Source organism: Kitasatospora sp. NPDC048407, assembly GCF_043200475.1.
GTDB lineage: Bacteria > Actinomycetota > Actinomycetes > Streptomycetales > Streptomycetaceae > Kitasatospora.
In genome coordinates, this window is the sequence record NZ_JBICXW010000004.1 from 1 (window position 1) to 57340 (window position 57340).

At 71.4% G+C, this 57340-nt stretch carries 50 protein-coding genes and 3 tRNA genes (1 of these 53 cut by a window edge); 39 read left to right on the forward strand and 14 right to left on the reverse strand.

Going from position 1 to position 57340, the window contains the following annotated elements:
• The first annotated feature begins 294 nt into the window (after window positions 1-294).
• The 8 genes from rplU (at window position 295) to ACGFWJ_RS10130 (ending at window position 7628) form a co-directional block, all read left to right on the forward strand.
• Window positions 295-612: a 50S ribosomal protein L21 gene (rplU, locus tag ACGFWJ_RS10095; protein WP_099899174.1), complete on the forward strand. Its 318-nt coding sequence runs from the start codon at window positions 295-297 to the stop codon at window positions 610-612.
• Window positions 613-651: 39 nt separating this feature from the next.
• Window positions 652-909, forward strand: coding sequence for a 50S ribosomal protein L27 (gene rpmA, locus ACGFWJ_RS10100; protein WP_014135732.1), 258 nt, complete (start codon window positions 652-654; stop codon window positions 907-909).
• 100 nt (window positions 910-1009) lie between these two features.
• Window positions 1010-2470 (forward strand): GTPase ObgE, encoded by a 1461-nt coding sequence (gene obgE, locus ACGFWJ_RS10105; protein ID WP_392947272.1) that lies wholly within the window; start codon window positions 1010-1012, stop codon window positions 2468-2470.
• A 309-nt stretch (window positions 2471-2779) separates the two neighbouring features.
• Window positions 2780-3916 carry a glutamate 5-kinase gene (gene proB, locus ACGFWJ_RS10110; protein ID WP_392947275.1) on the forward strand — a complete coding sequence of 379 codons (1137 nt, stop codon included), beginning with the start codon at window positions 2780-2782 and terminating at the stop codon, window positions 3914-3916.
• 80 nt (window positions 3917-3996) lie between these two features.
• A complete protein-coding gene (locus tag ACGFWJ_RS10115; RefSeq protein ID WP_392947278.1) occupies window positions 3997-4446 on the forward strand; it encodes a hypothetical protein in 450 nt (149 codons plus the stop codon).
• A gap of 73 nt (window positions 4447-4519) precedes the next feature.
• Window positions 4520-5836 (forward strand): glutamate-5-semialdehyde dehydrogenase, encoded by a 1317-nt coding sequence (locus tag ACGFWJ_RS10120; protein ID WP_392947281.1) that lies wholly within the window; start codon window positions 4520-4522, stop codon window positions 5834-5836.
• A gap of 72 nt (window positions 5837-5908) precedes the next feature.
• Window positions 5909-6478 carry a hypothetical protein gene (locus tag ACGFWJ_RS10125; RefSeq protein WP_387643107.1) on the forward strand — a complete coding sequence of 190 codons (570 nt, stop codon included), beginning with the start codon at window positions 5909-5911 and terminating at the stop codon, window positions 6476-6478.
• 88 nt (window positions 6479-6566) lie between these two features.
• Window positions 6567-7628 (forward strand): hypothetical protein, encoded by a 1062-nt coding sequence (locus ACGFWJ_RS10130; RefSeq protein WP_392947284.1) that lies wholly within the window; start codon window positions 6567-6569, stop codon window positions 7626-7628.
• A gap of 17 nt (window positions 7629-7645) precedes the next feature.
• On the opposite strand, the gene ACGFWJ_RS10135 is transcribed toward ACGFWJ_RS10130, so the two are convergent.
• The gene (locus ACGFWJ_RS10135; protein ID WP_387643109.1) at window positions 7646-8719 is read right to left on the reverse strand and encodes a M48 family metallopeptidase; all 1074 of its coding nucleotides are present in this window, start codon (window positions 8717-8719) and stop codon (window positions 7646-7648) included.
• Window positions 8720-8917: 198 nt separating this feature from the next.
• Between ACGFWJ_RS10135 and ACGFWJ_RS10140 the strand changes: the two genes are divergently transcribed.
• The 15 genes from ACGFWJ_RS10140 to ACGFWJ_RS10210 all read left to right on the forward strand — a co-directional run bounded on the left by ACGFWJ_RS10140 (window position 8918) and on the right by ACGFWJ_RS10210 (window position 25624).
• Window positions 8918-9118, forward strand: a complete 201-nt coding sequence (locus ACGFWJ_RS10140; RefSeq protein ID WP_387643110.1) for a hypothetical protein — start codon at window positions 8918-8920, stop codon at window positions 9116-9118.
• A gap of 185 nt (window positions 9119-9303) precedes the next feature.
• Window positions 9304-9453 (forward strand): hypothetical protein, encoded by a 150-nt coding sequence (locus tag ACGFWJ_RS10145; protein WP_387643111.1) that lies wholly within the window; start codon window positions 9304-9306, stop codon window positions 9451-9453.
• Between the two features lie 102 nt (window positions 9454-9555).
• The gene (gene nadD, locus ACGFWJ_RS10150; RefSeq protein WP_392947286.1) at window positions 9556-10221 is read left to right on the forward strand and encodes a nicotinate-nucleotide adenylyltransferase; all 666 of its coding nucleotides are present in this window, start codon (window positions 9556-9558) and stop codon (window positions 10219-10221) included.
• Window positions 10222-10238: 17 nt separating this feature from the next.
• Window positions 10239-12479 carry a LytR C-terminal domain-containing protein gene (locus ACGFWJ_RS10155; RefSeq protein WP_392947288.1) on the forward strand — a complete coding sequence of 747 codons (2241 nt, stop codon included), beginning with the start codon at window positions 10239-10241 and terminating at the stop codon, window positions 12477-12479.
• A gap of 224 nt (window positions 12480-12703) precedes the next feature.
• Entirely contained in the window at window positions 12704-13141 is a 438-nt protein-coding gene (rsfS, locus tag ACGFWJ_RS10160) for a ribosome silencing factor (protein ID WP_387643114.1), read from the forward strand.
• Entirely contained in the window at window positions 13138-13785 is a 648-nt protein-coding gene (locus ACGFWJ_RS10165) for a histidine phosphatase family protein (protein WP_392947971.1), read from the forward strand. Before rsfS ends, ACGFWJ_RS10165 begins: the two co-directional genes overlap by 4 nt.
• Before the next feature lie 147 nt (window positions 13786-13932).
• A tRNA-Ala gene (locus ACGFWJ_RS10170) sits at window positions 13933-14005 on the forward strand.
• Between the two features lie 38 nt (window positions 14006-14043).
• A tRNA-Ala gene (locus tag ACGFWJ_RS10175) sits at window positions 14044-14116 on the forward strand.
• 179 nt (window positions 14117-14295) lie between these two features.
• Window positions 14296-14368, forward strand: a tRNA-Ala gene (locus ACGFWJ_RS10180).
• Between the two features lie 92 nt (window positions 14369-14460).
• Window positions 14461-15753 carry a tetratricopeptide repeat protein gene (locus ACGFWJ_RS10185; RefSeq protein WP_392947291.1) on the forward strand — a complete coding sequence of 431 codons (1293 nt, stop codon included), beginning with the start codon at window positions 14461-14463 and terminating at the stop codon, window positions 15751-15753.
• Window positions 15754-16134: 381 nt separating this feature from the next.
• Window positions 16135-19008 carry a leucine--tRNA ligase gene (gene leuS, locus ACGFWJ_RS10190; RefSeq protein ID WP_392947294.1) on the forward strand — a complete coding sequence of 958 codons (2874 nt, stop codon included), beginning with the start codon at window positions 16135-16137 and terminating at the stop codon, window positions 19006-19008.
• Between the two features lie 443 nt (window positions 19009-19451).
• Window positions 19452-20228, forward strand: a complete 777-nt coding sequence (locus tag ACGFWJ_RS10195; protein WP_387643117.1) for a hypothetical protein — start codon at window positions 19452-19454, stop codon at window positions 20226-20228.
• A 116-nt stretch (window positions 20229-20344) separates the two neighbouring features.
• Complete coding sequence (locus ACGFWJ_RS10200; protein WP_392947296.1) at window positions 20345-21271, forward strand: DegV family protein; 927 nt, start codon at window positions 20345-20347, stop codon at window positions 21269-21271.
• 112 nt (window positions 21272-21383) lie between these two features.
• Window positions 21384-22571 (forward strand): helix-hairpin-helix domain-containing protein, encoded by a 1188-nt coding sequence (locus ACGFWJ_RS10205; RefSeq protein ID WP_392947299.1) that lies wholly within the window; start codon window positions 21384-21386, stop codon window positions 22569-22571.
• Between the two features lie 269 nt (window positions 22572-22840).
• Window positions 22841-25624 carry a ComEC/Rec2 family competence protein gene (locus ACGFWJ_RS10210; RefSeq protein ID WP_392947301.1) on the forward strand — a complete coding sequence of 928 codons (2784 nt, stop codon included), beginning with the start codon at window positions 22841-22843 and terminating at the stop codon, window positions 25622-25624.
• A gap of 144 nt (window positions 25625-25768) precedes the next feature.
• Here ACGFWJ_RS10210 and ACGFWJ_RS10215 read toward each other — a convergent pair whose 3' ends face one another.
• Window positions 25769-26032: a hypothetical protein gene (locus tag ACGFWJ_RS10215; RefSeq protein WP_387643121.1), complete on the reverse strand. Its 264-nt coding sequence runs from the start codon at window positions 26030-26032 to the stop codon at window positions 25769-25771.
• A gap of 127 nt (window positions 26033-26159) precedes the next feature.
• On the opposite strand from ACGFWJ_RS10215, the gene holA reads away from it, so the two are divergent.
• The gene (gene holA / locus ACGFWJ_RS10220) at window positions 26160-27155 is read left to right on the forward strand and encodes a DNA polymerase III subunit delta (protein ID WP_387643122.1); all 996 of its coding nucleotides are present in this window, start codon (window positions 26160-26162) and stop codon (window positions 27153-27155) included.
• A gap of 133 nt (window positions 27156-27288) precedes the next feature.
• Here the strand turns inward: holA and ACGFWJ_RS10225 are convergent, their stop codons facing one another.
• The 3 genes from ACGFWJ_RS10225 to ACGFWJ_RS10235 all read right to left on the reverse strand — a co-directional run bounded on the left by ACGFWJ_RS10225 (window position 27289) and on the right by ACGFWJ_RS10235 (window position 29267).
• On the reverse strand, window positions 27289-28113 hold the full coding sequence (locus tag ACGFWJ_RS10225) for a hypothetical protein (protein WP_392947305.1): 825 nt from the start codon (window positions 28111-28113) through the stop codon (window positions 27289-27291).
• Between the two features lie 419 nt (window positions 28114-28532).
• Entirely contained in the window at window positions 28533-28796 is a 264-nt protein-coding gene (gene rpsT / locus ACGFWJ_RS10230) for a 30S ribosomal protein S20 (RefSeq protein WP_035862702.1), read from the reverse strand.
• Between the two features lie 165 nt (window positions 28797-28961).
• Window positions 28962-29267 (reverse strand): antibiotic biosynthesis monooxygenase family protein, encoded by a 306-nt coding sequence (locus ACGFWJ_RS10235; RefSeq protein WP_387643124.1) that lies wholly within the window; start codon window positions 29265-29267, stop codon window positions 28962-28964.
• Between the two features lie 103 nt (window positions 29268-29370).
• On the opposite strand from ACGFWJ_RS10235, the gene lepA reads away from it, so the two are divergent.
• The gene (gene lepA / locus ACGFWJ_RS10240; protein WP_392947310.1) at window positions 29371-31239 is read left to right on the forward strand and encodes a translation elongation factor 4; all 1869 of its coding nucleotides are present in this window, start codon (window positions 29371-29373) and stop codon (window positions 31237-31239) included.
• Window positions 31240-31340: 101 nt separating this feature from the next.
• Here the strand turns inward: lepA and ACGFWJ_RS10245 are convergent, their stop codons facing one another.
• From ACGFWJ_RS10245 to ACGFWJ_RS10255, 3 genes are all read right to left on the reverse strand, one after another.
• The gene (locus tag ACGFWJ_RS10245; RefSeq protein ID WP_387643126.1) at window positions 31341-32411 is read right to left on the reverse strand and encodes an NAD(P)/FAD-dependent oxidoreductase; all 1071 of its coding nucleotides are present in this window, start codon (window positions 32409-32411) and stop codon (window positions 31341-31343) included.
• Between the two features lie 83 nt (window positions 32412-32494).
• Entirely contained in the window at window positions 32495-33397 is a 903-nt protein-coding gene (gene sigJ / locus ACGFWJ_RS10250) for an RNA polymerase sigma factor SigJ (protein ID WP_392947312.1), read from the reverse strand.
• Window positions 33398-33565: 168 nt separating this feature from the next.
• Window positions 33566-34090, reverse strand: a complete 525-nt coding sequence (locus ACGFWJ_RS10255) for a MarR family winged helix-turn-helix transcriptional regulator (RefSeq protein WP_392947315.1) — start codon at window positions 34088-34090, stop codon at window positions 33566-33568.
• Window positions 34091-34194: 104 nt separating this feature from the next.
• On the opposite strand from ACGFWJ_RS10255, the gene ACGFWJ_RS10260 reads away from it, so the two are divergent.
• Entirely contained in the window at window positions 34195-35289 is a 1095-nt protein-coding gene (locus tag ACGFWJ_RS10260; protein ID WP_392947317.1) for an EamA family transporter, read from the forward strand.
• 7 nt (window positions 35290-35296) lie between these two features.
• Here the strand turns inward: ACGFWJ_RS10260 and ACGFWJ_RS10265 are convergent, their stop codons facing one another.
• Both ACGFWJ_RS10265 and ACGFWJ_RS10270 read right to left on the reverse strand, forming a co-directional pair.
• Window positions 35297-37303 (reverse strand): ABC transporter ATP-binding protein, encoded by a 2007-nt coding sequence (locus ACGFWJ_RS10265; protein WP_392947974.1) that lies wholly within the window; start codon window positions 37301-37303, stop codon window positions 35297-35299.
• Window positions 37304-37449: 146 nt separating this feature from the next.
• The gene (locus tag ACGFWJ_RS10270; RefSeq protein ID WP_392947319.1) at window positions 37450-39186 is read right to left on the reverse strand and encodes an ABC transporter ATP-binding protein; all 1737 of its coding nucleotides are present in this window, start codon (window positions 39184-39186) and stop codon (window positions 37450-37452) included.
• A 275-nt stretch (window positions 39187-39461) separates the two neighbouring features.
• Between ACGFWJ_RS10270 and ACGFWJ_RS10275 the strand changes: the two genes are divergently transcribed.
• From ACGFWJ_RS10275 to ACGFWJ_RS10290, 4 genes are all read left to right on the forward strand, one after another.
• Window positions 39462-41363: an AMP-dependent synthetase/ligase gene (locus ACGFWJ_RS10275; protein ID WP_392947322.1), complete on the forward strand. Its 1902-nt coding sequence runs from the start codon at window positions 39462-39464 to the stop codon at window positions 41361-41363.
• Between the two features lie 59 nt (window positions 41364-41422).
• On the forward strand, window positions 41423-42652 hold the full coding sequence (hemW, locus tag ACGFWJ_RS10280; RefSeq protein ID WP_387861505.1) for a radical SAM family heme chaperone HemW: 1230 nt from the start codon (window positions 41423-41425) through the stop codon (window positions 42650-42652).
• A gap of 128 nt (window positions 42653-42780) precedes the next feature.
• Window positions 42781-43428, forward strand: coding sequence for an RNA polymerase sigma factor (locus ACGFWJ_RS10285; protein WP_392947325.1), 648 nt, complete (start codon window positions 42781-42783; stop codon window positions 43426-43428).
• Complete coding sequence (locus tag ACGFWJ_RS10290) at window positions 43425-44072, forward strand: hypothetical protein (protein WP_392947328.1); 648 nt, start codon at window positions 43425-43427, stop codon at window positions 44070-44072. The genes ACGFWJ_RS10285 and ACGFWJ_RS10290 overlap by 4 nt, the downstream gene beginning before the upstream one ends.
• A 7-nt stretch (window positions 44073-44079) precedes the next feature.
• Here ACGFWJ_RS10290 and ACGFWJ_RS10295 read toward each other — a convergent pair whose 3' ends face one another.
• Genes ACGFWJ_RS10295 through htpX form a run of 4 tightly spaced genes read right to left on the reverse strand, consistent with a single transcriptional unit; the run spans window position 44080 to window position 47308 of the window.
• Window positions 44080-44913, reverse strand: coding sequence for a DUF3097 domain-containing protein (locus tag ACGFWJ_RS10295; RefSeq protein WP_392947330.1), 834 nt, complete (start codon window positions 44911-44913; stop codon window positions 44080-44082).
• A gap of 35 nt (window positions 44914-44948) precedes the next feature.
• Window positions 44949-45719, reverse strand: a complete 771-nt coding sequence (locus ACGFWJ_RS10300) for a DUF2785 domain-containing protein (RefSeq protein ID WP_392947333.1) — start codon at window positions 45717-45719, stop codon at window positions 44949-44951.
• Window positions 45720-45743: 24 nt separating this feature from the next.
• Entirely contained in the window at window positions 45744-46331 is a 588-nt protein-coding gene (locus ACGFWJ_RS10305) for a hypothetical protein (protein ID WP_387643137.1), read from the reverse strand.
• 53 nt (window positions 46332-46384) lie between these two features.
• Window positions 46385-47308: a zinc metalloprotease HtpX gene (htpX, locus tag ACGFWJ_RS10310; protein ID WP_392947336.1), complete on the reverse strand. Its 924-nt coding sequence runs from the start codon at window positions 47306-47308 to the stop codon at window positions 46385-46387.
• A 272-nt stretch (window positions 47309-47580) separates the two neighbouring features.
• On the opposite strand from htpX, the gene hrcA reads away from it, so the two are divergent.
• From hrcA to ACGFWJ_RS10355, 9 genes are all read left to right on the forward strand, one after another.
• Complete coding sequence (hrcA, locus tag ACGFWJ_RS10315) at window positions 47581-48654, forward strand: heat-inducible transcriptional repressor HrcA (RefSeq protein ID WP_387861498.1); 1074 nt, start codon at window positions 47581-47583, stop codon at window positions 48652-48654.
• A 69-nt stretch (window positions 48655-48723) separates the two neighbouring features.
• Window positions 48724-49863 (forward strand): molecular chaperone DnaJ, encoded by a 1140-nt coding sequence (gene dnaJ, locus ACGFWJ_RS10320; protein ID WP_387643140.1) that lies wholly within the window; start codon window positions 48724-48726, stop codon window positions 49861-49863.
• Between the two features lie 92 nt (window positions 49864-49955).
• Window positions 49956-50699 carry a 16S rRNA (uracil(1498)-N(3))-methyltransferase gene (locus ACGFWJ_RS10325; protein WP_392947339.1) on the forward strand — a complete coding sequence of 248 codons (744 nt, stop codon included), beginning with the start codon at window positions 49956-49958 and terminating at the stop codon, window positions 50697-50699.
• 145 nt (window positions 50700-50844) lie between these two features.
• Window positions 50845-54048, forward strand: a complete 3204-nt coding sequence (locus ACGFWJ_RS10330; RefSeq protein WP_392947342.1) for a PDZ domain-containing protein — start codon at window positions 50845-50847, stop codon at window positions 54046-54048.
• A 79-nt stretch (window positions 54049-54127) separates the two neighbouring features.
• Window positions 54128-54481, forward strand: coding sequence for a histidine triad nucleotide-binding protein (locus ACGFWJ_RS10335; protein ID WP_392947344.1), 354 nt, complete (start codon window positions 54128-54130; stop codon window positions 54479-54481).
• Window positions 54482-54484: 3 nt separating this feature from the next.
• Window positions 54485-55402 (forward strand): ribonuclease Z, encoded by a 918-nt coding sequence (locus tag ACGFWJ_RS10340; protein ID WP_392947346.1) that lies wholly within the window; start codon window positions 54485-54487, stop codon window positions 55400-55402.
• Between the two features lie 175 nt (window positions 55403-55577).
• Window positions 55578-56681, forward strand: a complete 1104-nt coding sequence (locus tag ACGFWJ_RS10345; protein ID WP_387643145.1) for a PhoH family protein — start codon at window positions 55578-55580, stop codon at window positions 56679-56681.
• A gap of 14 nt (window positions 56682-56695) precedes the next feature.
• Window positions 56696-57190, forward strand: a complete 495-nt coding sequence (gene ybeY, locus ACGFWJ_RS10350) for an rRNA maturation RNase YbeY (RefSeq protein ID WP_387643146.1) — start codon at window positions 56696-56698, stop codon at window positions 57188-57190.
• Between the two features lie 13 nt (window positions 57191-57203).
• Window positions 57204-57340: the start of a hemolysin family protein gene (locus tag ACGFWJ_RS10355; protein ID WP_387643147.1), read on the forward strand. Its footprint extends 1201 nt past the window's final position; 137 of the gene's 1338 nt are visible here — the first part of the coding sequence; its start codon is at window positions 57204-57206; its stop codon lies beyond the right edge, outside the window.

The following is a 57340-nucleotide window of genomic DNA, read 5'->3' on the forward strand; positions in this document are numbered from 1 at the left end:
CCGCCGCCCCCGCCGCCCCCGCCCCCCCCCCCCCCGCCCCCGCCCGCCCCCCCCCCCCCCCCCCCCCCCCCCCCCCCCCCCCCCCCCCCCCCCCCCCCCCCCCGCGCACGGCCCGGTTTGTCTTCGGCTGGACCGGTCCGTATTCTTGACCCTCGGCGTGTTGACGCCATGCTCCTGAGCACTTCACCTCCCGAATGAGAGCCGGTTCCGGCTCTTTCCGGGGGAGGCAGCCTGTGTCCATACCCAGGCCGCTGGCATCGGGAGTTCCGACCGAGTTAGGAAAGTAGGTACCGCATGTACGCGATCGTTCGCGCAGGCGGCCGCCAGCACAAGGTCGCCGTGGGCGACGTGCTGGAGATCGACCGTATTGACGCCAAGCCGGGTGACTCGGTCGAGCTCTCGACCATCCTCGTCGTCGATGGTGAGTCCGTCACCTCCGACCCGTGGGTGCTCGGTGGCGTGAAGGCGCACGCCGAGGTCGTCGACCAGACCAAGGGCGACAAGATCGTCATCCTGCGCTACAAGAACAAGACCGGCTACCGCCGTCGTCAGGGCCACCGCCAGAAGCACACCGCGGTGCGCATCACCAGCATCGACTCGGTCAGCAAGTAATCACACTTACTGCGGTCTTCCTAGAAAGGGGATAGCCAGATGGCACACAAGAAGGGTGCGAGTTCCACTCGCAACGGTCGTGACTCGAACGCCCAGCGCCTCGGCGTGAAGCGCTTCGGCGGTCAGGTCGTCTCCGCCGGCGAGATCATCGTCCGCCAGCGTGGCACCCACTTCCACCCGGGCGCCAACGTCGGCCGTGGCGGCGACGACACCCTGTTCGCGCTGACCGCCGGTGCCGTCCAGTTCGGCAACCGTCGCGGCCGCAAGGTCGTCAACATCGTGGCCGTCGAGGCCTGAGTCTGCACAGACTCGCTGTGAAGGGTGGGCCGGGACTATCCGGGCCCACCCTTTGCGCTTTACCTCAGGAACACCTTTTTCTTTCGCACAGGAGGCACTCATGACCACCTTCGTGGACCGCGTCGAACTGCACGTCGCCGCGGGTAACGGAGGCCACGGCTGCGCCTCCGTGCACCGCGAGAAGTTCAAGCCGCTCGGCGGCCCCGACGGGGGCAACGGCGGCGAGGGCGGCTCGGTGACCCTGGTGGTGGACTCGCAGGTCACCACCCTGCTCGAGTACCACCACTCGCCCAAGCGCAAGGCCACCAACGGCAAGCCCGGTGCGGGCGGCCACCGCACCGGCGCCGAGGGCCAGGGCCTGGTCCTGCCCGTCCCGGACGGCACCGTCGTCCTCGACCGCCAGGGCAACGTGCTGGCCGACCTGGTCGGTCACGGCACCACCTTCGTCGCCGCCCAGGGCGGCCGCGGCGGCCTCGGCAACGCCGCGCTCGCCTCCGCCCGCCGCAAGGCCCCCGGCTTCGCGCTGCTCGGCGAGCCCGGCGAGGCCCGCGACATCGTGATGGAGCTCAAGTCCGTCGCCGACGTCGCGCTGGTCGGCTACCCGAGCGCCGGCAAGTCCTCGCTGATCTCGGTGCTCTCCGCGGCCAAGCCGAAGATCGCCGACTACCCGTTCACCACCCTCGTCCCCAACCTCGGTGTGGTGACCGCCGGCGAGACCGTCTACACGATCGCCGACGTGCCCGGCCTGATCCCCGGCGCCAGCCAGGGCAAGGGCCTCGGCCTGGAGTTCCTGCGGCACGTCGAGCGCTGCGAGGTGCTCGTCCACGTCCTCGACTGCGCCACCCTGGAGCCGGGCCGCGACCCGCTCACCGACCTCGAGACCATCGAGGACGAACTCGCCCAGTACGGCGGCCTCGAGGACCGGCCCCGACTGGTCGCCCTCAACAAGATCGACGTCCCGGACGGCCAGGACATCGCCGACCTCACCCGCGCCTCGCTCGAGGAGCGCGGCTACCGGGTCTTCGAGGTCTCCGCGCTCGCCCACAAGGGCCTGCGCGAACTCTCCTACGCGCTGGCCGAGATCGTCTCCGCCGCGCGCGCCGCCAAGCCGGTCCAGGAGAACACCCGGATCGTCATCCGCCCGACCGCCGTGGACGACGCCGGCTTCACCATCGAGGAAGAGGACGGCGCGTTCCGCATCCGCGGCGTCAAGCCCGAACGCTGGGTCCGCCAGACCGACTTCGCCAACGACGAGGCCGTCGGCTACCTCGCCGACCGGCTCGCCCGCCTCGGCGTCGAGCAGCAGCTCTGGAAGGTCGGCGCCAAGGAGGGCGACACCGTCATCATCGGCCCCGACGAGAACGCCGTGGTCTTCGACTGGGAGCCCACCATGGCCGCCGGCGCGGAGATGCTCGGCCGCCGCGGCGAGGACCACCGCTTCGAGACCCAGCGGCCGGCGGTCGACCGCCGCCGCGAGAAGCAGCGCGGGCGGGACTCGGCGGAGCAGGAGTACCTCGACTTCGAGGCGCTCAGCTCCGGCCGGGAGCAGCTGGAGCAGTAAAGAGTGGCTGTCAGCAAGGTCGCGATCAACGGCAAGTGATTGTCGGGGGCGCGACCTTGTTGCTTGGTGCCTTCCGCTGCGCGCGGTTCTCCCCCAGCCCCAGGGTCTGTCCGGTCGATCTTGTCGGATCAGCGCGCGGCGTCGGGCGCCCGGCAAGATCGGCCGGACAGACCCCAGCGGGCCGGGAGGTACCCCCACGCGCCCCTGGTGGTGCGGTTTCCGTCTCACGCCTTGCGCCGATTTCGTACCGTGTCTGCCGAATGGCTACATTGCGGGCGTACAGGACGTCGTGTCGGAAGGGTCGGACTGATGGTGGATCAGTTGCTCCGCGAGGAGGTCGTCTCGGCGCGGCGGATCGTGGTGAAGGTCGGATCGTCGTCGCTGACCACCGCTGCCGGCGGGCTGGACGCGGACCGGGTGGATGCCCTGGTGGACGCGTTGGCGAAGTCGCGGACGGGCAAGGACGCGCCGGAGATCGTGCTGGTCTCGTCGGGTGCGATCGCCGCCGGTCTGGCGCCGCTCGGGCTGGAGAAGCGGCCGAAGGACCTGGCCCGGCAGCAGGCGGCGGCCAGTGTGGGGCAGGGCCTGCTGGTGGCCCGTTACACGGCGTCGTTCGCGCGGTACGGGGTGCGGGTCGGGCAGGTGCTGCTGACCGCGGAGGACGCCAGCCGGCGGGCGCACTACCGCAACGCGTTCCGGACGCTGGAGCAGTTGCTGACGATGGGCGCGATGCCGATCGTCAACGAGAACGACACGGTGGCCACCGCCGAGATCCGGTTCGGCGACAACGACCGGCTGGCGGCGCTGGTGGCGCACCTGGTGCGGGCAGATCTGCTGGTGCTGCTGTCCGACGTGGACGGCCTGTACGACGGCGACCCGTCGAAGCCCGGCAGCAGCCGGCTCGACGTGGTGCGCGGCCCGGCGGACCTGGCCGGGGTGGAGGTCGGCAGCGCCGGCAAGGCGGGCGTCGGCACCGGCGGCATGGTGACGAAGGTGGAGGCGGCCCGGATCGCCACCGGTGCGGGCATCCCGGTGGTGCTGACGGCGGCGAGCCACGCGGCCGACGCGCTGGCCGGCCGGCCCACCGGCACGCTGTTCCTGCGTACCGGCAGCCGCTCCGCGGACCGGCTGCTGTGGCTGGAGCACGCGTCCACGCCGCGCGGCACGCTGACCCTGGACGACGGGGCGGTGGCGGCGGTGGTGCACGGCGGGAAGTCGTTGCTCCCGGCCGGGGTGACCGGGGTGGACGGGGAGTTCACCGCGGGTGATCCGGTCGACCTTCTTGGCGAAAACGGTCACATCGTCGCCCGCGGACTGGTCAACTTTGATGCGAGGGAGTTGCCCCGTCTGCTCGGCCGGTCCACGCGAGAACTGGCCCAGGAGCTCGGTGCCGCGTACGAACGCGAGGTCGTCCACCGCGACGACCTGGTCGTGCTGCGCGGCTGAGCGCGGGCGGCGGGCCCGGTACGGGGGGTGGGAGCAGCGGGCCGGGGGGCCCGCGCGACACGCTGAATGGGAGGCCGCCGGTGGTTCGCAGGCGGGAGGAAGCGCTGCCGGGGACGTCCGAGCGGCGGCTCACCAGCATCGAGGGCGGCCGGGGCGTCGAGGAGCAGGAGGGCGTGCGGGAGCCGGAGCAGGGCCGGCTGTGGCACGTGGTGCTGAGTGTGGCCGGGGCGGCGACGCCGCTGCCGGAGCTGCGGGCGGCGCTGGAGAAGCTGGCGCACGACCATTCCTTCTTCCTGACGGCCCGTTACGCCGCCGACCACGCCGAGGTCCGGTACTGGGAAGAGGCGCGGGACCTGCACGACGCGGCGGCGATCGCGCTTCGGCTGTGGGGCGAGCACAAGGCCAGCGCGAAGCTCCCGGCGTGGGAGATCGTCGGCCTGGAGGTGGTGGACCGCCCGACGTACCACAAGCGGGTCGCGGAGGGCTTCGGTGGACCGCTGCCGCAGCTGGGCGGGGTGCACCCGTACTGACGGACGGGGCGCCGCGTCTCAGCGGGCGAAATGTCCGCCGGGGCGGGGTGGGTGTCTCGCTAGGCTTGGTGCCATGAGCGACCTCACCGCCACCTCCGACAGCCCCGTCCTCGCCGCCGCGCGCCGTGCCCGGGAGGCGGCCGCCGCCCTGGCGCCAGTGCCGCGTTCGGTGAAGGACGCCGCGCTGCTGGCGATCGCGGACGCGCTGGTCGCCCGGGCCGGTGAGATCACCGCCGCCAACGCCGAGGACGTCGACCGGGCCCGCGCGGCGGGCACCGCCGAGTCGGTGATCGACCGGCTGACGCTGAACCGGGACCGGATCGCCGCGATCGCCGCCGACGTGCGCAGCGTGGTCGGCCTGCCCGACCCGGTGGGCGAGGTGGTGCGCGGCTACACCCTGCCGAACGGGCTGGACGTGCGCCAGGTGCGGGTGCCGCTGGGCGTGGTCGGCATCATCTACGAGGCCCGGCCGAACGTCACGGTGGACGCCGCCGCACTCTGCCTGAAGTCCGGCAACGCGGTGCTGCTGCGCGGCTCCGGTTCCGCGTACCGCTCCAACACGGCGCTGGTGGAGGTGCTGCGCGAGGCGGTCGCCGGGGCGGGCCTGCCGGCCGATGTGATCCAGCTGGTGCCGGGCGAGAGCCGCGAGTCGGTGCAGGAGCTGATGCGCGCCCGCGGCCTGGTCGACGTGCTGATCCCGCGCGGCGGCGCCTCGCTGATCCGCACGGTGGTGGAGGGCTCCACCGTCCCCGTGATCGAGACCGGCACCGGCAACTGCCACGTGTACGTGGACGCGCAGACCGACCTGGCGATGGCCGTCGGCGTGCTGCTGAACTCCAAGGCCCAGCGGGTCAGCGTCTGCAACGCCGCCGAGACCCTGCTGGTGCACCAGGACGTCGCGGACGCCTTCCTGCCGCTCGCGCTGACCGCCCTCGCCGAGGCGGGCGTCACCGTGCACGGCGACGACGCGGTGCTGAAGGCCGCCGAGGGCACCGGCGTGACGGCCGTCCCGGCGACCGAGGAGGACTGGGGGACCGAGTACCTGTCGCTGGACCTGGCGGCCGCCGTGGTGCCCTCGCTGGAGGCCGCCGTGGAGCACATCCGCCGCTGGTCGTCCGGCCACACCGAGGCGATCGTCACCACCTCGCAGGCCGCCGCCCGCCGCTTCACCCAGCTCGTCGACTCCACCACGGTGGCCGTCAACGCCTCGACCCGGTTCACCGACGGCGCCGAGTTCGGCTTCGGCGCGGAGATCGGCATCTCCACCCAGAAGCTGCACGCCCGCGGCCCGATGGGCCTGCCGGAGCTGACCAGCACCAAGTACATCGTCACCGGCGACGGCCACGTGCGCGGCGAGGCCCGGCAGACCGTCGGCGGCTTCGGCAGCTGAATGCCGCGGGCGTCACATACCCGATCGGCCCGACCCACAGACAAACGCCCCGGCCGGTAATACATTGAATCCGTGGCTGAGGATGTGGGGGGCTCGCCGTACTCCGACGGCGCCGACCATGGTGATGCGGACGACGAGTTCGCCACCGTGGTCTTCGACGAGAGCTTCGTCCGCTCCGCCGCCGTGCACGAGCCGAGCGCCCGGGAGCGGCAACTCGCCGCCGCCGAGACCAGGTTCGAGCCGGATCAGGCCGGTGCGGCCCGGAGCTACGAGTTCACTTCCGGGAGCGAGGTGCTGCCGCTCGAGCTGCGCCCGCTGCCCGGCGGGCTGGACGAGGACCGCTTCTACCCCGACCCGTGGTCGGGCGGCGACCGGCAGCACCGGCGCACCCGCCGCTCGCGCCTGCGCGCCTTCGACCCGCTGCGCGGCGGGTCGGTCGCCCAGCAGCGCTGGCACCGGCCGGTGGCCTGGGTGCTTGCCCTGGTGATGGGCATCGGTGTGGTCGCGCTGGCCGTCGCCGCCGTGTACCGGGGCGTCGGCAACGCCCCCGAATCGCCGGCCCGGCCGTCCAGCGGAACCAGCAGCCCCAGCACGACGCCCTCGGTGCAGCCGCCCGTGACGGCGGCCGTTCCGGCGGGCTGAGCGGGCCGCTCCGCCGATCACCGGTCGTGGCGGTCTCGTTACCCGCGCCCCTCTCGTCGCGCGCGGCGGGCGAGCCTACCCTGGTCTCATGGGTGACCGGCGCGAGCCTCCCGAGGGCACGCCCGAAGGTGGCTCCAACGATGACGAGTTCCGGTCCGTCGTCTTCGACGAATCGTTCGTGAAGGCTGCCCGGATCCAGGAACTGTCCGCGCAGGAGCGGCTGGCCGGCGCGTTCGGCCGGGCCACCCGGATGCGCGGCTGGGGCTGGTTCGGGTCGTTGCCGCGGCAGGCGGTGATTCTGCTGCTGCTGGTGGCGATGGCGTTCGCCGCGGCCGTCTACTTCGGTGTCAGCTCCCCGCACGGCCAGGCCGTGCCGCCCAGCGGCGCCCAGCTGACGTCGGTCGTCACCCCGCTCAGCCCGTCCGCCACGGTCGGTGCCGTCCCCGACCCCGCCCACCCGTTCGCCGCGCTGCCGACCGGCTACGCGGACGGCCAGGGCGGCTTCAACATGCCGCCCGCCTCGTCCACCGCGCACTTCGGCGGGACGGACGTGCAGCGCGCCCTGGACTCCGTCCAGCACTACCTGGTGGTCTCCGAGCTGACCCCCGCCACCCTGACCGCCAACGAGACCGGCCAGGTCCGCGAGCTGCTCACGACCGGCGAACTCGCCCAGTACGACGACAGCGTCAACACGCCGCGCGACGACCAGCACCACGCCGCCACCGGCTGGATGGTGCGCTTCGACCCCGGGCAGGTCGCCCTGGCCACCGACACCGTGAAGGTCAACGGCGCCGTCCAGGTCGGCGAACTCGACCCCAGCACGCTGGAGATCACCGCCGACCACACCCTGGTCTACGCGCTGCGCCCGGCCGGCACCACCAGCGACCACTCGGTCACCCTGTACTCGGTGCGCCGGGAGGTGCGGATCGACATCGACCGGGCCGACCTGGACGCCGGACGCGTCCGGGTGGTCGATTCCATCGTCCAGGCCGGGCCCACCGGCTGCGGCACCGTGCAGAGCGACTACCTGCAGCCGATGCTGGCCACCGCGGCGGGCGTCCACCCGAGCACCCCGCCCGCCGTGAACCCGGCCGACCACAGCCGGCCGGCCTGGCAGACCTGCGGGGTGCTCGGGCCGATCACCCGCTGAGCCGCTTGTCGGACCGGTCAGTCCTGCTTCTCGCCGGTGCCCGCGCTGCTGCCGTTGCCGTTGGTGCGGCCGGCGCCGGTGAAGGTGTCGCGGAGCTTGCCGCCGACCGTGCCGACGCCGTTGGTGAGGTCGCGCAGCAGCCCCATCAGCGGGTCCTTGCTCTCCTTCACCGACTGCGAGTACGAGTCCGCGGCGGCCTTCCACTGCGCGCCGATCGAGGTGTCCGGGTCGTCACCGCGGCGCGGGTACGCGCCCGCCATGATCGAGCGGTACTCCTCGCTCTCCGCCCACTTCTTCAGCTGCGCCACCCGAACCACCGCGAACGGGTGGGTCTGCGGCAGTACCTGCAGCAGCTTCAGCACGCTGTCGCGCAGGTCGCCCGCCTTGTCGTACTCCGCGGCCTGCTCCAGGAACGCGTCCACGTTCATCTCGGCCATGTGCGCGCCGCCGGCGAGCTTCATCAGGCCGCGCATCGACGCCTGCAGGTCCTGCCCGGCCAGCAGACCGGCCCGGTCGCTGGAGAGCTCGGCCTTGCGGAACCACTCCTTGAGTGCGGTGATCACCGCGGTGATCGCCAGGTTGCCCAGCGGCAGCCAGCCGATCCGGGCCGCCAGGTTGGTGAGGATCAGCAGCATCGTCTGGTACACCGCGTGCCCCGACATCGCGTGACCGACCTCGTGGCCGATCACCGCGCGCAGCTCTTCCTCGTCCATCAGCTCGATCAGGCCGGTGGTCACCACGATCACCGGGGTGTCCATGCCGATGCAGTACGCGTTGACCTTCGGGTCCTGGGTCACGTACAGGTCCGGGACCTTCTCCAGGTCCAGCACGTACGCGGCGTCCCGCACCATGTCGTACAGCTCCGGGAACTGGCGCTCCGAGGTCTTGACCGCCGTGGCCAGGAACAGCAGCCGGACGCTGCGCTCGGACACCAGGCCGGCCAGCTTCTTCAGGATGTCGTCGAAACCGCTCAGCTTGCGCAGCGCCACCAGCCCCGAACGGTCCGCCGGGTGCTCCCAGGCACGGGTGGAGATCTCCGGGAACCGCTGGCGGCGGCGGCTCGGCGCGTTGCCCTTGGTCATGTCGGTCATTGAGTACCCTCCTGGATCGACGCCGGCACCGGCTCCCGTGGCCGGCCCCCGCTGCTTTCCCTTAACGTCGCTGTGTCCGCACTCGTCCCCGGGCGCCACGGTACGCCGTCCGCCCGCACCGTCCGGGCGGGGTGTGGGGGCGGGAACGGCGATAAACGGGTCTACCCTGGCTGTGCCGTACCGAAAAGGAGCCCCGTGATGTCCCCTGCCGACCTGGTCCAGCTCGCCGGACCGATCTCCAGCGAGAACGGCCCCGGCCTGTTCCTGAGGATCATCCTGATCGCCTCCTTCGTCGGAGTCGGCCTGCTGATCTGGGCGATCGCCCGGGCCGGCCGCGACGGCGCCAAGCGCGACGCCGAGCGCGAGCGGGCCCGCGCCGAGGCGGCCGAGCGGGGCTGAACCCCGACCCGGTGAGCCCCAGGTCATGAGCCCCACGACCTGGCGGTGGCCAGGGACGACTCACTGGTGGTCAGACGCGGTGGGCCGCCGCGCGGTTGCGTGTCAGGCCCCCGTACGATGAGCCCCGCGGGCCGCACGGTCCGTGACCGCCTGGTCCTCACCGAGCCGAGAAGGTCCCGCCGATCATGACCTCTGCTGCCCTGCCCGCCCTCGCCGTCCTCGCCGAGGAGGGCGGAAACCACGACAGCCTCAACCCCTTCCTGACGGGTGGCGCGGCGCTGGCCATCCTGCTGCTGCTGCTGTTCGTCACCACCCGCTTCAACCGCGACCGCTGACCCGGTCGCGCCGCCGCCCGGCGCGGCGGGTGGACACGGAGTGCCCCGGGCCCGCAACGGGCGGAATCCCCGGGACACCCGGTTCGCGTAAGGTGTGGCGCCATGAGAGAGCAGGTCGACACCTCCGGGACGGACGCCGCGCAGGGCACCCCAGCGCCGGCCAGTGCGCCGCGCGGGCGACGCCGGCTGGGAGTGATGGGCGGCACCTTCGACCCCATCCACCACGGACACCTGGTGGCCGCCAGTGAGGTGGCCAGCGCCTTCCACCTGGACGAAGTGATCTTCGTCCCGACCGGGCAGCCCTGGCAGAAGTCCAACCGGCAGGTCTCGCCGGCCGAGGACCGCTACCTGATGACGGTGATCGCCACCGCCGAGAACCCGCAGTTCTCGGTCAGCCGGATCGACATCGACCGCCACGGCCCCACCTACACCGTCGACACCCTCCGCGAGCTGCAGGCCCTGCACCCCGACGCCGAACTCTTCTTCATCACCGGCGCGGACGCCCTCGCCCAGATCATCTCCTGGCGCTCCTCCGAGGAACTCTTCGACCTCGCGCACTTCATCGGCTGCACCAGGCCGGGCCATACTCTCTCCGACACCGGCCTGCCGGTCGGCGGCGTCTCGCTGGTCGAGGTGCCCGCCCTCGCCATCTCCTCCACCGACTGCCGGATGCGAGTCGCCAAGGGCGAACCCATCTGGTACCTGGTGCCGGACGGCGTGGTCCGTTACATCCACAAGCGGGCGCTGTACGCGTCGGCCCGGCCTTGATCCCCGGGAGGGACCGCATGACCGGAACGTCCGACGACGAACAGTGGTACGGCCGCCAGCCCCAACCGCCCCACCAGCAGCAGCCCGGATACCACCCCCCGCAGGGATACCAGCAGCAGCCGCCGTACGAGCAGCCGCCGTTTGAGCAGCCGTATGAGCAGCAGGCGTACGAACAACAGCCTTACGAGCAGCAGGCGTTCGAGCAGCAGCCCGGGTACGAGTCGACCGGGTACGGGTCGTCCGGCCACGGGCAGTCCGGGTACGGCGGCCAGGGCGGGTACGGGCAGGCGGGCCAGGGGCAGTCCGGGTACGGGCAGCCCGGATTCGAGCAGCAGCAGGGGTACGGGCAGCAGGCGGGCCACGGGCAGCAGGGGCACGCACAGCAACAGCCGTACGGGCAGGCCGATCCGTACGGCGGGTACGACCCGCAGGGCGCACAGCAGGTCGGGCAGCACGGGGCGTACGTACAGGACCCGTACGGCGGCGACCAGTCCGGGCACGGGCAGCAGGCCGGGTACGCGCAGCGCGGCCAGGTGGCCCAGGGGTTCGAACAGCACGGGTACGGACAGCAGTTCGGCGGTCAGCAGGGGGCCGGGCAGCCGTCAGCCGGAGGGACGGCGGGCGACGCCTACGGGCAGCAGGCCCAGGACCCCTATTACGGACAGCAGCAGCCCGCGCAGGGGTTCTACCAGCAGCAGCCGCAGGTGCCGGGGCAGACGCTGGGTGCGCAGGCACCGGGTGGGCAGGTGCTCGACGGCCGGGTGGCTGAGGGGCCGGGGGCCGCGGGCCAGGGGACCGCTGGGCGGGTGCCGCCGCAGGCCGGGGTGGCCGGGCGGGGGGGCTCGTCAGTGAGTCCGGCCGCCGTGCCGACCGTTGCGGGGATGTCGCCCCGGGCGCGGGCTGCGGCGCCGGAGGCCGAGGCACTGTCCGAGCCGTCCGAACTGGTCGGCGGACGGGCAGCTGCTGCGGCCGCCCGGGCCAAGAGCGCAGTCGACGACTCCTACACCACGGGCGAGTTCAACTTCGTCGACGAGCAGACGGAGGACTCCGAGGACGCCATCGACTGGCTGAAGTTCGCCGAGTCCCGCAGCGAAGTCCGGGCCGAGCGGCGGCGGCGGCTGCGCAACCGGCTGATCGCGCTGCTGGTGGTACTGGCGGTACTGGCGGCCGGAGCGGCGGGTTACCTGTGGTGGTCCGGCGCGTTCTCCGGCGCGAACGACTCGACCAATGCGGCCGGCGGACGGTACGTCAACGTGGTGCACCTCCGCGAAAAGGGGGGCAAGGTCACCACCGCGCTGCTGGTCGACGACCAGGACGGGCGGAAGGCGACCGTGCTGCTGCTCCCCGACACCCTTCAGCTCCCCAGCAACGGCGAGACCACCACCACCACCGTCGGCCAGGCGATGGACGCCGTCGGTCTCTCCGCCACCCGCGACGGCCTGAACACCGTGCTGGGCGCCAAGGTGTCCGGCACCTGGCGGCTGGACACCCCCTACCTGCAGGTGCTGGTCACTCAGCTCGGCGGCATCAAGGTGGACACCAACGCCGAGGTGCGTGAGGAGAACAAGCCTGACGGCAAGGTGCTCGCCGCCGCCGGCAAGGACGTCCTGCTGACCGGCCCCGCCGCCGTCTACTACGCCACCCTGCAAGCGCCCGGCGAGGGCCGGGATGCCCAACTCGCCCGCTTCGGGCAGGTGATGACGGGGGTGATCAACGCGATGCCGGTCACCTTGGCGGATGCAACCGATGACGTGCACCGGATGATGTTCGTCCCCGACCCGTCGCTGCCGGAGAAGGCGCTCGCCGGCGTCCTGGTCAACCTCTCCAAGCAGGCGAAGGCCGGACACCTGGCCACCACCCAGCTCACCGTCAAGCCGGACGGCACCCTGGACGACGCCACCGCCGGCAAGCAGGTGAAGGACATCCTCGGCGGTGCCCTCGGCTCGACCAAGGGCACCGGTGGCGCCACCCGCGTCACTGTGATCAACGCCTCCGGCAACGACAAGGCGGCGCTGGCCGCAAAGGTGATCGTCAGCAACTCGGGCATGGAGCCGCTGCCGTCCACCGCTCAGGCCTCCGCGCAGGCGACCTCCGAGATCCGGTACACCGATGACGCCAAGAAGGATGCGGCGCGCACCCTGGCCATCAGCCTGGGGCTGTCGGACTCGGTGGTGAAGAAGGTCACCGACTCGCAGAACGCGGACCTGGTGCTGGTGCTCGGCAAGGACTACCAGCTGCCGCAGACGCCTGGGCAGTAGCCCGCCGGCTGCGCGGCCTGGCTGGAGGGCTTGGCTGCGCGGCGCGGGTGCGCGGCGTGGGTGTGAGGGCCGGCTGTGCGGCCTGGGTGTGCGGGCTGGGTGTGCGGGCTGGTTCAGGCGGCCCGGTTGTGCGGTCGGGGCCCCGGGGTGGAAATCACTCCGGGGCCCCGGCGCGTTCGTGAGATCCTGGGAAGGTATCCCCACAGCCGATCCGGAAGAGCATCGTGACCGTCACCGACCGAAGCCAGGAACTGATCACCGTCGCCGCGCAGGCGGCGGCCGACAAGCTGGCGCACGACATCATCGCCTTCGACGTCAGCGAGGTGCTGTCGATCACCGACGCCTTCCTGATCGCCTCCGCCGCCAACGACCGCCAGGTCCGCGCGATCGCCGAGGAGATCGAGGACCAGCTGCGCGAGAAGCTCGACACCAAGCCGGTGCGCCGCGAAGGCGAGCGCGAGGGCCGCTGGATCCTGCTCGACTACCTGGACATCGTGGTGCACGTCCAGCACTCCGAGGAGCGCTCCTTCTACTCGCTCGACCGCCTGTGGAAGGACTGCCCCGAGCTGCCGCTCCCCGAGGACGCGCTGGCGACCCGCAACCGGCCCGAGAACGCCGTCACCGACGCCGCCGGTAACGCCGTCTCCGGGGGCGACCTCTGAGCCGCTCCGCGGCGTGGCCGCGCATCGTCCTGTGGCGGCACGGCCAGACGTCCTGGAACCTCGAGTCGCGGTTCCAGGGCACCACTGACGTCGATCTCACCGAGCAGGGGCTGTTCCAGGCGCAGCGGGCCGCCCGCCTGCTCGCCGCGCTCCGCCCCGACCTGCTGATCTCCTCCGACCTGACGAGGGCCCGGCGCACCGCCGCCGAGCTGGCCTCGCTCACCGGTCTGGAGGTGCACCACCACGAGGGTCTCCGCGAGACCTTCGCGGGGGAGTGGCAGGGGCTCACCAACTCCGAGATCCGGGAGCGGTATCCGGAGCAGTTCGAGGCCTGGGCCCGTGGAGAGCCGGTCCGGCGCGGCGGCGGTGAACTCTCCACCGAGGTGGCCGACCGGGCCGTCCCGGTGGTGCTGGACGCCGTTGACAAGCTGCCCGAGGGCGGCACCCTGGTGGTGGTCAGCCACGGTGGCACCATCCGCACCATGATCGGCCGACTGCTGGGCATGGAGTCGCAGTTGTGGGAGCGCTTCGGCGGTCTCTCGAACTGCTGCTGGTCGGTGCTCGGGCAGGACGCGCGCGGCTGGCGGCTGCAGGAGCACAACGCGGGGACGCTCCCTCAGCCGGTCATCGGCGACGAGACCTGAGGCACGACCTGAGGCGGTGTCGGCGGCGGGACCTGAGGGTTTCCCGGCCCGGATTTCACAGTTCCGGCTCTGACCAGCTAGAGTCTTCCTCGTTCGCAGCGACGAGGAACGCAGACGGGAAACCGGAGGCGAGAGTCGCGGAACTGCGGGGCTATAGCTCAGTTGGTAGAGCGATTGCATGGCATGCAATAGGTCAGGAGTTCGATTCTCCTTAGCTCCACTCCGCACCGATGGTCCGTGAGTGGTCGTCAGTGTTGCGGGGCTATAGCTCAGTTGGTAGAGCGATTGCATGGCATGCAATAGGTCCGGAGTTCGATTCTCCGTAGCTCCACAGCAGTTCCGCGAGGCCGCTACCCGAAAAGGGTGGCGGCCTTCGGTGTTCCCGGGGCCGGCCGCGGTGCGCCCGGAACGGATTAGGGCCTGGACCGTCGACCGTGTACAGTTGTCGATGTCGCCAAGGGAAACCGCGAGGAAAACCGCAGGTGACAGCAGTAGAAGTAGTAACAGCATGGGGCTATAGCTCAGTTGGTAGAGCGATTGCATGGCATGCAATAGGTCCGGAGTTCGATTCTCCGTAGCTCCACAGTAGACCGAAGGCCGTCCCGCGAGGGGCGGCCTTCGGTCGTTCCGCCGCCTCCTCTGCCGCACGGGGCGCAGGGCGGCTACCGTCGTGCCATGGCCGATCTGGCGCGAAAACGGAACGACGAGCTCGCCCGGATACTCCACCAGCTGGGATGGAGCCCGGAGCGGCTGGCCCGCGAGGTGAACGCGGTGCTGCCGCCCAGCATGGCAATCAGCTCGACTGCGCCCTACAAGTGGCGCGACCGGGGCATGGTGCCGCGCTCGCCGCACGACCAGGCCGTCTGCGAGGTCCTCGGCCGCAGTGTCGGCATCGCCGTCACGTACGAGCAGCTGTGGGGGCAGATGGGCTCCAACCGGGGCGCCAAGATGCTCTCGCCCCGGCTGCTGACCGACCCGTGGACGGCTGACACCGCGCAGACCGCGCTCCGCGAGGCCGGTGCGGACGGCGCACCGGTGCGGCTCACCGACCTGTTCCGCGGTGACGAGTTGGAGCAGGCGGCCCGGCACTGGGCCTCCCCGCCACCGCCCGTCACCGGCGGCGAGGGCGCCTTGCGGATCGCCCCCGAGCAACTGGCCGACCTGCGGCTCTCCTACGACTCCAAGCAGCGCCTGGAGCGCACCTACGGCGGCGGACTGATCCTTGATCTCGCGAAGGCCGAACTCGCGATGGTGGGGAAGCTGCTGGAGCTCGGCAACTACGACGAGCCGCTCGGCCGGGAGCTGTACGGGGCCGCCAGCAGGCTGGCCCGGCTGGTTGGCTGGGCGAACTACGACATGGGCAACGACGCCGCAGCGCAGCGAGCCTTCGTCGCCGCCCTGCGGGCCGCCCATGTCTCGGGCGACTCCCGGCTCGGTGTCGGCGTGGTCGGCTGCCTCGCCGTCCAGGCCACCTACAACTCCGGCGGGCGGGGTCTGGACCCGGTGGCGATGCTGTCCACCGCGCTGCGGGCCGCCGACGACGTGCTGACACCTTGTGAGCGGGCGCTGCAACTCGGCCGGATCGCCCGCGCGCACGGCCGCAAGGGCGAGCAGATCAGCGCCGAGGCGGTCGCCGAGCGGGCGATCCGGGTGCTGGAGGGCCTGGACGGGCACGACCAGGAACGCGCCGACCTGGAAGGCATGATCGGCGAGGGCTACCTGCTGCTCGGCGAGCACGAGCAGGCCCGCGGCCTGCTGCAGGGCGCGATCGAGACGCTCACCGCGGAACGCGCCCGGGTCAAGGCGCTGTTGATGGTGCGCCTTGCCGACTCCTACCGCCGCACCGGCGAACGCAAGGACGCCGAGCGCATCGCCGACCGGGCCCGTCAGCTCGCCGCCGGCATGCAGTCCGCCCGTGTGGCGCGGGCCCTGCGCGACTTCGACACCGCGATGCGGGCGGAGGCGTAGCGAGGGCCTGGACGGCCAGGCTGCCGGAGCAGGTGGACGGACTGGCGGCGTGGGCGGACGGACTGCTGGTGCGGGCGGGGGAGTGGGCGCGGGCATGGGCTGGGGCATCGGGGTAGGCGGGAAGGTGGCTTCGGGAGTGGGCGGGGGAGTGCGCCGAGACGAGATTGCGGGCGTGGTTGGGGGATTGACGCGGTGACGCGAAAGGGTGTTGAAGGGGTGCGGTACCCTGAGCCCATGCGAACTGTGCGCCTGCTTCTTAGCCAGCCGCGCTGACCAGGACCGGCTTGGGTGCCGGAGTCGGCGTGGCGTCCCCTCCTGTGGAGGGGTTTTCTGCTTTCTACGGCCTGTTCGCTGACTGATGACGATGGAGCCTGAAGGACCATGAGCGAGACGACCCCCGCTTCCGGCGCGGCCGAAGCCGCCACCGAGCCTTTCCGCTACGGCGCCGCGCTGGCCGCCGAGATCGAGTCCCGCTGGCAGGACCTGTGGGAGAAGGAGGGGACGTTCAACGCCCCCAACCCGGCCGGCCCGCTGGCCGACGGGTCGGCCGTCGCCGCGAAGCCCCACAGCTTCATCATGGACATGTTCCCGTACCCGTCGGGCGCCGGCCTGCACGTCGGCCACCCGCTGGGCTACATCGCCACCGACGTGTACGCCCGCTTCCAGCGGATGAACGGGCACAACGTCCTGCACACGCTGGGCTACGACGCCTTCGGCCTGCCCGCCGAGCAGTACGCGGTGCAGCACGGTGTGCACCCGCGAGTGTCCACCGAGGACAACATCGCGAACATGCGCCGGCAGCTGCGCCGACTGGGCCTGGGCCACGACTCGCGCCGCTCGATCTCCACGATCGACCCCGAGTACTACCGCTGGACCCAGTGGATCTTCCTGCAGATCTTCAACGCCTGGTACGACCAAGACGCCGACAAGGCCCGGCCGATCTCCGAGCTGGTCGCCCAGTTCGAGTCCGGCGAGCGCGAGGTGCCGGGCGGCCGCGCCTGGGCTGAGCTGACCGGTGTCGAGCGCGACGAGGTGCTGGGCGAGTACCGGCTGGCCTACTCCAAGGAGGTGCCGGTCAACTGGTGCCCCGGTCTGGGCACCGTGCTGGCCAACGAGGAGGTCACCGCGGACGGCCGCTCCGAGCGCGGCAACTTCCCGGTGTTCAAGTCCAACCTGCGCCAGTGGATGATGCGGATCACCGCCTACGCGGACCGCCTGATCAGCGATCTGGACCTGCTGGACTGGCCCGAGGCGATCAAGCAGCAGCAGCGCAACTGGATCGGCCGCTCCGAGGGCGCGCGGGTGGACTTCGGCGTCGGCGGTGACACCGTCACCGTTTTCACCACCCGCCCTGACACGCTGTTCGGTGCCACCTACATGGTGCTGGCCCCCGAGCACGCCCTGGTCGACACCATCGTTCCGGCCGAGTGGCCGACCGGTACCCGCGAGGAGTGGACCGGCGGTGCCGCGACGCCGGCCGAGGCCGTCGCCGCGTACCGCGCGGCCGCCGCCGCCAAGTCCGACGTGGAGCGCCAGGCCGACGCCAAGGTGAAGACCGGTGTGTTCACCGGTGCGTTCGCGGCCAACCCGGTCAGCGGCGAGCAGATCCCGGTGTTCATCGCCGACTACGTGCTGATGGGCTACGGCACCGGCGCGATCATGGCCGTCCCCGCGCACGACAGCCGCGACTTCGCGTTCGCGCAGGCGTTCAACCTGCCGATGCGCTGTGTCGTCCAGCCCACCGACGGGCGTGGCGAGGACCCGCACACCTGGGACGACGCCTTCGACACCTACGACTCGGTGCTGATCAACTCCGAGCGTGACGGCGTGTCGCTGAACGGCCTGCCCGTGGTCGATGCCAAGGCCCGGGTGACCGCCTGGCTGGCCGAGCAGGGCATCGGCGAAGGCACCGTCAACTTCCGTCTGCGCGACTGGCTGTTCAGCCGCCAGCGGTACTGGGGCGAGCCGTTCCCGATCGTCTACGACGAGAGCGGCGCGATGCACGCGCTGCCCGAGTCGATGCTGCCGGTCGAGGTCCCCGAGGTGGACGACTACTCGCCGCACACCTACGACCCCGACGACGCCGCGTCCTCGCCGAAGACCCCGCTGTCCCGCAACGAGGCCTGGGTCAACGTCGAGCTGGACCTGGGCGACGGCGTGAAGACCTACCGCCGCGAGACCAACACCATGCCCAACTGGGCGGGTTCCTGCTGGTACGAGCTGCGCTACGTCGACCCGGTCAACTCCAGCTCGGTCGTCGACCCCGCGAACGAGGCCTACTGGATGGGCCCGACCGCCGACAAGCCGGCCGGCGGCGTCGACCTGTACGTCGGCGGTGCCGAGCACGCTGTGCTGCACCTGCTGTACGCCCGCTTCTGGCACAAGGTGCTGCACGACCTGGGACACGTCTCCTCGGTCGAGCCCTTCCACAAGCTGTTCAACCAGGGCATGATCACCGCCGACGTCTACCGCGACGCCCGTGGCTTCCCGGTTCCCGCGGCGGAGGTCGAGGAGCGCGACGGCCAGTACTACTGGCAGGGCGAGCAGGTCCGCCGCGAGGCGGGCAAGATGGGCAAGTCGCTGAAGAACGCGGTCGCCCCCGACGAGATCTCCGACGAGTACGGTGCGGACACCCTGCGCCTGTACGAGATGGCGATGGGCCCGCTGGACGTCTCCCGCCCGTGGGACACCCGCGCCGTGATCGGCTCGTACCGCTTCCTGCAGCGGCTGTGGCGCAACATCGTCTCGGAGGTCACCGGCGAGCTGGTGGTGACGGACGAGGAGCCGGACGAGGCGACGCTGCGTGCGCTGCACAAGACGATCGACGGCATCCGCGGTGACATGGCCGGTCTGCGGTTCAACACCGCCGTGGCCAAGGCCATCGAGCTGAACAACTTCCTGGTGAAGCGCGGCTCCACCCCGCGTCCGGTCGCCGAGCAGATCGTCCTGCTGATCGCACCGCTGGCGCCGCACATCGCCGAGGAGCTGTGGCGTCGACTGGGTCACGAGCAGTCGCTGGCCTTCACCGACTACCCGGTGGCCGACCCGGCCTACGTGGTCGATGAGACCGTGACCTGTGTCGTGCAGATCAAGGGCAAGGTCAAGGCCCGCCTGGAGGTCTCGCCGTCCATCTCGGACGCCGAGCTGGAGGTGCTGGCCCTGGCCGACCCCACCGTGGTCGCGGCCATCGGCGGCGCGGAGGTGCGCAAGGTCATCGCCCGCGCTCCGAAGCTGGTGAACATCGTCACCGGCTGACGCCACCTCTGCTGAGGCGTCGCCAGATCGGCAGGGCCGGTTGCCCCGGATTCGGGGTGGCCGGCCCTTCGCCGTCCACGGGGGTGGGAGAGCCGGTTCCCGGACAAGGGGGAGGGGGAGGGCGCGCCAGGCCCGTGGGATGCGTTGGGTCCCTCGGGCTCCTTGCGCTCCTCCGATTCGTCGGACTGGTCGGACGGGCTGGAAGCGGTGGAAGGCCTCGAACAAGGTGGCTCCGTTCTTCGTGAATGGTTTGACGGGTAGCGCGTACTGGCGGTCTCCGGGTGATCGCTTGGGGGAAATCCCTGAGCTGTCCCTGATCTCAGGTCTCCAGGCGGTTGAAGGCCTGCTGTCCATTGCCGGGCCGAGCTACGGTGGAGACCGGTGGACAGGGCGGGCCGCACTCGGCGGACCGCCGCCTGTCACGGGCGGAAGGTGGGCTCCCGATGGAAGCGCTCGGTATCGTCGTAGCGCTGGTCGCGCTGCTCGGCGTGACGCTGTTGGTGATGGCAGTGGTCGGGACGGTCAAGGCGGTGAAGGCCGTGGCCGCCAAGGTCGATCGGCACAGCTCCAACGCCCAGCGGGCAGTGGAGAACGCCGCCCTCAGGGCGAAGAGCATCACCAAGCCGGGTGACCAGGGAAAGATCGCCGGCCTCCGGCTCTCCCTGCGCACCGCGCTGGACTCGACCCGCCAGGTCCTGCAGGGCGGCCTCCCGCAGGATGGCCAGCTCGGCGACTCGCTCCAGCTCCTTGCCCGGCTCGACTCGCACGCCGCCGAACTCGACGCGGAACTGCGTCTGCTGGAGCGTGAGCCGATGACCGGCCGGGTCACCGCCAAGCTTCCGGAACTGCGCGAGCGTGCCGAACGGATCACGCACTCCGCGGACTCCCTGCGTTGGGCCGCCCAGGACCGCATGCGCCGCTTCGCCGACGACGAGCTCGCCCGCCTCAGTAAGGAATGCCAGGACGAGGCCGGTGCGCTGCGGCACTGGACTCCTGCCGAGCCCGCCGCCGACCGTGACTCCGAATTCGCCGCCGACTCTGTCTCCGCGGCCAGTGCCCGGAGCGCTGCCTCCGCCGATCACCCCGCTGACCGCCGGAAGGGAATCGGTACCGGACGCCAGAGCAGCGCCGAAGAACTGCTGGGGTTGGCTGCCGAGCCGCTCTCCCGCCTCGCCGACCGCCTGCGCAAGCCGAACCCGGCCGGACCCAACCACCCCTGACCCCGCGCCACGAGTGGTTTCTGTCCGTGCGCTGAGGGTTACCCGCTGCTATGGAGGTCAAACCGTCACAGGACGGGCGCTGTCATCCTGGTCCGCCGGAGGGTAACCTCCGGCTCATGCTCGGCCACCTCGCACTTGTCACGGATTCCACCGCGTATCTGCCCCAAGAAGCGGTGGACCGGCACCGCATCCAGGTGGTACCGCTCAGCGTTGCGGTCGGTGACGAGGTCTTCGCGGAAGGCGTCGAGATCTCCCCGAAGGACGTCGCCGAGGCCCTGCGAGCCAAGCGCCGGGTGACCACCTCCCGGCCCAGCCCCGAAACGTTCACGGCCGCCTACCGGGCGGCCGCCGAGGCCGGTGCGCGGGGAATTGTCTCCATCCACCTGTCCGCCGAGCTTTCCGGTACGGCGGAGGCCGCTCAGTTGGCCGCCGCCACGGCGCCGATTCCGGTCAGGGTGGTCGACAGTCGGCTGGTCGGCATGGCACTGGGAAGTTGCGTGCTGGCCGCCGCAGAACTCGCCGATGCCCTCGATGCCGCTCGGGCAGGGACGGCAGTCGATCGCACCGATGCCGAGGCGGACAGGGCCGAGACCGAAGCGGATCTGGACCAAGTCGTCTCCGCTGCCGCGCGGCGGGCCGACGTCACCAACGGATTCTTCTACGTCGACACCTTGGAGCACCTGCGGCGCGGAGGCCGGATCGGAACCGCCCAGGCGCTGGTCGGTTCCGCGCTGGCCGTGAAGCCCCTGCTCCACCTGTCCGGCGGTCGGATCGAGCCGCTGGAGAAGGTCCGCACTGCCTCCCGGGCCATTGCCCGGCTCGAGGAGATTGCCGTCGAACACGCGGGTGCACAGCCAGTGGACATCACCGTCCACCATCTGGCCGCAGAGCAGCGGGCCGAGGCGCTGGCCGAGCGGCTGCGGGAGCGGGTACCGGCGGTGAACGAGCTCTACGTCAGCGAAGTAGGCGCCGTCATCGGTGCGCACGTCGGGCCTGGCCTGCTGGCCGTCGTGGTGGCGCCGCTCGTCGCATCCCCGCACTGAGCACTATGAAACTCACTCGTCCTAGCGACGAGAGTTATCCACAGGCCCGAGTTATCCACAGGGGCGGGCCAATTTCCAGACCGCACGTCAGGCCGGTCCTACTGTCCTCGCCATGAGGACCATCACCACACCCCAAGCCCGCCGCCGTCAGACCGTCGCCACTGCCCGAGCCCGCCTCGGTCTGCTCTTCCCGCCCGTCCAGCCCGCCGACCTCGGCCCGCCTGGGCCGACCGCCGAGTCGGTGCCCCAGGCTTTGGAGACCGCAGGGGCAGCCGAAGTGGACAGCGGCGAGGTGTCAGCGCGCGCGGTCCGTGCGGAGGTCAGTGCTGCTCCCGAGCCGGAGCGGGCAGTGGTACGTGCGACGTCCGCTCCCGATCCACCGTACGCACTGTCATCGCCGCAAATCCTGGCGATGTACGGAGTATCGGCGCGCTCGGCAGGTACGGCCGCTCGAAGCTTCACCGATCCGACGGTCGGGCTGCCCGCAGTTCAGCCCGGTGCGATTCCGGAGCGAGACCCGCCTGTCGCCGCATCCGACGCCGACTCGCTGCCGCCCCCTGTTCCTGACGCCCCGCTGGGGAACTGGGCCGACCTCCAGGCGGATCCGGATCCGCCGCCTCAGTCCGATGCCCCGTCAGCTCCTGAACCGGTCGGAGTGGCCCGCCGTGTTGACCAGCCGGGACTGCCGCTTCGGTTCCGGCTTCCCGGAGCCTTCGCCTTCGACCGCCGCGCTGTTATCGGCCTCTCCGTCCTCCTCGTCCTTGCCATCGGCTACGCCGCACAGCACTTCTGGTTGGGCCGGCCACACCCCGTTGCCGTCCCCGCCATTTCCATCACCGAATCCACCACCGACCGTGCGACGGAAGGAGTACCCACACACCAGCCAGCCGGACCGTCACTGGTCGTCGACATCGCCGGCAAGGTTCAGGATCCCGGCCTACGAACCCTCCCCGCAGGTTCACGGGTCGCCGATGCCCTGACCGCCGCCGGCGGCCCGATCCCCGGAACGGACACCAGCCTGCTCAACCTTGCCCGCCCACTCACTGATGGAGAACAGATCCTCGTAGGTGTTGAAAATCCGACCGGCGGAGCTCCTGCCGCTACTGCCGGACCAGTCAGCCTCAACCACTCCAGCGCCGAGCAGCTCGACTCACTGCCCGGCGTAGGGCCGGCCCTGGCCCAGCGCATCCTCCAGTACCGCCTGACACACGGCCCCTTCCAGTCCCTCGACCAACTTCGCCACGTCTCCGGCATCGGCCCCCGAAAGTACGAGGACCTCAAACCGCTCCTGACGCTCTGACACCCAACCCTTTTCCTGCCAGGAGGTGTCCCATGAACTAGCTCCCGACTTGCTGAGCGAAGCCGCGCGTCGCTACCCGCCCAGGGAAACGTGGCCGCTCATCCGACGCTCTGTCCAGGCCCAACCCGCCGTCTCCCACCACTCGACTGTCAGACATGGGACTGCTGGTCCCTCGTGCAGCCCGGTTGGTGTGGCATGGCCGTTCCGTTGCGCCACCAGCCTCTAAATCAACAAGTCGACCAACGAACATGCCGAGAGGAGGCGCCCCAATGCCGGCCCTGCCCTCCACCGTCCCCGACCGAACCGACTACCGGCTCCTCCTCCTGGCCATCACCGCATGGCTGGTCACAGCCCTCGCCCTGGACCTGGACGCGAGACACCACCCGGCGCTGCTCCTGAGCGCCTTGATGGGCGGCGTGATCGCCTCCGGCCTCTTCACTTCGAAAGGACCTCGCCGCTCGATCCACCGACTCGCAGCCGCCGTCCTGCTCACCGCCGCAACGGCGGCGACCACCACAGTCCTCCACACCGCCGACCTGCACCGGGGCCCGCTGCCTGCCCTGGCCCATCCAGCGCTGACGCCCGCCCGGGGAGAGCCGGACTCCCCGGGCGGCTTGGAGAAGCCGCCGGATGCGGACGAGCAGTCCGCGCCGCCTCGCTCCGGGGGAGGCCGAACTGCCAAGCCGGAGATCATCGTTGAGGCGACCATCACCGGTGACCCCAAGTTTCACGGGGCGCACACCAAGGGCAGCGCCCTCTCCCAACCGACCCTCACCATCTCCGCTCTCGTTACCCGCGTCCTCCCACTCGCCGGTGCCGAGCAGGCGGACGCGGTGCCCACAGTGACCAGAACGCCTGTCACGCTCCTCATCAGGACTCAGGACGCGGAGCAGTGGCAGCAACTGGTTCCGTCCACTCAATTGGAGTTCCAGGCAGAGGTGTTGCCGGAGCGGCAGGCGAGCCCGTCCACGGGCTCGGAAGCACGACCTCGGACGGATTCGGCGGCCCTGCTCGCCCCGCAAGGCCAGCCCCGGACCCTCGCACCTCCCAGCCTTCCGCAACGCCTTGCCGCCCAGCTCCGCAGGGGGCTTCGCGATGCCTGCGATCACCTGCCGCCCGACGTGCGCGGACTGCTCCCGGGACTGGTGGTGGGCGATGTGACGAGGCTTCCGGACGACCTGGCAGACGCATTCCGGTCCACCGACCTCGGGCACCTGGTGGCGGTGAGCGGGGCCAATCTGGCCATCGTCCTGGCAGTCCTGGTCGGAGGTACGCCGACCGACTCGGACGCGCCCGGACGGGGCGGGCTGGCCGGGCTGCTGGGACTTTCCTTCCGTACGACAGCACTGCTCGGAACGGGGCTGACGCTGGCGTTCGTCACCATCTGCCGTCCCGACCCGAGTGTTCTCAGAGCCGCCGCCACCGGCCTGATCGGACTACTGGCCCTCGCCACCGGAAGACCGAGACGAGCCCTGCCCACGTTGGCCGGCGCCGTGCTGATCCTGGTTCTGGTGGATCCTTATCTGGCCCGCTCATTCGGGTTCCTGCTTTCCGCGCTCGCCACGGCAGGGCTGCTGATTCTCGGCCCGCGATGGACGGCCGCGCTGCGTGCGCGTCGCTGGCCGCACCACCTTGCATCGGCGGTCGGAGCCACTGCGGCGGCGCAGGCCTTCTGTTCCCCCGTCACCGTCCTGTTGGCGCCGCGGATCAGTCTGGTCGGAATTCCGTGCAACCTGCTGGCGGAGATCGCGGTCGCACCCGCCACCCTGCTCGGGTTCGGTGCGCTCGCGGTGGCGCCCTTGTCGAAAGGGGCGGCGGAGTTCCTGGTGGACCTTGCCGCGTTGCCGGTCGGGTGGCTGGCCACCGTGGCGCGGAGGGGTGCGGAGCTTCCCGGTGCTGAACTCGCCTGGCCCGGCGGACTGTTCGGCTCGGCGCTGCTGGTGGTGGTCATCGTCGCGTTGGCCTGGGCACTGCCGCCGCTGCTGGGCGGGCGACGGCCTAGGCATCGGCGACCCAGGATGTGGCTCGTGGTCGCGATTGCCGTTGTGCTGCCGGTGGTTCTGCTGAGGCCGCCCGCCGTGACTCGGCTGGCGACTGGCTGGCCAGCCGAGGGCTGGCGGTTGGCGATGTGCGACATCGGGCAGGGCGACATGACTGTGCTGCCGGTCGAGCCCGGCAGCGCGGTGGTGGTGGATGCCGGGCCTGATCCCAAGTCGGCGGATGCCTGCCTTCGGGATCTCGGGGTGACCAGGGTGCCGGTCCTGATCCTCACTCACTTCCATGCGGATCACGTCGAGGGAATCCCCGGGGTTCTACGTGGCCGGTCGGTCGGTGCGATCGAAGTGACCACCTCGGACGAGCCGGACGGCGAGCGGAGCAGGGTGCTGCGCTGGGCAGCCGGCGGCCGGGTGCCGGTGTTGCGTGCCCAGCGAGGCGAACGCCGAACGGCCGGTGCCGAGCTCGCCTGGGAAGTGGTGTGGCCGGCCTCGCCAATGGCCCCGGACGCGACCGGCCCCAACAACTCCAGCATCGCGATCCTCGCCACCCTCGGTCCTCCCCGCGCCCCGATCCGGGTAGCCCTGCTGGGCGACCTGGAACCCCCGGCGCAGGCGGCCCTGCTCGCCCTCGGCCTGCCGCCGGCGGTCCGGCCGGCCGAGCGGGCTCCACCGTCACCTGCGGGGACGGCGTCAACAGCAGCGCGCGACACGGGGCAAGTGTCCGAGGGCCAGACGGAGTCGGTGAGCTACGGCGGCTCAGGCGACCGCTACGGCGGCCCTGGTTCTCCCGGGCTGGGCCGGGTGGACGTCCTGAAGGTGGCGCACCACGGATCGGCGCACCAGGACTGGGCGTTGATGGCAGGGCTCCGGCCGAGGCTGGCCCTGATCTCCTGCGGTACCGGCAACCCATACGGGCATCCGGCTCCGCAGACAGTGGCCGGACTCAGGGCGCTGGGGACGACGGTGGTCCGCACCGACCGGGTGGGGGACATCGCGGTGGTGGGGGATGCGCTCTCCCTGGCTGTGGCGTCCCACCAGCGCTCCGGCCACGGCTGACCCCAGGCGCGCCCGGGCCCGCCGACGGCGATGGCAGCTCGAATCGATGGGCCCGGCAGGTGCGGACAGAGCGCCCGTCCGAGCGGGTGGGGTCACCTCGCTCGGACGGGAACCAGAGGGGACCTGCGGGCCGGGGCGGGTGGGTCAGTCCTGCTCGCGCCACCCGTCCTGCTCGGCGACGAGCCGGTCGAGTTCGGTCAGCAGCTGCGGTGTCCAGCCCTCGTCCTCGGGTGCCTCGACGACCACGATCCACTGGGCGTCCTCGGCGTCGTCCTCCCCGGCGAGGGCGTCCCGGACCACCTCCACGTCGCCCAGGTCGGGCCAGCGCGCACTCAACTCCTCGGCAATCTCATCCGCCGCGTCGCGGTCGGAAAGGACGAGCAATTGACGGTCATTGTTCTTGATCACGCCAACATTCTCCCCAGCCCCGTGGGCGGAACGGCGGCGGCCCCACCCCAGATTCCGCTCCGGGGGTCTGCCCTGATGGGACGTGCCGGAGCAGGCCTGTCGGTACGGCGTGCGATCCTGGTAGGCGATGGCCAGGAAGAGTGCACCCGAGGACCTGCTTGCCCCGCTGACCGTTGCGGTCGGCCAGGAAGAGCTGCTGCTGGACCGCGCGGTCGCCGCGGTGGTGGCGGCGGCGAAGGCGGCGGATCCGGAGACGGATGTGCGCGATCTCGCGCCGGGAGCACTGCAGGCCGGGCAGTTGGCCGAACTCACCACCCCCTCGCTCTTCGCGGAGCGGAAGGTGATCGTGGTCCGGGCTGCGCAGGACCTTGCGGCCGACGCGGTCAAGGAGGTCAAGGCGTACCTGGAGACGCCGGCCGAAGAAGTGATCATGGTGCTGGTGCACGCGGGCGGGGCCAAGGGCAAGGGGCTGCTGGACGCGGCGAAGAAGGCGGGCGCGCGGGAAGTGCTGTGCGCCAAGCTCACCAAGGCGAGCGAGAAGCTGGCGTTCATCCGCAACGAGTTCCGTACCTTGGGGAGGGCCGCCAGCCCGGAGGCGTGCCAGGCGCTGCTCGACTCGCTGGGCAGCGACCTGCGCGAACTGTCGGCCGCGTGCAGCCAGTTGACGGCGGACATCGAGGGCCCGATCGACGAGACTGCGGTCGCGAAGTACTACAGCGGCCGGGCGGAGGCGACGGGCTTCGAGGTGGCCGATCTCGCCGTCACCGGTCGGGCCGCCGAAGCGCTGGAGCGGCTGCGTTGGGCGCTGGCTGTCGGCCAGCCGCCCACGGGTATCACGTACGCACTCGCCTCTGGGGTTCGCAGCATCGGCCGACTCGCCACCGCGGGCCGGAACATGCGCCCTGGCGACCTGGCCCGCGAACTGGGCATGCCGCCGTGGAAGGTGGACCGGGTCCGCCAGCAGATGCGTGGCTGGACGGGCGACGGCGTGGCCGCGGCCCTCACTGCCGTCGCGGAGGCAGACGCGGCCGTGAAGGGCGGCTCCGACGACCCGGCGTACGCCCTGGAGCGCGCAGTGGTCGCCGTGGCCCGGGCTTCCCGGGCCGGCTCTCGCCCGTACTGAGCCTGCCCCTACTCAAGCCACGCCTGTATCAGTCACGCCCGTGCTGAGCCGCGCCCGGCAACGTTTCCGAGGCGGCCCCGCCGAATCGGCTCGGGCGATCTCCCGTATCGGTCGGGCGGAGCCCCGGAGTGGGTCAGGTGGATCCGCCGAGGGTGCGCAGCAGTTCACGGGTGTCGGACAGAAGTGCGGTGCGGACCTGCTCCCGGTCGGGGGCGGTGCCTCTGCCGTCCTGGTAGGAGGCGGACCAGCTGGTGTAGCAGGTCATACCGCCCTGGCGGACGTACAGGACCTGGGTGAGGTAGTGCGAGCCCGGGGTGCCGCGGTCGGGGTCGTCGAGGTAGCCGATGTAGGCCGCGTCGCCGAGGCCGGGTACCGGACTGACCTGGTAGTGGCGTTGGGCCAGTCCCTCGCGCTGTGCGTCGAACTCCGGGCGCGGGTCCACCTCGTGGTGGAGCTGCACCTGCAGGTAGAGGGTGTAGTAGTCCTGGTCGCCGCCGACCTTCTTGCGGTACTGGCTGCAGTACATCTCGTCCAACGCCCGGTGGCGCGTCGTGTAGTGGTAGGGGGTGCCCGTCGGGACTGGGTACAGCTGGCTGAAGGTGGTGAGGCGGGCGGTGGTGCACAGGTCGTCGACCGTCCGGTAGCCGGCCACGCTTCGGGCGCTCGGTGTCGAGTCGCCGTTGATCAGTGCGGGGACTGTCAGGATGGTCGCCGCCCACACTGCCGAGGCCATCAGGGCGCCGCCGATGCCCCACCACAGTCCGTGCCGGGGACGGCCCGGGCCCGGGCCGTCTGTGCCGGTTCCGTTCGGGTTGTCGCTGGCGTTGGAGGGCCCGTCGGGGCCGATGGTGGTGACCGTGCCCGTTCTGACGCCTGTGGCCGGTGAGGTGCGGGGGTTGCGCGAGAAGCTGCTGGTGGAGCGGTGGCCCTGGAGCTGATGCGGCGGCGGAGTCGACATCGTTCCCCCGAGTAGTTGGTCACGCACGGGCAGTGTCAGGCACCCACGCACCCTACCTCGCTGCATCGTTCGCGCCGATCCCCTTTCTCTGCGCGGTGGTTGGACACCATGGCTGCCGGGCGGGCGGCAGTCGACCGGGCCCGGAAACGCGAACTGCCCGCCCGGTGGGGACCGGGCGGGCAGTTGGGGGAAGTGCCCTGAGCGGGTACTTTCCGTGGTTCATCTGGGTACCGCACCCGCGTGGCGAACGCAGGCCGCGTGCGGTACGGGTGGTGCAGCTCGTCGGAAATCCGGGTAGAGGGCCGGATTCCCGGGAGCGGACGGTCGGCGGTGGCGGGTAGAGGGCCGCGGATTCACGCCGTCCTAGGTGGTGCCGGAGCACCGGGTCGTACGGCCGGGCCGTACGGGAAGGACCAGGATCAGGCAGCGACGTTGACGCGCTTGGTGATCGCCGACTTCTTGTTGGCGGCCTGGTTCTTGTGGATGATGCCCTTGCTGACGGCCTTGTCGAGGGCCTTGGAGGCGGCGCGAGCCAGCTCGACGGCCTTCTCGTTCTCACCGGCGGCAGCGGCCTCGCGGGCCTTGCGCAGAGCGGTCTTCAGCGAGGACTTGACGGCCTTGTTGCGCAGGCGCGCCTTCTCGTTGGTCTTGTTGCGCTTGATCTGGGACTTGATGTTCGCCACGAAAGAGCCTCAGTCTGTGTGAATCGGCAGTTCAACGGGTTGCACCGCCCGCCGCCGGTACCAGCCGAGAGGGCATGCCGAGGGCGGAGTGCAGCGGCCCACGCTACCAGGGCCGTCCCGTGCCGCCCAAACCGGACCGGCGGCGCGAACGCGACCGGTGTCCCGTCAGTCGCTGATCAGCGGCTCGCCATAGTGCTCGACCGTCGGGAACGGGTCGTAGTAGTGGTGCAGCAGCTCGCGCCAGCGTTCGTACTCGGGGGAGCGGCGGAAGCCCTCGGTGTGGTCCTCCAGGGTCTCCCATTCGACCTGCAGCAGAAAGCGCGAGGTGCGGCCGCCGTCCAGGCAGCGGCGCAGTTCGAGGGAGCGGAAACCCCGCTGGGCGGCGATCAGCGGCCGGGCCTGGACGAAGGCGGCGAGGAAGTCGTTCTCCTGGCCGGGGCGGACGTCGAGCAGGGCGCTTTCCAAGATCATGCGGAGATCGTGCCGCATGCCCGCCCGGGTGGAAAGACCGGTCGGGCCTCGGGCATGGGAGGATGGGCGGAACCATATTGATCGGATCAGAAATCGGACCAAGGTGCCCGCGACCCCCAGCAACGTGCCAGAGCCCAGCCGTACTGACCCGGCGGTGATTCGCAACTTCTGCATCATCGCCCACATCGACCACGGCAAGTCGACGCTCGCCGACCGGATGCTGCAGATCACCGGCGTGGTGGACCCCCGGCAGATGCGCGCCCAGTACCTCGACCGGATGGACATCGAGCGCGAGCGCGGCATCACCATCAAGTCGCAGGCCGTCCGCCTTCCGTGGGCGCCGCGGACCGGTGAGAACGCGGGCAAGACGCACATCCTCAACATGATCGACACCCCCGGCCACGTGGACTTCACGTACGAGGTGTCCCGCTCCCTCGCGGCCTGCGAGGGAACCATCCTTGTGGTCGACGCGGCCCAGGGCATCGAGGCGCAGACCCTCGCCAACCTGTACCTGGCGCTGGAGAACGACCTCACCATCATTCCGGTGCTCAACAAGATCGACCTGCCGGCCGCCCAGCCCGAGAAGTACGCGGCCGAGATCGCGCACATCATCGGCTGTGACCCGGCCGACGTGCTGAAGGTCTCCGCGAAGACCGGCCTCGGCGTCGAGGACCTGCTCGACCACGTGGTCGAGAAGATCCCCGCCCCGGTCGGAATCAAGGACGCCCCGGCCCGCGCGATGATCTTCGACTCGGTGTACGACGCCTACCGCGGCGTGGTCACCTACGTGCGAGTGGTCGACGGCCAGCTCACCAAGCGTGAGCGGATCGCCATGATGTCCACCGGCGCGACCCACGAGCTGCTGGAGATCGGCGTCATCTCGCCGGAGCCGAAGGTCGCAGACGGCCTCGGTGTCGGCGAGGTGGGCTACATCATCACCGGTGTGAAGGACGTCCGGCAGTCCAAGGTCGGTGACACCATCACCTCGCAGCACAAGGGTGCCACCGAGCCGCTCGGCGGCTACAAGGACCCGCGCCCGATGGTGTTCTCCGGCCTCTACCCGCTGGACGGCTCGGACTACCCGTTGCTCCGCGACGCCCTCGACAAGCTGCGCCTGAACGACGCCGCACTGGCCTACGAGCCGGAGACCTCGGTCGCCCTCGGCTTCGGCTACCGCTGTGGCTTCCTCGGCCTGCTGCACCTGGAGATCATCCGGGAGCGCCTGGAGCGCGAGTTCAACCTCGACCTGATCTCCACCGCCCCGAACGTGATCTACCGGGTGATCATGGAGGACGGCACCGAGCACACCGTCACCAACCCGAGCGAGTTCCCGACCGGCAAGATCGCCGAGGTGTACGAGCCGGTCGTGCGCGGCACCATCCTGGCGCCCAACGAGTTCGTCGGCGCGATCATGGAGCTCTGCCAGTCCCGCCGCGGCAACCTGCAGGGCATGGACTACCTCTCCGAGGACCGGGTGGAGCTGCGCTACACCCTGCCGCTGGCCGAGATCGTCTTCGACTTCTTCGACCAGCTGAAGTCCAAGACCCGCGGCTACGCCTCGCTGGACTACGAGCCCATCGGCGAGCAGTCCGCCAACCTGGTCAAGGTCGACATCCTGCTGCACGGCGACGCGGTGGACGCGTTCTCCGCGATCGTGCACAAGGACAAGGCCTACAACTACGGCGTGATGATGGCCGGCAAGCTGCAGAAGCTGATCCCGCGCCAGCAGTTCGAGGTGCCGATCCAGGCCGCGATCGGCTCCCGGGTGATCGCCCGTGAGACGGTCCGCGCGATCCGCAAGGACGTTCTCGCCAAGTGCTACGGCGGTGACATCTCGCGTAAGCGCAAGCTGCTGGAGAAGCAGAAGGAAGGCAAGAAGCGGATGAAGATGGTCGGTCGCGTGGAGGTCCCGCAGGAGGCCTTCATCGCCGCGCTGTCGACGGACGCGGAGCCGCCGAAGGAAAAGAAGTAGTTCCCACGGTCGGCCCAGCGGGCCGGGGTCCCCACCCGGGGCCCCGGCCCGTTGCCGTTTCCTGATGGCGAATCGACTCCGCTCCCGGGGCCGGCTGCCGGTCAGCGCAGCGTCAGCGGCAGCACGTTGACGATCACCGACTTGACCAGCCGACCAGCCGCCCCGGTCACCACCCGCGGCTTCATCGAGTCGTCGCCGTGGATCATCTGCACCAGCGCCTCGCCGCGGCCCAGGCTCAGGCACTGGGTGAGGTAGCGGAACGAGAACGGCTTGTCGGTGCGCCCGGTGAGCAGTTTGCCCAGGTAGCGGCCCTGCGGCTGGGCGGTGGCGCAGGCCATCCGCAGCTGTCCGATGCCGGGCACCTTGGTGGCGGCGGCGTCCCCGGCCACGTACACGTCGGGGTGCGACACCGAGCGCAGGTGGTCGTCCACCACGGCCTGGCCGCGTTCGGTGACGGCCAGGCCGGAGTCGGCGGCGAGCGGGTGCGGTTCCAGCGAGCCGGCCCACACCACCACGTCGGCGGGGATCGGGCCGGCCGGCGTCTCCAACCCGGCGGCGGTGACGGCCGTGACCTGGTGTGCCTCGTCCACCTGGACCCGGAGTCGGTGGAGCACCGCCAGGACGTGTGCCCGCCCGCGCGCCGACAGCCAGCCGCCGACCGGGCCGGACGCCACCAGCCGGACCTGCCAGGACGGGTGGGCCTCGGCGAGTTCGGTGGCCAGCTCGATGCCGGTCGCGCCGCCGCCGACCACCGCGATCGTCCCAGGTGCCGGCGCGTCGGTGATCCGGCGGTGCAGTTCCTCGGCCTGCTCGGCCGAGTAGGCGTGCTCGGCGGCGCCGGGCACGTCGCTCCAGGCGACCCGGCTGCCGAGCGCGTACACCAGGGTGTCGTACGCGATCCGCTTGCCGTCCTCGGTGACCACCTTCCGCCCGGCCAGGTCGAGCTCGACGACCCGGGTGGCGAGGTGGTCGACCTTGCGGCCGCGCAGCACGTGGGCGATGTCGGGCCGGGAGGGCCGGCGGCCGACGGCGATCTCGTGCTGGCGGACCCGGTGGGCGAAGCGCCGCTCCGGGGCGATCAGGGTGACCCGGTCCGGCCCACGGCCGATCCCGGCGGCCGCGGACAGTCCCGCGTAGCCCGCGCCGATCACCACGATGTGCTTGCCAGTCATCTCGTCCTCCTTCACGGACCCCGCCGGGTGGCGGATACGGAAGGGGGACGGGGCACACTGCGGGAGTGTGACCGTGACCTGTGTCACGCCCCCGAGAGGTGGGTGAGCTTCTCGGGGTTCACCATCGCGTACGCGGAGGTGACCCGGCCGTCCGCGACGGTGAACGCGAGCACGCCGCCGATCACGCCCGGGCTCGAGTACCAGACCGCACCCAGCTCGCCGTTGACCAGCATCGGCACCAGCGGGCGCTCCACATCCACCGAACGCTCGGCGATCTTGCGCACCAGCCGGCCCACATGGAGCGCGCCGAGAAGCGGACGGCGGCCCGCGCTGACGATGCCACCACCGTCGGCGTGCCAGACCACCTCGGGGTCGAGCACCTCCATCAGCGTCATCAGATCGCCGCCGGTTGCCGCGGCGATGAACGCCGTCACCACCTGGCGGTGTTCGGCCGGGTCGACAGTGCTGCGGCGGCCGCCGTCCCGAACCCGGCGGCGGGCCCGCGAGGCGAGCTGCCGGGTGGCCTCGGGGGAGCGGTCCAACGCCGAGGCGATCTCCTCGAAACCCACCGCGAACACGTCGTGCAGCACGAACGCCGCCCGCTCGGCCGGAGTCAGCTGCTCCATCACCGCCAGCATCGCCACCGACACCGCCTCACCGACCTCGGCCAGTTCGGCGGGGGACTCCGCGGTGCTCAGCAACGGCTCCGGCAGCCACTCGCCGAAGTACGCCTCCCGGCGCGCCCGGGCCGAACCCAGCTGGTCGTAGCAGAGCCTGGTCACCACCGTGGTCAGGTAGGCGCGCGGCTCGGCGATGCCCGACCGGTCGGCCGACTGCCAGCGCAGCCAGGCCTCCTGCAGCACGTCCTCGGCATCGGCGACCGAGCCGAGCAGGCGGTAGGCCACCGCGCCCAGGTAGCGGCGCTCGGCCTGGAAGGCGTCGACGGGGCCGGAAGGCGCGGTGTCGATGGCGGTCGGATCGGGCACCTGCCAACGGTAGCGCGCCGAACGGCCGGGGCGGCAGGCCGGTATTGATCCGGCGTCAGGCGGGGCGGTCGTGCGAACTTTGGGTGGGACGGCTGCGTGAGCGTTCAGCGGAACGGCCGCTCGGTGTGACGGCCGCAGTGGGTGGCGGAAGCGGGTCGTTGCGGGGTACTAGCGGGACTCCACGCTGTGCAGCAGATCCCGGAGCAGCGTGTTCAGCTCGGACAGTCGCTGTTCGCCGAGCCGGTCGATGATCCGCTGCTGGACGGCCGTACCCGCGGCCACGGCCTGGTCGACCGTCTCCCGGCCGAAGTCGGTAAGGGTGATCCGCAGGCCGCGACGGTCGTTCGGGTCGGGGGAGCGGGTGACCAGGCCGGCCCGCTCCAGCTTGTCCAGCCGGCCGGTCATGCCGCCGGTGGTGAGCATCAGAGTCGCGGTCAGCTCGCGCGGCGACAGTGAGAACGGCTCCCCGGCGCGGCGCAGGGTGGCCAGGACGTCGAACTCGCCCAGGCCGATGCCGAACTGCGCGTAGACCTGCTCCATCAGGTCGCTGACCGCGCGGGAGACCCGGTGCACCCGGCCGAACGCGGCCATCGCCTCCGTGCGGTGGGCGAGGTCCGGGCGCTCGTGCCGCCACTGGTCGGCGATCGCGTCCACGGGGTCGTGTGCAGTGCTGCGTCGGTCAACTCGGTCCATTTCGCCAGTGTGGCACAGGGCTGCTCGGGAGTGAGCGGGTGAGCGGCGAGTTTGCTTTCGCTAATTGACTCGACAGCAAGTAACTTGCTGCTAAGCTATCTCTCATGCGAACCGTAGCTCTCACCGCGCTCGCCCCGCTCGCGTGGGGCTCCACCTATGCCGTGACGACCGAACTGCTTCCCGCAGACCGGCCGTTGCTCACTGCGACTCTCCGCGCCCTGCCCGCCGGACTGGTGCTGCTGGCCGTCACCCGACGACTGCCCAGCGGTTCCTGGTGGTGGCGCTCGGCGGTGCTGGGCACGCTCAACATCGGCGTCTTCTTCGCCCTGCTCTTCGTCGCCGCCTACCGCCTGCCCGGCGGCGTGGCCGCCGTCCTCGGCGCGATACAGCCGCTGCTGGCCGCCGGGCTGGCCGTACCCCTGCTGGGGGAGCGGTTCGGGCGGCGGGCCCTGCTGGCCGGCACCGTCGGAGTGTTCGGCGTAGCCCTGGTGGTGCTGCGCGCCACCGCCCGGCTGGACGCCATAGGCGTGCTGGCCGGTCTCGCCGGGGCCGGGGCGATGGCCGCCGGCACGGTGCTCACCAAGCGCTGGGGGCGCCCCGAGGGCGTCGGCCCACTCGCGCTGACGGGCTGGCAGCTCACCGCCGGCGGTCTGCTGCTGCTCCCGGTGGCCGCTCTGGTCGAGGGTGCCCCGCCCGCGCTCAGCGGCACCAACCTGCTCGGGTACGGCTACCTCGCGGTGGCCAACACCGCGCTGGCGTACTGGGTCTGGTTCCGCGGCATCGGTCGTCTGCCCGCCACCTCGGTCGCCTTCCTGGGCCTGCTCAGCCCGGTGTCGGCGGCAGTGATCGGCTGGGCCGCTCTCGGCCAGTCCCTCAACGCGGTGCAGCTGCTGGGCATGGCGCTCGCCCTGAGCTCCACCCTGCTCGGTCAGCGCCCGGCCGGACGGCCCGCCACCACCGTGATCGCCGCCTCCACCACCGACCCGGCCACCCTGACCGCCACTGACCCGACCATCACCGACCCCATCACCGACCCGACCACCACCCACCGGGCCACCGCAATCACCGCGACCATCCTGGCGCCAGTCACCACCGCCCCGGCTCTCGCCCTCGCCGCGATACGCGAGGGGGAGGCCCGCGGTGCGGACCTCCCCCAGGGCGGCGGACCGGTCGGGCCGGGCGGCCGGGCAGCACGCTGACGTCGTGTCAGTCGACCTCGGCCACCGCCTGGGCGAACTGCGCCTGGTACAGCCGGGCGTAGGCGCCGTCGGCAGCGATCAGCTGGTCGTGGTTGCCCTGCTCGACGATCGAACCGTTCTCCATCACCAGGATCACGTCGGCGTCCCGGATGGTGGAGAGGCGGTGGGCGATCACGAAGCTGGTGCGGCCGGTGCGCAGCTCCGCCATCGCACGCTGGATCAGCACCTCGGTACGGGTGTCGACGGAGCTGGTCGCCTCGTCCAGTACCAGGATCGAGGGCTGGGCGAGGAAGGCCCGGGCGATGGTGATCAGCTGCTTCTCGCCCGCGCTGACTCCGGTGCCCTCGTCGTCCAGGACGGTGTCGTAGCCGTCGGGGAGGGTGCGCACGAAGCGGTCCACGTGCGCGGCCTTCGCCGCCGCGATCACCTGCTCGCGGGTGGCGGACTCGGCACCGTAGGCGATGTTCTCGGCGATGGTGCCGCCGAACAGCCAGGTGTCCTGGAGCACCATGCCGATGCCGGAGCGCAGCTCCTCGCGGGACATCGCGGCGATGTCCACGCCGTCGAGGGTGATCCGGCCGCTGCTGACCTCGTAGAAACGCATCAGGAGGTTGACCATGGTGGTCTTGCCGGCACCGGTTGGGCCGACGATAGCCACGGTGTGGCCGGGTTCGACCTTCAGGGAGAGGCCCTCGATGAGCGGCTTCTCCGGGTCGTAGCGGAAGGAGACGTCCTCGAAGGCGACGCGGCCGTGCACCTCGGCGGGGCGCTCCGGGCGCTGCGGCTCGGGGGACTGCTCGTTGGCGTCGAGCAGTTCGAAGACCCGCTCGGCGGAGGCCACACCCGACTGCACCAGGTTGGCCATCGAGGCGACCTGGCTGAGCGGCTGGCTGAACTGACGGGAGTACTGGATGAACGCCTGGACGTCACCGATGGACAGCGCACCGCTGGCCACCCGCAGACCGCCGACCACCGCGACCAGCACGTAGTTGATGTTGCCGACCAGCATCATCGCGGGCTGGATGATGCCCGAGATGAACTGCGCACGGAAGGAGGCTTCGTAGAGTGCCTGGTTCTCCTGCTGGAAGAGGTCCTTGGCCTCCTGCTGGCGGCCGAAGACCTTCACCACGCTGTGCCCGGTGAACATCTCCTCGATGTGGGCGTTCAGCTTGCCGGTGGAGCCCCACTGCTTGATGAACTGAGGCTGGGCCCGCTTGCCGACCTTGGCGGCGACCACCACCGAAACGGGAACGGAGATCAGTGCGATCAGAGCCAGCAGAGGGGAGATCCAGAACATCATCATCAGCACGCCGACGATGGTCAGCAGGGAGTTGACGACCTGTCCCATGGTCTGCTGCATCGACTGCTGGATGTTGTCGATGTCGTTGGTGACCCGGCTCAGCACCTCGCCGCGCGGCTGGCGGTCGAAGTAGCTGAGCGGCAGCCGGGCCAGCTTCGCCTCGGCCTCCTCGCGCAGCCGGAACACCGTGCGGTTGATCGCCAGCGCGCTCAGCCGGCCCTGGACCACACCGAACACCACGGCGGCCAGGTAGATACCCAGCACCCAGAGCAGGATGGTGCCGATGGCGCCGAAGTCCATGCCCTGGCCGGGGGTGAAGTCGATCGAGGCGAGCAGGTCGGCGATGTTGCCCTCGCCCCTGGCGCGCAGGCCTTCGAGCACGGCCTGCTTGCTCGGGGCGCCGGTGAAGCGTGGTCCGGTGGCTCCGGCGACGATCAGGTCGGTCGCCTTGCCGAGCACCCAGGGGCCGGCCACCGCACAGGCGACGGAGAGCGCGCCGAATCCGAGCACGCTGAGGATCAGGTTGCGCTCGGGCTTGAGCATGCCGAGCAGGCGCTTGGCGGAGCCGCCGAGGTCCTTGGCCTTCTCGGTGCCCTGGGCGCCCGCGAAGCGCGCGGGTCCGGGCCCGCCGCGGCGGGCGGCCGCCTCCTGCGAGGTGGAGACCGGCTCCTGCTCCGCCTCGTTCGCTCCGGCTCCGGCACTGGCCTTGGCCAGGTCGGGCTTGGCGGGCTTCGATCCGGTCGTTCCGGCACCGGCCTTGGTCAGGTCGGGCGTGTTCGCCACAGGCTCGGTCACGTCGGGCTCGGTCACGTCGGGCACGGCCACGTCGGGCTCGGTCACGTCGGGGCTGTCGGGGGTGGTCACGCCGCGGCCTCCTGCTCGGTGAGCTGGGAGAGCACGATCTCCCGGTACGTCGGGCTGTCGGCCATCAGCTCCTGGTGGGTGCCGGTGCCGACGACGGCGCCCTCGTCGAGGACGATGATCCGGTCGGCGTCGCGGATGGTGGAGACGCGCTGGGCGACGATCACCACCGTGGCGTCCGCGGTCTCCCCGCTGAGTGCGGCGCGCAGCCGGGCGTCGGTGGCGTAGTCGAGGGCCGAGAAGGAGTCGTCGAACAGGTAGATCTCGGGCTTGCGGACCAGGGCCCGGGCGATCGCCAGGCGCTGACGCTGGCCGCCGGAGAGGTTGGTGCCGCCCTGCGCGACCGGGGCGTCCAGGGCCTCGGGGAGCTTCTCCACGAAGTCCTTGGCCTGGGCGATTTCCAGGGCGTGCCAGAGTTCCTCGTCGGTGGCCTCGGGCTTGCCGTAGCGCAGGTTCGAGGCGACGGTGCCGGAGAACAGGTACGGCTTCTGCGGGACGAAGCCGATGACCTCGGACAGCTTCTGCGGGTCGATGTCGCGGACGTCCACGCCGTTGATCAGCACCTCGCCACCGGTGGCGTCGAAGAGCCGAGGGACGAGTCCGAGCAGGGTGGTCTTGCCGGCGCCGGTGGAGCCGATCACGGCGGTGGTCTCGCCGGGCCGGGCGGTCAGGTCGATGCCGCGCAGCACGGGCACCTCGGCGCCGGGGTAGCGGAAGTCGACGCCGCGCAGCTCCAGCGTGCCGTGGGCGCGCAGTTCGGTGACGGGGGCGAGCGGCGGGACGACGCTGGAGGGAGTGCTCAGCACTTCCTGGATGCGCTCGGCGCAGACCTCGGCGCGCGGCACCATCATGAACATGAAGGTGGCCATCATGACGCTCATCAGAATCTGCATCAGGTAGGAGAGGAAAGCGGTGAGCGCGCCGATCTGCATGCTGTTGCTGTCGATGCGCTGCGCGCCGAACCAGAACACGGCGACGCTGGAGATGTTCACCACGCCCATGACGATCGGGAACATCAGCGACATCAGCCGGCCGACCCGCAGCGAGTAGTCGGCGAGTTCGCCGTTGGCGCCGGTGAAGCGCTGCTTCTCGTGGTTGTCCTTGACGAAGGCGCGGATGACCCGGATGCCGGTGATCTGCTCGCGCATGATCCGGTTGACCGTGTCGATGCGCTCCTGCATGCCGCGGAACTGCGGCCGCATCTTGCTGACCAGCACGGTGACGACGATGCCCAGCGCCGGCACCACGGCCAGCAGCAGGCCGGACAGCGGCACGTCCTGGTTGAGCGCCATGATGATGCCGCCGACGCACATGATCGGCGCGGCGACCATCAGCGTGAAGGACATCATCGCCAGCATCTGGACCTGCTGGACGTCGTTGGTGGTGCGGGTGATCAGCGAGGGCGCGCCGAACTGGTTGAGCTCGCGGGCGGAGAACTCCTGCACCTGGGAGAACACCCCGGCGCGCAGGTCGCGGCCGACGGCCATCGCGGTGCGGGCGCCGTAGTAGACCGCGCCGATCGAGCAGACGGCCTGGGCGAGCGAGACGCCGACCATCACGCCGCCGACCCGCAGGATGTACCCGGTGTCGCCCTTGAGGACGCCGCTGTCGATGATGTCGGCGTTCAGCGTCGGCAGGTACAGCATGCCGATGGTGGAGATCAGCTGGAGCAGTACCAGCACTGTGATGTCGCGGGAGTAGGGGCCGAGGTGGGCCCGTAGGAGTCTGAAAAGCACCGTGACACTCTCGTCGTCGAGTGGGACGCGCGCATCCCAAATTCGGGTACTTGTGAAAAAGCTTCACCCGTTGACCGGGCCTGCACTCTGAGCCTGCGCTGTGCCTGCACTTCCGCCCCGTGAGTGTGCCAGCTCACGTCACCCCCTTACGGAACGGCTTTTCACCCCCTAGGCTGCTGAATGCCCTCTTGTTACTCACCGGTTAAGTCGGTTGCCGGCCGCCCCCACGGCCGTCGCTTACCCACTCTCGGTCCACCCGTCCCCGGAGGTCCTCGTTGAGTTCCGCGCAGTCCATGATCGAGCGGCGCCCGCCCTCCGTGGCGCACCTTCTGCTCAGCAGGGTAAAGGCCACTCCGAACGGTGAGGCCTACCGATACCCGGTCCCGGTGGACGAGCAGGCCGCGGACAGCGCGCCGGGTGCGGAGCAGTGGCGGTCGCTGACCTGGGCGCAGGCGAACGAGCGGATCCGCGCGGTCGCGGCCGGCCTGATGGCGCTGGGCATCCGGGCCGAGGACCGGGTGGCGATCGCCTCCGCCACCCGGATCGAGTGGATCCTCGCCGACCTGGGCAACATGTGCGCCGGCGCGGCCACCACCACGGTCTACCCGAGCACCAACTCCGACGAGACTGCGTTCATCCTGGCCAACTCCGGCAGCCGCGCGCTGTTCGCCGAGAACGCCGGCCAGCTGCGCAAGGCCGTCGAGCAGAAGCCCGAGCTGCCCGCGCTGGAGTACGTGATCCTGTTCGACCAGGCGGGTGAGGACGCGCCGCAGGCCGAGGGCCTTACGGTGCTGACGCTGGCCGAGCTGGAGCAGCGCGGCGCCGCGTACCTGAAGGAGAACCCGGACGCCGTCGACAAGGCGATCGATTCACTGGACAAGGAACAGCTCGCCACCCTGATCTACACCTCCGGCACCACCGGCCGCCCCAAGGGCGTGCGCCTGGTGCACGATTGCTGGTCGTACGAGGGCGTGGCGCAGGAGGAGAGCGGGCTGCTGCGCTCGGACGACGTGCAGTTCATGTGGCTGCCGCTGTCGCACGTGTTCGGCAAGACGCTGATCTCCGGCCAGATCGCCACCGGCCACGTGATGGCGGTGGACGGCCGGGTGGACCGGATCATCCACAACCTGCCGGTGATCCGTCCGACCCTGATGGCGTCCGCGCCGCGGATCTTCGAGAAGGTCTACAACGGCATCGCCGGCAAGGCCCGGGCCGAGGGCGGCGCCAAGTACAAGATCTTCCTGTGGGCGGCGAAGGTGGCCCGCGACTACGCGCAGACCATCCAGGCCAACAAGATCGCGCACGGCCACGAGAGCGCCCCGCTGGGCCTGCGGCTGCAGCACGCGCTGGCCGACAAGCTGGTGTACACCAAGATCAAGGCGGCGTTCGGCGGCCGGCTGCGCGGCGCGGTGTCCGGCAGCGCGGCGCTCGCCCCGGAGATCGGCTACTTCTTCAAGGGCGCGGGCGTCCCGGTGCTGGAGGGCTACGGCCTGACCGAGACCTCGGCCGGTTCCACCGTGAACCGGGCGGAGGACTTCCGGGTCGGCACGGTCGGCCTCCCGCTGCCCGGCACCGAGGTGCGGATCGCCGAGGACGGCGAGATCCTGCTGCGCGGCCCGGGCGTCATGCGCGGCTACCACGAGATGCCCGAGCAGACCGCCGAGGTGCTGGAGTCGGACGGCTGGTTCCACACCGGCGACATCGGCGAGCTCGGCGCGGGCGGCTACCTGCGGATCACCGACCGCAAGAAGGACATGTTCAAGACCTCCGGCGGCAAGTACGTCGCGCCGAGCGAGGTCGAGGGCAAGTTCAAGGCGATCTGCCCGTTCGTCAGCAACATCCTGGTGATCGGCAACGGCCGCAACTACTGCACCGCGCTGATCGGCCTGGACGAGACGGTGATCATGCCGTGGGCGGCCGAGCACGGCATGGCGGGGAAGTCGTACGCCGAGGTGGTGGAGGCCCCGGCCACCGTGGAGCTGATCGACGGCTTCGTGAAGCGCCTCAACGGCGAGTTGCAGCGCTGGCAGACGATCAAGAAGTTCGCCCTGCTCCCGCGCGACCTGGACATCGAGCACGGCGAGCTCACCCCCAGCCTGAAGATCAAGCGCCCGGTGGTGGAGAAGACCTACGCCGACCGGGTGACCGCGATGTACGCGGGTGCCAACGAGGCCTGAGCACCCACGGTTCCGGTACGGCCTTCGGACTTTCGCGGGCCGTACCGGACAATGGGCGCATGCCCTCCGCACTTCCCGACGGCGAACCCGTGCCGTCCGACGGTTCGCTGCCCGCCCACGCCCTGGACGGACTCGGCGCCCGGCCGTTCGGTTTCTACCTGCACGTGCCGTACTGCGCCAGCCGCTGCGGCTACTGCGACTTCAACACCTACACCGCCACCGAACTGCGGTCCTCGGGCACCGTTGCCTCGCAGGACACCTACGCCGACAACGTGATCGCCGAGATCCGGCTGGCCCGGCGCATCCTCGGTGACGCCGAGCTGCCGGTGCAGACGGTGTTCCTCGGCGGCGGCACGCCCACCCTGCTGCCCGCCCGCGACCTGGTGCGGATGCTGGCCGCGCTGCGCGAGGAGTTCGGCCTCGCGGAGGGCGCGGAGGTCACCACCGAGGCCAACCCGGAGTCGGTGGACCCGGCGTACCTGGCCGAGCTGCGCGAGGGCGGCTACAACCGGATCTCCTTCGGCATGCAGAGCGCCCGCCCGCACGTGCTGCGGATCCTGGACCGCCACCACACCCCGGGCCGCCCCGAGGCGTGCGTCGCCGAGGCCCGCGAGGCCGGCTTCGAGCACGTCAACCTGGACCTGATCTACGGCACCCCCGGCGAGACCGACCAGGACTGGCAGGCCTCGCTGGACGCCGCGATCGGCGCCCGCCCCGACCACGTCTCCGCGTACTCGCTGATCGTCGAGGACGGCACCCGGCTGGCCGCCCGGGTCCGGCGCGGCGAACTGCCGATGATCGACGACGACGTGCACGCCGACCGCTACCTGATGGCCGAGCAGGCGCTCGCCGCCGCCGGGTACGCCTGGTACGAGGTCTCCAACTGGGCCACCACGCCCGAGGGCCGGTGCCGCCACAACGAGCTGTACTGGACGGGCGCCGACTGGTGGGGCGCCGGCCCGGGCGCGCACAGCCACGTCGGCGGGGTCCGCTGGTGGAACGCCAAGCACCCGGCCGCGTACGCGCAGGCGCTCGCCGAGGGCCGCACGCCCGCGCTCGGCCGCGAGGTGCTGGCCGGTGAGGACCGCCGGGTCGAGCGGATCCTGCTGGAGCTGCGCCTGGTCGAGGGCTGCCCGCTCGACCTGCTCACCGACACCGGCCGCAAGGCCGCCGACCGGGCCCTCGCCGACGGCCTGCTGGAGCCGGGCCCGTACGCGGACGGCCGGGCGGCGCTGACGCTGCGCGGCCGACTGCTGGCCGACGCGGTGGTCCGCGACCTGGTCGACTGAGCCGCGCCACCCGGTCCCGGGCGTCAACCTGACGATCGGGGAGTCGGGCGGGCGTGAAACGCTCCGGCGGGCTGCGGCCAAGTACTCGGTGAAGGGACCCGCCGGGTCCCCCGACCGAGGAGGGACGCATGCGCATCCGTGAGCATCCACGCCACGAAGCGCGACCCGAGGGCCGTCCACCGGAGCTGACCACTCCGGACGGCTTCGGCGCGTTCTACCGCCTGCACGTCAACGCCATACTCGACTTCGTCACCCGCCGGGTCAGCGATCCCCACCTGGCGGCCGACCTCACCGCGGACATCTTCGTCGCCGCGCTGGAGGCCGCCGGCAGCTACCGGCCCGAGCGCGGCACCGCGATCGGCTGGCTGTACGGCATCGCCCGGTACGTCATCGCGGGGTACCGGCGCGGCGACCACCGCGAACGCCGGGCGATCGGCCGGCTGTCCGGCCGCCGGCTGCTCGACGAGGAGGACATCCTCGCCCTGGAGGAGCGGATCGACGCCCAGCGGGCCGTCCGTGATCTCGCGCAGCGGCACGCCGGGCTCAGCGCCCCGCTGCGGGAGGTGCTCGACCTGGTCGTCATGGACGGCCTGACCACCGCCGAGACCGCGCAGGTGCTCGGCATCTCGCAGGCCACCGTCCGGGTGCGCATGCACCGCGCCCGGCGGCTGCTCGGTGCCGAACGCCGCCCCGCCCGCAAGGACCTGCCGAGGCCGGGCCCGCTGCTGCCCCGCCCCGCCGCCCCCGCCGACCCGATGATCGAGGTGGCCTCGTGACCAGCTCCGACCGAACCCCGTCCACCAGCAACTTCGAGCGCAGGCTCGGCGAGGAACTGGCCGTCCTCGCCGCCGAACGCGAGCCCGCCCGCCGCCCGGGACTGCTCCGCCGCCGCCCGGTACTGGCCGCACTCGCGGTCGGCGCGGCCGCCGTGGCCACCGCGCTGGTGCTGCCCGTGGCGCTCGGCGGCGAGCACGGCGGCACCGCCGCGTACGCGGTGACCAGGGAGCCGGACGGCACCATCGCGCTGCAACTGCGCGACCCGGCGGGCCTGCCGGACATGGTCGCCACCCTGCAGCGGTACGGCGTGCCGGCGGCCGGGATCGAGGAGGCCAGGACGCCCGAGGAGTGCACGCTGCCGGAGCCGGCCGGGACCCGCGCCCAGCCCGACCTGGTGCAGCCCGGCGACGGCCCCGGCATGGTGCGGATCGACCCCAAGCTCGTCCCGCCCGGCTCGACGGTGCTGCTGACCGCGGGCCGGGCCGAATTCCCCGGCGGGGCGTTCACCACCTTCCGGGCCGTGGTGGTGGAGTCCGTGCCCGACTGCGTGCCCGCGACGCGGATCGTGGTGGGGCAGGCAGTCGACCCGTCCGCCCTGCCGAGCCCGACGCAGACCGTCCTGCCGTCGGCGGTGTCGAGCTGAGTGGCTGTCAGGCAGTGCCGGACTGAGTGACGAAGTCGATCAACTCCTCGACCCGGCCGAGCAGTTCCGGCTCCAGTTCCTTCCAGCCGTCCACCGAGGCGAGGATCCGCTTCCAGGCGGCGGAGGTGTCCACCGGCCAGCCGAGACGGCGGCAGATGCCCTCCTTCCACACCTCGCCGCGCGGCACCTCGGGCCAGGCCGCGAAGCCGAGGCCGGCCGGTTTGACGGCCTGCCAGATGTCGACGTACGGGTGGCCGACGACCAGCACGTGGTCGCCGGTCACCTGTGCGGCGATCCGGTGCTCCTTGGTGCCGGGCAGCAGGTGGTCGACCAGGACGCCCAGCCGGCGGCCCGGGCCGGGGGCGAACTCGGCGACGATCGCGGGCAGGTCGTCGACGCCCTCCAGGTACTCGACCACCACGCCCTCGATCCGCAGGTCGTCGCCCCAGACCCGTTCGACCAGTTCGGCGTCGTGCCGGCCCTCGACGTAGATCCGCGACTCGCGGGCCACCCGGGCGCGCGCCCCGGGCACCGCTATCGACCCGGACGCCGTCCGCCCCGGCCCGCGCCGCGGGGCCGGTCCGGTCGGCCGGACCAGCGTCACCACCCGTCCATCCAGCAGGAATCCGCGCGGCACCAGCGGAAACACCCGGTGCTTGCCGAACCGGTCCTCCAGCGTGACGGTGAATCCCTCCGCGGTCCGTTCGCACCGCACCACCGCCCCGCAGAACCCGGTCGCCGCATCCTCCACCACCAGATCCCGCTCCGCCGCCACCTCCGGCGCGGGCTGCTGCCGCTTCCACGGCGGGGTCAGATCCGGCCCGTACTCCCTGCTGCGCATGCCCCGCAGTCTACGAAACCGCCCCCGACGGTCCGTCAGCCGAGGTACGGCGCGGCCGTCGACAGCACCTCGGCGATCCGCTCCCCGACCGCCGCCCCGTGCGGCAGCGCCCGCACCTCCGCGCCGCCCCACTGCGGGCGCACGCCCCGGACCGCCAGCAGGTGCACCACCCGCAGCGTGCGCAGGGTGTTGGACACTTCGGCCGGCACCGGCCCGGGCTCTCCGCCGGCGAACACCTCGGCCACCGCGTCCAGCCAGCCGACGGCCTGGCACTCCGTCAGCTCGGGCCGGGTCAGGGTCAACGCGAGCGCGCAGCCGAGCCGGTCGTCCTCCATCGCGTCGAAGACGTGCCCGGTCGGGGCGAGCAGCCGGGCCGTGCCGAGCGCCAGCAGCGGCTCCGGGTCGACGTCCGGGTGCTGCCCGAACGCGCCCAGCAGGTCGGCGCCGTGCGCGACGGCGTGAAGCCAGCCCAGCGCGGGGTGGTGCCCGCGCAGGTCGGTCTCGGCGGGGTACCAGCGGGCGAACGCGGCGAGCCACTCGGCGCGCAGGCTGCCGGTTCGCACGATGCGGCCCAGGACCAGCGGCGCGAACGTCCGGGCCTGGATCTCGGGGTCCCCGAAGCGGTCCGCCATCGCGTCGCCGAGCGCCAGTCGGCGTTCCTCGGCCAGCCCGGGTATCCAGCCGGCCAGCCGGGAGTACGCGCGCTCGTCGCGCTCCACCGGGTCGGGCGAGCGCAGCGCCTCGCGGACGGCGGCCAGCTCGGCCTCGGACGGATCACGGTCGGGCAGGGCGGTCCAGTCGGTCACGGACGACCACCCTGGGGCGGAGCCTCAGTCGTCCAGGCCGGGGGCGCCCCAGACCGGGAACCAGCGGGAGAGGTCGGACTCGATGCGCAGGTCGTTGCGGAGCAGGTTGGAGATCTCGATCTCCAGGGGGTTGTTGCGCTTCTCCTGGCCGGGGAGCTTGCACATCGGGTAGAAGGTGCCGCGCTTGTACAGGTAGACCAGGCCCAGCGAGCGGCCCTCGCGGTCGCGGAAGGCGACGATCGAGCAGAGCAGTTGCGGGCCGAAGCCGTTGGCCTCCAGCTCGCTGTTGACCGCGTGCAGGTCGTTGACCAGGTCGGGGAGTTCGTCGGGGGTGTGGCGGGCGAGCAGCCAGGAGTAGCCGTAGTTGTCGCGGGAGGCTTCGACGGGGGTGCCGCCGCGTTCGGTGTCCGCGTCGAGCAGGGCCCGGACCTGGGACTGGACCTCGGCGAAGGCGCCGCCCTCGACGGCGGCGAAGCACACCGAGCCGAGGCCGGTGGGGAGGAAGCCGGTGGCGGCCTGCAGGGTGAGCGCGGCCGACGGGATGCCGAACAGCTGGTCGAGGTCCGGCTTCACCGGCTTGCTGCGGCCGAACAGGGCGTCCAGGAATCCCACGGGGCGAGCTCCTTGATCAAGGGTGGAAGGCGGTCACTGCCCGAGCAAGGCGGTCACTGCCCGAGCTGGGAGGAGATCTTCGACAGCTGTGCGAGCCGCTGCTCCAGCGACGGGTGGGTGGAGAACAGCTGCGCGGCGGTCTCCTTGGCGCTCAGCGCGGGCGCGAAGTAGAAGGCGTTGTACGGCTGGGCCTTGCGCAGGTCCTCGGTCGGGATGGCGGCGATCTGCCCGGTCACCTTGGTCAGCGCGGAGGCCAGTGCGCTGGGGCGCCCGGTCAGCTGGGCGGCGGCCCGGTCGGCGGCGAGCTCGCGGTAGCGGGAGAGCAGCCGGGTGAGCAGGAAGCTGATCGCGTACACCACCATCGAGACCAGCGGGACGATGATCATCGCGATCGCGGCGTTGGAGTCGTTGCTGTTCCGGTTGCCGCCGCCCATCATTCCGCCGTACAGCGCGATCCGGGTCATCGCGCCGGCCAGCACGCCGAGGAATCCGGCCACCGTCATCACCGCGACGTCGCGGTGCGCGACGTGCGAGAGCTCGTGGGCGAGGACGCCCTCCAGTTCCTCCGGTTCCAGCCGGCGCAGCAGGCCGGTGGTCACGCAGATCACCGCGTTTTCCGGGTTCCGGCCGGTGGCGAAGGCGTTGGGCATGTCGTTGTGGGCGACCGCGACGCGCGGCTTGGGCATGTCGGCGAGCGCGCACAGCCGGTCGACCGCGCCGTGCAGCTGCGGGAACTCCTCGGGGGAGACCGGGTGGGCGCCCATCGCCCGTTCGGTGATCTTGTCGGAGAACCAGAACTGGGCGACGAACAGGCCGCCGGAGATCAGCACCACCAGGGGCCAGGCACCGCGCAGCAGCACGATCAGCAACCCGGTGAAGCCGACATAGAGCAGGCCGATCAAGAACATGGTGGTGACCATCCGGCCGGTCAGGCCGCGGTCGGGGGTGAACCGGGAGTGCTGCCGTGAGGCCGACATCGCTGCTCCTCCTTCGCCGTCTTCGCCTTCGATGCTGCCACCGGCGGGGCCCGCAGGCACCATCCGAAACGATGGGAATCCGATGGGAATGCGGTCGCGTCGGCCCGCGGGAGCCGGTCGGCGCGGTTTTCGGTCGAGGATCACGTCGGCGGACCGTTCCTGCCATCAGGCCCGGGCCGTACACTGGCAGGTACGGTTCTGGCACTCTGCCCAGTTGAGTGCCAGAGAGGATCGACCACCGGTTCAACGGACGACGACGGAGGTGCGTGCACATGCCGGACGACGGCAAGCCCGACGGCCGCCTGATCGACACGCGCCCGTCCGTGCGCCCGTTGGACGAGCGACGGCTGGCCGTGCTCCGCGCGATCGTGCAGGACTACGTGGGCACCGAGGAGCCGGTCGGCTCCAAGGCCCTGGTGGAGCGCCACAACCTGGGCGTCTCACCGGCCACGGTGCGCAACGACATGGCCGCGCTGGAGGACGACGGGTTCATCCACCAGCCGCACACCAGCGCGGGCCGGATCCCCACCGACAAGGGCTACCGGCTGTTCGTCGACCGCCTCGCCGAGGTGAAGCCGATGACGCCCCCGGAGCGCCGGGCGATCCGGCACTTCCTGGAGGGCGCGGTCGACCTGGACGACGTGGTGGCCCGTACGGTGCGGCTGCTGGCGCAGCTGACCCGGCAGGTCGCGGTGGTCCAGTACCCGTCGCTGACCCGCTCCACCGTGCGGCACATCGAACTCGTCTCGCTCACCCCGACCAAGCTGATGCTGGTGCTGATCACCAACACCGGCCGGGTCGAGCAGCGGATGGTGGACTGCCCCGGCCCGGTCGGCGAGACCGTGCTGGGAGACCTGCGGGCCAGGCTGAACGGCATGGCGGGCGGCTGTCGGCTGCCCGAGGTGCCGACCCTCCTGGAGGACCTGCCGGCCAGTTTCGAGCCGGCCGACCGGCCCTCGGTCAGCACCGTGCTGACCGTGCTGTTCGAAACGCTCGCCGAACAGAACGAGGAACGGATCATGCTGGCGGGCACCGCCAACCTGACCCGGTTCAACCACGACTTCCCGCTCTCCATCCGTCCGGTGCTCGAGGCACTGGAGGAGCAGGTGGTGCTGCTGCGCCTGCTGGGTGAGACCGGGGACTCGGCGATGACGGTCCGGATCGGCCACGAGAACGCCTATGAAGGCCTGAATTCCACGTCGGTGGTCTCCGTCGGTTACGGTTCGGGCGACCAGAGCGTGGCAAAGCTGGGTGTGATCGGTCCGACCCGGATGGATTACCCGGGCACAATGGGGGCGGTGCGAGCGGTGGCGCGATACGTCGGCCAGATCCTGGACGAGTCATAACAAGGCTGCGTGAGACCGTCACGCAGTTCTCGCAAGCACTTCTAGAGGCGGAACAAACCGGAGCATTTGGTGGCCACGGACTACTACGCGGTACTCGGCGTCCGACGCGACGCGGGGCAGGACGAGATCAAGAAGGCGTTTCGGCGCCTCGCCCGTGAACTGCACCCGGACGTCAACCCGGACCCGAAGACGCAGGAGCGGTTCAAGGAGATCAACGCCGCCTACGAGGTGCTCTCCGATCCGCAGAAGCGTCAGGTGTACGACCTCGGCGGCGACCCGCTGTCGCCGAACGGTGGCGGTGCGGGCGGCTTCGGGGCCGGAGCGGCCGGCTTCGGCTTCTCCGACATCATGGACGCCTTCTTCGGCGCCGCGACCGGCCAGCGCGGCCCGCGTTCGCGCACCCGCCGCGGGCAGGACGCGATGATCCGACTGGAGATCACCCTGGAGGAGGCCGCGTTCGGCACCACCAAGGAACTCCAGGTCGACACCGCCGTCACCTGCACCACCTGTAACGGCGAGGGCGCCGCGCCGGGTACCTCCGCGCAGACCTGTGACATGTGTCGCGGCAAGGGCGAGGTCTCCCAGGTCACCCGGTCCTTCCTGGGCCAGGTCATGACCTCCCGGCCCTGCCCGCAGTGCCAGGGCTTCGGCACCGTCGTCCCGACCCCGTGCCCCGAGTGCGCGGGCGACGGCCGGGTCCGGGCCCGCCGCACCCTCACGGTGAAGATCCCCGCCGGTGTCGACAACGGCACCCGGATCCAGCTGGCCGGCGAGGGCGAGGTCGGCCCCGGCGGCGGCCCCGCCGGCGACCTGTACGTGGAGATCGCCGAGACCAGCCACGCCGTCTTCCAGCGCCGCGGTGACGACCTGCACTGCACCGTCACCATCCCGATGACGGCCGCCGCACTCGGCACCCAGGTGCCGCTGCAGACCCTGGACGGCCTGGAAGAGGTCGACATCCGGCCCGGCACCCAGTCCGGCCAGTCGATCCCGCTGCACGGCCGCGGCATCACCCACCTGCGCGGTGGCGGCCGGGGCGACCTGATAGTGCACGTCGAGGTGCAGACGCCCACCAAGCTCGACCCGGAGCAGGAGGAGCTGCTGCGGCGGCTCGCCATGCTCCGCGGCGAGGAGCGGCCGTCCGGCCAGTTCGCACCCGGCCAGCAGGGCCTGTTCTCCCGGCTGAAGGACGCCTTCAACGGCCGGTGAGACCCGTTCCTTTCCGGGCCGGGAGTGGTGCACGCCGCCGCTTCCGGCCCGGGTTTTTTTGTTGTTCTTTCCGCGAGAGGGTTCCTGTTCCGATGACCGCACCGGTGTTCGTCGTCGACGACCTGGCGGGCGCCGCCCCCGGCGCCACCGTCCGCCTCGACGGCCCCGAGGGGCGGCACGCCGTCGCCGTCAAGCGCCTGGAGCCCGGCGAGGCCGTCACCCTCGCCGACGGACACGGCCGCGGCGCGGACGGCACCGTCGTCGCGGTGCACGGCAAGGACGCGCTGGACGTGCTGGTCGCCGCCGTACGCGAGGAGGCCGCGCCCGCGCCCCGGATCACCGTCGTCCAGGCGCTGCCCAAGGGCGACCGCGGCGAACTCGCCGTCGAGACGATGACCGAGGCCGGCATCGACGCGGTGGTGCCGTGGGCGGCCTCCCGGTGCATCACCCAGTGGAAGGGCGAGCGCGGCACGAAGGCGCTCGCCAAGTGGCGGGCGACCGCGCGCGAGGCGGGCAAGCAGGCGCGACGGCTGCGCTTTCCCGAGGTGCACGACCTGATGACCACGCGGCAGTTGCTTCCGCTGCTGTCGAAGGCCACCTTCGCCGCTGTCCTGCACGAGGAAGGTTCGCTGCCGCTGGCCACGGCGGAGCTTCCCGCCTCCGGCGAGATCGTGCTGATCGTCGGGCCGGAGGGCGGGGTGTCGCCGGAGGAGATCGCGGCTTTCGCCGAGGCCGGGGCGAAGCCTTATCGACTCGGGCCGTCCGTCCTGCGCACCTCCACCGCGGGGGTCGCGGCGGGGGCGCTGCTGCTCGGGCGTACGGGGCGCTGGGGGTAAACGAACAGGGGCGCGTGGGGGTACCTCCCAGCCGAGGTCGCGATCACGTGCAAGTCATTGTCCTGCGCCGTGATCTCGCGGTTGGGCGCCTTCCGCTTCGCGCACTTCCCCGCGCCCCTGGTCGCGCTCCCTCTACTGTGGCCGGGTGACCGATTTGACGCGCGGATACCTGCGCCACCCCCACTTGCACGGCGACGTAGTCGCTTTCGTCGCCGAGGACGATGTCTGGCTGGCCCCTGTGGAGGGCGGGCGCGCTTGGCGCTTGACCGCGGATCAGGCGCCGGTGGGGGCCGTGCGGTTCTCGCCGGACGGGCGGACGGTGGCGTGGACGTCACACCGGGACGGGGCGCCGGAGGTGCATGTCGCGCCGGCGGCCGGTGGGCAGGCGCGGCGGCTGACGTACTGGGGGAGCCCGTTCACGGCGTTGGTGGGGTGGACCGGCGACGGCCGGCCGATCGCGATCACCACGGCGGGGCAGGAGACGATCCGTCGGACGTGGGCGTTCGCGGTGCCGCTGGACGGGGGCGAGCCGCAGCGGCTGCCGTACGGGCCGATCGGGGCGCTGGCGTTCGAGCCGGTGCCGGCGGGGGCGACGGGTGGGCGGGTGCTGCTGGGGACGCACAACCGGGAAGCCGCGCACTGGAAGCGCTACCGGGGCGGCCGGGCCGGGAAGTTGTGGATCGGGGCGGCCGAGTTCGAGCGGTTGCACGCCGAGTTGGACGGCCAGTTGGAGTGCCCGCTGTGGGTGGGTGACCGGGTGGCGTTCCTGTCCGACCACGAGGGTGTCGGGCGGCTGTACTCGAGCCTTCCGGACGGTACCGACCTGCGGGCGCACGGCCCGGCAGACACCGGGTTCTACGCCCGGCAGGCGTCCACCGACGGCACCCGGGTGATCTGGCAGAGCGCGGGTGACCTGTGGCTGCTGGACAACCTGGAGGGTGCCGAGCCGCGCCGGTTGGAGATCGACCTGGCGGGTCCGCGCAGCAGCCGCCGGCCGCATCCGACCCGGGCCGACGGGCAGGTGGAGACCGTCGCTGTCGACCGCACCGGCCGGGCCGCGGCCGTGGTGGTGCGGGGCACCGTGCACTGGGTGACCCACCGGGAGGGTCCGTCGCGGGTGCTGGACGAGACGCCGGGGGTGCGCAACCGCCTGGTGCGGGTCGTCCCCGGCGAGGACGGCGCGCAGGGCGTGGTGTGGGTGACGGACGCCGAGGGCGAGGACGCGATCGAGTACGCGCCCGCGGTGCTCGGCGCGGAGCGCCGGAGGCTGGCGGCCGGGCAGCTGGGCCGGGTGCTGTCGCTGACGGTCTCGCCGGACGGCCGGCAGCTCGCGGTGGCTTCGCACGACGGCCGGCTGCTGCTGGTGGCGCTCAGCGACGGCGCCGTGCACGAGCTGGCGCGCAGCGGCGAGGGCGAGGTCAGCGGGCCGGTGTTCAGCCCGGACTCGGGCTGGCTGGCCTGGTCGCAGCCGGTGCTCGGGCCGTGGTCGCTGCGCCAGATCATGCTGGCCGACCTGACCTCGCGGACCGTCAGCGAGGCCACCCCGCAGCGCTTCCACGACTATTCGCCGGCCTTCACCTCGGACGGCAAGCACCTGGCGTTCCTGTCGGTGCGCACCTTCGACCCGGTGTACGACGAGCACGTCTTCGACCTGTCGTTCCCCGGCGGCACCCGCCCGTACCTGCTGACGCTGGCCGCCGACACCCCGTCGCCGTTCGGGCCGCAGCGGGCCGGGCGGCCGGTCGGCGGCGAGGACGAGGAGAGCAAGGACGGCGACAAGAGCGAGTCGGCGACGCCCACCACGAAGGTCGATCTGGAGGGCCTGGCCGACCGGATCGTGCCGTTCCCGGTGGCGGCCGGGCGGTTCGGGGCGCTGCGCGCGGCGAAGGACGGCGTGCTGTGGGGCCGGATCCCGTTCAGCGGTGAACTCGGCGACAGCGCCGCCTCGTTGGACGACACCCCGGCCGGCACCGCGCTGGAGCGCTACGACCTGAAGAAGCGCAAGGTGGAGGAACTGCTCACCGGCGTCGACACGTTCGCGATCTCCGCGGACGGCGCGCGGGTGGCGGTGCTGGAGGACGGCAGCGTGCGGATCGTCCCCGCCGACCAGAAGGCCGACGACGGCGAGGACACCGACGTCGATCTCGACCGGATCCGGATCACTGTCGACCCGGCCGCCGAGTGGCGGCAGATGTTCGACGAGAACGGCCGGCTGATGCGCGACAACTTCTGGCGCGCCGACCTCGGCGGCGTCGACTGGGCGGGCGCGCTGGCGCGCTACCGGCCGCTGGTCGACCGGGCCGGCTGCCACTCCGACCTGGTGGACCTGCTGTGGGAGACGGTCGCCGAGCTCGGCACCTCGCACGCCTACGTGATCCCACCCGGCCGGGGCACCGAGGCGGCCCGCCGGCAGGGCCTGCTCGGCGCGGACCTGGTCCGCGACGGCGAGGTGTGGCGGGTGGCCCGGGTGGTGCCCGGCGAGTCCTCCGACCCGCGGGCCCGTTCTCCGCTGGCCGCGCCGGGCGCGGCGATCCGCCCCGGTGACGCGATCCTGGCCGTCAACGGCCGCCCGGTCGATCCGGTGACCGGCCCCGGCCCGCTGCTGGCCGGCACCGCCGACCAGCCGGTCGAGCTGACCGTCAGCGGCAAGGACGGCGGCGAGCGCCACCCCGTGGTGGTGCCGCTGGACGACGAGGAGGCGCTGCGCTACCACGACTGGGTGGCGGGGCGGCGGGCCGCCGTCCACGAGCTGTCCGGCGGGCGGCTCGGCTACCTGCACGTGCCCGACATGCAGAGCGCGGGCTGGGCGCAGCTCCACCGCGACCTGCGGATCGAGATGGCCCGCGAGGGCGTGGTGGTCGACCTGCGGGAGAACCGCGGCGGCCACACCTCGCAGCTGATCGTGGAGAAGCTGGCCCGCCGGATCGTCGGCTGGAACCGCGGCCGCGACCTGGACCGCCCCGAGCCCTACCCGGCGGACGCCCCGCGCGGCCCGGTGGTGGCGCTGGCCAACGAGTTCTCCGGCTCGGACGGCGACATCGTCAACGCCGCGATCCAGGCGCTCGGCATCGGCCCGGTGGTGGGCACCCGCACCTGGGGCGGCGTGATCGGCATCGACAACAAGTACGACCTGGTGGACGGCACGACGGTCACCCAGCCCAAGTACTCCAGCTGGCTGGAGGGCTACGGCTGGGGCCTGGAGAACGGCGGCGTCACGCCCGACATCGAGGTCGCGGTCGCCCCGCACGACTGGGCGGCCGGCCGGGACCCGCAGCTGGAGACCGCGGTGCGGGTCGCGCTGGAGGCGCTGGCCGTCACCCCGGCCAAGACCGCGCCGCCGATCGACTGACAGCGGGGAGGGGGCGTCCGCGCCCCCTCCCTGTAGGGTCGTCGTCACCAGTGACGGATGTTCAGAAGGAGTGCGGGAGATGGCCGGCGAGCCGCAGGCGGACTGTGTGTTCTGCAAGATCGTGTCGGGGGACATCCCGGCGACGGTGGTGCGCAGGAGCGCCCGGACGCTGGCGTTCCGCGACATAAACCCGCAGGCTCCCACCCACCTGCTGGTGATCCCGCACGTGCACTACGCCAACGCGGCCGAACTGGCCGTCGCGGAGCCGGAGATCGCCGCCGAGCTGCTCGCCGAGGCCGGCGAGGCCGCCAAGGGCGAGGGCCTGGAGTCGTACCGGATGATCTTCAACACCGGTGCGGACTCCGGCCAGACGGTGTTCCACGCGCACGTGCACGTGCTGGGCGGGCGCACGCTCGCCGAGGGGCTGGTCTGAGCGTTGTCGCAGCGTGAACTCGTCGTCCTCGGCACGGCCAGCCAGGTGCCGACCCGGCACCGGAACCACAACGGATACCTGCTGCGCTGGGACGGCGAGGGGCTGCTGTTCGACCCGGGGGAGGGCACCCAGCGGCAGATGCTGCAGGCGGGCGTGACCGCCACCGGGATCACCCGGATCGCGGTGTCGCACTTCCACGGCGACCACTGCCTGGGCCTGCCGGGCGTGCTGCAGCGGATCAACCTGGACCGGGTGCCGCACCCGGTGGACGCCTACTACCCGGCGTCCGGCCAGGTGTTCTTCGACCGGCTGCGGCACGCCAGCGTCTACCACGCCACCGCCGAGCTGCGGGAGCGCCCGGTCGCCGGGCCCGGCCCGCTGGAGGCGCCGGGCGCGCCGTTCGAGCTGGCGGCGGTGCGGCTGTCGCACCCGGTGGAGTCGTTCGGCTACCGGCTGACCGAGCCGGACGGCGTCCGGCTGCGCCCCGAGCGGCTGCGCGAACTCGGTCTGCGCGGACCGGCGGTGGGGCAGCTGCAGCGCGACGGCCGGGTCGAGGTGGACGGGCGGACGGTGCTGCTGGCGGAGGTCGCGGAGAAGCGGCCCGGGCAGCGGTTCGCCTTCGTGATGGACACCCGGCTGTGCGACGGGGTCGCCGAACTCGCCGAGGGCGCAGACCTGTTGGTGATCGAGGCGACCTTCCTGGAGGCGGACGCCGCACTCGCCGAGGAGCACGGCCACCTGACCGCCGCGCAGGCCGCCCGGGTGGCCGCCGAGGCGGGGGTGCGCCGGCTGGTGCTGACCCACTTCTCGCAGCGCTACCCGGACCTGCAGGCGCACCGCGCGGAGGCCGAGAAGCACTTCGACGGCGAGGTCGTGATCGCCGAGGATCTGGCCAGGATCCCCGTCCCACCGCGCCGTTGAGCGCCCCCCGGGGCGCGCGTTGACGAAAAACCGCTCGCACATCGGGGCGACAGACCCCACCATCGAAGCCGCCGTGCCGCTCCGGCGAACATCTGCGCGGCGTACCCTGGTGGCCTGGAGAGCCCTGGCCACACGACACGACGGATTGGGATGAGGCAGGCCGTAGCGCCGACCCATGACTGACTCACCGCAGACCCGAACCGACGGACAGCGGCCCGCCGACGCGGCAGCCGCCAGCACCCGGATAGTCATTCCGGAGAAGCACCCGATGGTCACCCTGCTGGGTGCGGCCGACTCGCTCCTGCGAGTGATCGAGGGCGGCTTCCCGGACGCCGACATCCATGTCCGAGGAAACGAGGTGACGGCCACCGGCTCTCCGGCCGAGGTCGCGCTCGTCAAGCAGCTCTTCACCGAGATGATGCTGGTGCTGCGCACCGGCCAGCCACTGACGGAGGACGCCGTGGAGCGCTCCATCACCATGCTCAGGAGCGCCGCGGAGGACCCGGCCCACCCGGCCCCGTCCGAGGTGTTCACGGCGAACATCCTGTCCAACCGGGGCCGCACCATCCGCCCCAAGACGCTCAACCAGCAGCGCTACGTCGACGCGATCGACAAGCACACCATCGTCTTCGGCCTCGGCCCGGCCGGCACCGGCAAGACCTACCTGGCGATGGCCAAGGCCGTGCAGGCGCTGCAGGCCAAGGAGGTCAACCGGATCATCCTGACCCGGCCGGCCGTCGAGGCGGGGGAGCGGCTGGGCTTCCTGCCCGGCACCCTCTACGAGAAGATCGACCCCTACCTGCGGCCGCTGTATGACGCGCTGCACGACATGATGGACCCGGACTCGATCCCGCGGCTGATGGCCGCCGGCACGATCGAGGTGGCTCCGCTGGCGTACATGCGAGGCCGCACCCTGAACGACGCGTTCATCATCCTCGACGAGGCGCAGAACACCTCGCCCGAGCAGATGAAGATGTTCCTGACCCGCCTCGGTTTCAACTCCCGGGTGGTGGTCACCGGCGACACCAGCCAGATCGACCTGCCGGGCGGTACCCGCAGTGGTCTGAAGGTGGTCCAGGAGATCCTGGTCGACGTGCCCGACATCCACTTCTCGGTGCTGACCAGCACCGACGTGGTGCGGCACAAGCTGGTCGGCCGCATCGTTGACGCGTACGAACGCTGGGACGCCCGGCAGGAGGCCGAGGAGTCCGGCGACCGCAAACCCGTTCAACGTCGGGGCGCCCGGGCGCCCCGGCAGTCCCATCGCACCGAAAGCTGAGTACTGAGCCCTCCATGTCGATCGACATCGCCAACGAGTCCGGGTGGGACGTCGACGAGGATTCCATCCTCGACGTCGCCCGCTACGCCCTCGAAAAGATGCGGATTCACCCGCAGTCCGAGCTCTCCGTGATCATCTACGACAGCGAGTCGATGGCGGAGCTGCACGTCCAGTGGATGGACCTGCCCGGTCCGACCGACGTGATGTCGTTCCCCATGGACGAACTGCGGCCCGGCAAGGAGGGCGAGGACCTGCCGGAGGGCCTGCTCGGCGACATCGTGCTCTGCCCCGAGGTGGCGAAGCAGCAGGGCCTGGCCGCCCCGACCAAGCACTCGATGGACGAGGAGCTGCAGCTGCTCACCGTCCACGGGGTGCTGCACGTGCTCGGCTACGACCACGAGGAGCCCGACGAGGAGCGCGAGATGTTCGCGCTGCAGAAGCGGATCCTGGACGACTGGCGGGCCGGTCGCGGGCTGACCGGGCTGTCTCCCGCGCCGACCGTCCACTGAGGGCCGGCCGTCTGTGAGTGGTGAGAGTACGAGCTTCCTGGTCGGGGCGCTGCTGCTGGTGGTGTTCGGCTGGCTGGCCGCGTGCGCCGAGGCGGGGATCTCCCGGATGTCCCGGTTCCGCGCCGAGGAGGCGGTCCGCTCGGGCCGCCG

Excerpts from the sequence above, each read along its gene's own strand:
- ybeY (WP_387643146.1), top strand. The coding sequence starts at position 56,696 with ATGTCGATCGACATCGCCAACGAGTCCGGGTGGGACGTCGACGAGGAT.
- ACGFWJ_RS10295 (WP_392947330.1), bottom strand. The coding sequence starts at position 44,913 with ATGCGCAGCAGGGAGTACGGGCCGGATCTGACCCCGCCGTGGAAGCGG.
- hrcA (WP_387861498.1), top strand. The coding sequence starts at position 47,581 with ATGCCGGACGACGGCAAGCCCGACGGCCGCCTGATCGACACGCGCCCG.
- ACGFWJ_RS10335 (WP_392947344.1), top strand. The coding sequence starts at position 54,128 with ATGGCCGGCGAGCCGCAGGCGGACTGTGTGTTCTGCAAGATCGTGTCG.
- ACGFWJ_RS10260 (WP_392947317.1), top strand. The coding sequence starts at position 34,195 with ATGCGAACCGTAGCTCTCACCGCGCTCGCCCCGCTCGCGTGGGGCTCC.
- ACGFWJ_RS10255 (WP_392947315.1), bottom strand. The coding sequence starts at position 34,090 with ATGGACCGAGTTGACCGACGCAGCACTGCACACGACCCCGTGGACGCG.
- ACGFWJ_RS10345 (WP_387643145.1), top strand. The coding sequence starts at position 55,578 with ATGACTGACTCACCGCAGACCCGAACCGACGGACAGCGGCCCGCCGAC.
- ACGFWJ_RS10135 (WP_387643109.1), bottom strand. The coding sequence starts at position 8,719 with ATGACCGACATGACCAAGGGCAACGCGCCGAGCCGCCGCCGCCAGCGG.
- hemW (WP_387861505.1), top strand. The coding sequence starts at position 41,423 with ATGCCCTCCGCACTTCCCGACGGCGAACCCGTGCCGTCCGACGGTTCG.
- ACGFWJ_RS10200 (WP_392947296.1), top strand. The coding sequence starts at position 20,345 with ATGCTCGGCCACCTCGCACTTGTCACGGATTCCACCGCGTATCTGCCC.
- ACGFWJ_RS10185 (WP_392947291.1), top strand. The coding sequence starts at position 14,461 with ATGGCCGATCTGGCGCGAAAACGGAACGACGAGCTCGCCCGGATACTC.
- nadD (WP_392947286.1), top strand. The coding sequence starts at position 9,556 with ATGAGAGAGCAGGTCGACACCTCCGGGACGGACGCCGCGCAGGGCACC.
- htpX (WP_392947336.1), bottom strand. The coding sequence starts at position 47,308 with ATGTCGGCCTCACGGCAGCACTCCCGGTTCACCCCCGACCGCGGCCTG.
- holA (WP_387643122.1), top strand. The coding sequence starts at position 26,160 with ATGGCCAGGAAGAGTGCACCCGAGGACCTGCTTGCCCCGCTGACCGTT.
- ACGFWJ_RS10120 (WP_392947281.1), top strand. The coding sequence starts at position 4,520 with ATGAGCGACCTCACCGCCACCTCCGACAGCCCCGTCCTCGCCGCCGCG.
- ACGFWJ_RS10145 (WP_387643111.1), top strand. The coding sequence starts at position 9,304 with ATGACCTCTGCTGCCCTGCCCGCCCTCGCCGTCCTCGCCGAGGAGGGC.
- ACGFWJ_RS10155 (WP_392947288.1), top strand. The coding sequence starts at position 10,239 with ATGACCGGAACGTCCGACGACGAACAGTGGTACGGCCGCCAGCCCCAA.
- ACGFWJ_RS10285 (WP_392947325.1), top strand. The coding sequence starts at position 42,781 with ATGCGCATCCGTGAGCATCCACGCCACGAAGCGCGACCCGAGGGCCGT.
- ACGFWJ_RS10325 (WP_392947339.1), top strand. The coding sequence starts at position 49,956 with ATGACCGCACCGGTGTTCGTCGTCGACGACCTGGCGGGCGCCGCCCCC.
- ACGFWJ_RS10130 (WP_392947284.1), top strand. The coding sequence starts at position 6,567 with ATGGGTGACCGGCGCGAGCCTCCCGAGGGCACGCCCGAAGGTGGCTCC.
- ACGFWJ_RS10140 (WP_387643110.1), top strand. The coding sequence starts at position 8,918 with ATGTCCCCTGCCGACCTGGTCCAGCTCGCCGGACCGATCTCCAGCGAG.
- ACGFWJ_RS10225 (WP_392947305.1), bottom strand. The coding sequence starts at position 28,113 with ATGTCGACTCCGCCGCCGCATCAGCTCCAGGGCCACCGCTCCACCAGC.
- ACGFWJ_RS10195 (WP_387643117.1), top strand. The coding sequence starts at position 19,452 with ATGGAAGCGCTCGGTATCGTCGTAGCGCTGGTCGCGCTGCTCGGCGTG.
- proB (WP_392947275.1), top strand. The coding sequence starts at position 2,780 with ATGGTGGATCAGTTGCTCCGCGAGGAGGTCGTCTCGGCGCGGCGGATC.
- ACGFWJ_RS10210 (WP_392947301.1), top strand. The coding sequence starts at position 22,841 with ATGCCGGCCCTGCCCTCCACCGTCCCCGACCGAACCGACTACCGGCTC.
- ACGFWJ_RS10245 (WP_387643126.1), bottom strand. The coding sequence starts at position 32,411 with ATGACTGGCAAGCACATCGTGGTGATCGGCGCGGGCTACGCGGGACTG.
- ACGFWJ_RS10205 (WP_392947299.1), top strand. The coding sequence starts at position 21,384 with ATGAGGACCATCACCACACCCCAAGCCCGCCGCCGTCAGACCGTCGCC.
- rplU (WP_099899174.1), top strand. The coding sequence starts at position 295 with ATGTACGCGATCGTTCGCGCAGGCGGCCGCCAGCACAAGGTCGCCGTG.
- rpmA (WP_014135732.1), top strand. The coding sequence starts at position 652 with ATGGCACACAAGAAGGGTGCGAGTTCCACTCGCAACGGTCGTGACTCG.
- ACGFWJ_RS10235 (WP_387643124.1), bottom strand. The coding sequence starts at position 29,267 with ATGATCTTGGAAAGCGCCCTGCTCGACGTCCGCCCCGGCCAGGAGAAC.
- obgE (WP_392947272.1), top strand. The coding sequence starts at position 1,010 with ATGACCACCTTCGTGGACCGCGTCGAACTGCACGTCGCCGCGGGTAAC.
- leuS (WP_392947294.1), top strand. The coding sequence starts at position 16,135 with ATGAGCGAGACGACCCCCGCTTCCGGCGCGGCCGAAGCCGCCACCGAG.